The 48,763-nt window shown below is 61.5% G+C and carries 42 protein-coding genes and 2 pseudogenes; 21 read left to right on the top strand and 23 right to left on the bottom strand.

Annotated features, from left to right (window positions below; all coding sequences use genetic code 11):
* Positions 1–101, top strand: a pseudogene (locus BBF94_RS27725) (CAP domain-containing protein); the annotation flags it as partial.
* Positions 102–213: 112 nt separating this feature from the next.
* On the opposite strand, the gene BBF94_RS27305 reads toward BBF94_RS27725, so the two are convergent.
* From BBF94_RS27305 to BBF94_RS19515, 4 genes are all read right to left on the bottom strand, one after another.
* Positions 214–366, bottom strand: a complete 153-nt coding sequence (locus BBF94_RS27305) for a DUF2474 domain-containing protein (RefSeq protein ID WP_082302443.1) — start codon at positions 364–366, stop codon at positions 214–216.
* Positions 353–1,369 (bottom strand): cytochrome d ubiquinol oxidase subunit II, encoded by a 1,017-nt coding sequence (cydB, locus tag BBF94_RS19525; RefSeq protein ID WP_065260611.1) that lies wholly within the window; start codon positions 1,367–1,369, stop codon positions 353–355. Before cydB ends, BBF94_RS27305 begins: the two co-directional genes overlap by 14 nt.
* Positions 1,370–1,386: 17 nt before the next feature.
* A complete protein-coding gene (locus BBF94_RS19520; RefSeq protein WP_065260614.1) occupies positions 1,387–2,802 on the bottom strand; it encodes a cytochrome ubiquinol oxidase subunit I in 1,416 nt (471 codons plus the stop codon).
* A gap of 109 nt (positions 2,803–2,911) precedes the next feature.
* Positions 2,912–5,236, bottom strand: a complete 2,325-nt coding sequence (locus BBF94_RS19515) for an FdhF/YdeP family oxidoreductase (RefSeq protein WP_065260610.1) — start codon at positions 5,234–5,236, stop codon at positions 2,912–2,914.
* A 357-nt stretch (positions 5,237–5,593) separates the two neighbouring features.
* Between BBF94_RS19515 and moaA the strand changes: the two genes are divergently transcribed.
* Complete coding sequence (gene moaA, locus BBF94_RS19510) at positions 5,594–6,592, top strand: GTP 3',8-cyclase MoaA (protein ID WP_065260609.1); 999 nt, start codon at positions 5,594–5,596, stop codon at positions 6,590–6,592.
* A gap of 28 nt (positions 6,593–6,620) precedes the next feature.
* Positions 6,621–7,520, top strand: a complete 900-nt coding sequence (locus BBF94_RS19505; protein WP_065260608.1) for a bestrophin family protein — start codon at positions 6,621–6,623, stop codon at positions 7,518–7,520.
* A gap of 148 nt (positions 7,521–7,668) precedes the next feature.
* Here the strand turns inward: BBF94_RS19505 and BBF94_RS19500 are convergent, their stop codons facing one another.
* The 3 genes from BBF94_RS19500 to miaE form a co-directional block, all read right to left on the bottom strand.
* On the bottom strand, positions 7,669–8,955 hold the full coding sequence (locus BBF94_RS19500; RefSeq protein WP_065260607.1) for an ATP-binding protein: 1,287 nt from the start codon (positions 8,953–8,955) through the stop codon (positions 7,669–7,671).
* Complete coding sequence (locus BBF94_RS19495; protein WP_065260606.1) at positions 8,956–9,663, bottom strand: response regulator; 708 nt, start codon at positions 9,661–9,663, stop codon at positions 8,956–8,958.
* 139 nt (positions 9,664–9,802) lie between these two features.
* Positions 9,803–10,411, bottom strand: coding sequence for a tRNA-(ms[2]io[6]A)-hydroxylase (gene miaE, locus BBF94_RS19490; RefSeq protein ID WP_065260605.1), 609 nt, complete (start codon positions 10,409–10,411; stop codon positions 9,803–9,805).
* A 158-nt stretch (positions 10,412–10,569) separates the two neighbouring features.
* Between miaE and BBF94_RS19485 the strand changes: the two genes are divergently transcribed.
* Positions 10,570–11,433 (top strand): universal stress protein, encoded by an 864-nt coding sequence (locus BBF94_RS19485; protein ID WP_065260604.1) that lies wholly within the window; start codon positions 10,570–10,572, stop codon positions 11,431–11,433.
* A gap of 126 nt (positions 11,434–11,559) precedes the next feature.
* On the opposite strand, the gene BBF94_RS19480 is transcribed toward BBF94_RS19485, so the two are convergent.
* On the bottom strand, positions 11,560–12,030 hold the full coding sequence (locus tag BBF94_RS19480; protein WP_065260613.1) for a DUF1289 domain-containing protein: 471 nt from the start codon (positions 12,028–12,030) through the stop codon (positions 11,560–11,562).
* A gap of 468 nt (positions 12,031–12,498) precedes the next feature.
* Here BBF94_RS19480 and acnB point away from each other — a divergent pair, with 468 nt between their 5' ends.
* Positions 12,499–15,108: a bifunctional aconitate hydratase 2/2-methylisocitrate dehydratase gene (gene acnB / locus BBF94_RS19475; RefSeq protein WP_065260603.1), complete on the top strand. Its 2,610-nt coding sequence runs from the start codon at positions 12,499–12,501 to the stop codon at positions 15,106–15,108.
* Between the two features lie 68 nt (positions 15,109–15,176).
* Here the strand turns inward: acnB and BBF94_RS19470 are convergent, their stop codons facing one another.
* From BBF94_RS19470 to BBF94_RS19455, 5 genes are all read right to left on the bottom strand, one after another.
* Entirely contained in the window at positions 15,177–16,835 is a 1,659-nt protein-coding gene (locus BBF94_RS19470; protein WP_065260602.1) for a SulP family inorganic anion transporter, read from the bottom strand.
* Complete coding sequence (locus BBF94_RS19465) at positions 16,825–17,442, bottom strand: ParB-like protein (RefSeq protein WP_065260601.1); 618 nt, start codon at positions 17,440–17,442, stop codon at positions 16,825–16,827. The genes BBF94_RS19470 and BBF94_RS19465 overlap by 11 nt, the downstream gene beginning before the upstream one ends.
* Before the next feature lie 137 nt (positions 17,443–17,579).
* Positions 17,580–18,860, bottom strand: a complete 1,281-nt coding sequence (locus BBF94_RS19460; RefSeq protein WP_065260600.1) for an HAAAP family serine/threonine permease — start codon at positions 18,858–18,860, stop codon at positions 17,580–17,582.
* A 254-nt stretch (positions 18,861–19,114) separates the two neighbouring features.
* The gene (locus tag BBF94_RS28030; protein WP_176704477.1) at positions 19,115–19,285 is read right to left on the bottom strand and encodes a hypothetical protein; all 171 of its coding nucleotides are present in this window, start codon (positions 19,283–19,285) and stop codon (positions 19,115–19,117) included.
* A gap of 51 nt (positions 19,286–19,336) precedes the next feature.
* Entirely contained in the window at positions 19,337–19,576 is a 240-nt protein-coding gene (locus BBF94_RS19455; RefSeq protein WP_404820961.1) for a hypothetical protein, read from the bottom strand.
* Between the two features lie 226 nt (positions 19,577–19,802).
* On the opposite strand from BBF94_RS19455, the gene BBF94_RS19450 reads away from it, so the two are divergent.
* Together BBF94_RS19450 and BBF94_RS19445 are read left to right on the top strand one after the other, a co-directional pair.
* On the top strand, positions 19,803–20,186 hold the full coding sequence (locus tag BBF94_RS19450) for a tautomerase family protein (RefSeq protein WP_065260599.1): 384 nt from the start codon (positions 19,803–19,805) through the stop codon (positions 20,184–20,186).
* Positions 20,187–20,360: 174 nt separating this feature from the next.
* Positions 20,361–21,329: a 2-hydroxyacid dehydrogenase gene (locus tag BBF94_RS19445; RefSeq protein WP_065260598.1), complete on the top strand. Its 969-nt coding sequence runs from the start codon at positions 20,361–20,363 to the stop codon at positions 21,327–21,329.
* Here BBF94_RS19445 and BBF94_RS27720 read toward each other — a convergent pair.
* A pseudogene (locus tag BBF94_RS27720) lies at positions 21,326–21,445 on the bottom strand (type VI secretion system protein TssA); the annotation flags it as partial. The gene BBF94_RS19445 and the pseudogene BBF94_RS27720 overlap by 4 nt on opposite strands.
* 247 nt (positions 21,446–21,692) lie before the next feature.
* On the opposite strand from BBF94_RS27720, the gene BBF94_RS19440 reads away from it, so the two are divergent.
* Both BBF94_RS19440 and BBF94_RS19435 read left to right on the top strand, forming a co-directional pair.
* Positions 21,693–22,760, top strand: a complete 1,068-nt coding sequence (locus BBF94_RS19440; RefSeq protein WP_065260597.1) for a phosphotransferase family protein — start codon at positions 21,693–21,695, stop codon at positions 22,758–22,760.
* Between the two features lie 22 nt (positions 22,761–22,782).
* Positions 22,783–23,550, top strand: coding sequence for an SDR family oxidoreductase (locus tag BBF94_RS19435; RefSeq protein ID WP_064380507.1), 768 nt, complete (start codon positions 22,783–22,785; stop codon positions 23,548–23,550).
* Positions 23,551–23,663: 113 nt separating this feature from the next.
* Here BBF94_RS19435 and BBF94_RS19430 read toward each other — a convergent pair whose 3' ends face one another.
* The 7 genes from BBF94_RS19430 to BBF94_RS19405 form a co-directional block, all read right to left on the bottom strand.
* Positions 23,664–24,317: a trimeric intracellular cation channel family protein gene (locus BBF94_RS19430; RefSeq protein WP_225875075.1), complete on the bottom strand. Its 654-nt coding sequence runs from the start codon at positions 24,315–24,317 to the stop codon at positions 23,664–23,666.
* Complete coding sequence (locus BBF94_RS27715; protein WP_141676605.1) at positions 24,302–24,523, bottom strand: hypothetical protein; 222 nt, start codon at positions 24,521–24,523, stop codon at positions 24,302–24,304. The genes BBF94_RS19430 and BBF94_RS27715 overlap by 16 nt, the downstream gene beginning before the upstream one ends.
* A 692-nt stretch (positions 24,524–25,215) precedes the next feature.
* Positions 25,216–25,458: a DUF1652 domain-containing protein gene (locus BBF94_RS19425; protein WP_065260595.1), complete on the bottom strand. Its 243-nt coding sequence runs from the start codon at positions 25,456–25,458 to the stop codon at positions 25,216–25,218.
* Positions 25,459–25,645: 187 nt separating this feature from the next.
* A complete protein-coding gene (locus BBF94_RS19420) occupies positions 25,646–27,136 on the bottom strand; it encodes a helix-turn-helix transcriptional regulator (RefSeq protein ID WP_065260594.1) in 1,491 nt (496 codons plus the stop codon).
* A 77-nt stretch (positions 27,137–27,213) separates the two neighbouring features.
* Positions 27,214–28,104, bottom strand: coding sequence for a LysR family transcriptional regulator (locus tag BBF94_RS19415; protein ID WP_065260593.1), 891 nt, complete (start codon positions 28,102–28,104; stop codon positions 27,214–27,216).
* A gap of 6 nt (positions 28,105–28,110) precedes the next feature.
* Entirely contained in the window at positions 28,111–30,318 is a 2,208-nt protein-coding gene (locus tag BBF94_RS19410) for a xanthine dehydrogenase family protein molybdopterin-binding subunit (protein WP_065260592.1), read from the bottom strand.
* The gene (locus tag BBF94_RS19405) at positions 30,318–30,782 is read right to left on the bottom strand and encodes a (2Fe-2S)-binding protein (protein ID WP_065260591.1); all 465 of its coding nucleotides are present in this window, start codon (positions 30,780–30,782) and stop codon (positions 30,318–30,320) included. Before BBF94_RS19405 ends, BBF94_RS19410 begins: the two co-directional genes overlap by 1 nt.
* A 118-nt stretch (positions 30,783–30,900) precedes the next feature.
* On the opposite strand from BBF94_RS19405, the gene BBF94_RS19400 reads away from it, so the two are divergent.
* The 9 genes from BBF94_RS19400 to BBF94_RS19360 all read left to right on the top strand — a co-directional run bounded on the left by BBF94_RS19400 (position 30,901) and on the right by BBF94_RS19360 (position 40,766).
* A complete protein-coding gene (locus BBF94_RS19400; RefSeq protein ID WP_065260590.1) occupies positions 30,901–31,791 on the top strand; it encodes a LysR substrate-binding domain-containing protein in 891 nt (296 codons plus the stop codon).
* A gap of 330 nt (positions 31,792–32,121) precedes the next feature.
* Positions 32,122–33,051, top strand: a complete 930-nt coding sequence (locus BBF94_RS19395; RefSeq protein WP_065260589.1) for an amidohydrolase family protein — start codon at positions 32,122–32,124, stop codon at positions 33,049–33,051.
* 4 nt (positions 33,052–33,055) lie between these two features.
* Complete coding sequence (locus tag BBF94_RS19390; protein ID WP_065260588.1) at positions 33,056–33,961, top strand: amidohydrolase family protein; 906 nt, start codon at positions 33,056–33,058, stop codon at positions 33,959–33,961.
* A 247-nt stretch (positions 33,962–34,208) separates the two neighbouring features.
* Complete coding sequence (locus BBF94_RS19385) at positions 34,209–35,594, top strand: UbiD family decarboxylase (protein WP_065260587.1); 1,386 nt, start codon at positions 34,209–34,211, stop codon at positions 35,592–35,594.
* A gap of 11 nt (positions 35,595–35,605) precedes the next feature.
* The gene (locus BBF94_RS19380; RefSeq protein WP_176704478.1) at positions 35,606–36,220 is read left to right on the top strand and encodes a UbiX family flavin prenyltransferase; all 615 of its coding nucleotides are present in this window, start codon (positions 35,606–35,608) and stop codon (positions 36,218–36,220) included.
* 87 nt (positions 36,221–36,307) lie between these two features.
* Positions 36,308–37,339 carry a CobW family GTP-binding protein gene (locus BBF94_RS19375; protein ID WP_065260585.1) on the top strand — a complete coding sequence of 344 codons (1,032 nt, stop codon included), beginning with the start codon at positions 36,308–36,310 and terminating at the stop codon, positions 37,337–37,339.
* A gap of 245 nt (positions 37,340–37,584) precedes the next feature.
* Positions 37,585–38,940: a nucleobase:cation symporter-2 family protein gene (locus tag BBF94_RS19370; protein ID WP_065260584.1), complete on the top strand. Its 1,356-nt coding sequence runs from the start codon at positions 37,585–37,587 to the stop codon at positions 38,938–38,940.
* 12 nt (positions 38,941–38,952) lie between these two features.
* Positions 38,953–40,341, top strand: a complete 1,389-nt coding sequence (locus BBF94_RS19365; RefSeq protein WP_065260583.1) for an amidohydrolase family protein — start codon at positions 38,953–38,955, stop codon at positions 40,339–40,341.
* 215 nt (positions 40,342–40,556) lie between these two features.
* Entirely contained in the window at positions 40,557–40,766 is a 210-nt protein-coding gene (locus BBF94_RS19360; RefSeq protein WP_065260582.1) for a hypothetical protein, read from the top strand.
* Positions 40,767–40,948: 182 nt separating this feature from the next.
* On the opposite strand, the gene BBF94_RS19355 is transcribed toward BBF94_RS19360, so the two are convergent.
* Both BBF94_RS19355 and BBF94_RS19350 read right to left on the bottom strand, forming a co-directional pair.
* Positions 40,949–42,232, bottom strand: coding sequence for a Zn-dependent hydrolase (locus BBF94_RS19355; RefSeq protein WP_065260581.1), 1,284 nt, complete (start codon positions 42,230–42,232; stop codon positions 40,949–40,951).
* 158 nt (positions 42,233–42,390) lie between these two features.
* A complete protein-coding gene (locus tag BBF94_RS19350) occupies positions 42,391–43,875 on the bottom strand; it encodes an NCS1 family nucleobase:cation symporter-1 (protein ID WP_065260580.1) in 1,485 nt (494 codons plus the stop codon).
* A 622-nt stretch (positions 43,876–44,497) separates the two neighbouring features.
* Here BBF94_RS19350 and hydA point away from each other — a divergent pair.
* The 3 genes from hydA to preA all read left to right on the top strand — a co-directional run bounded on the left by hydA (position 44,498) and on the right by preA (position 48,738).
* On the top strand, positions 44,498–45,937 hold the full coding sequence (gene hydA / locus BBF94_RS19345) for a dihydropyrimidinase (RefSeq protein ID WP_065260579.1): 1,440 nt from the start codon (positions 44,498–44,500) through the stop codon (positions 45,935–45,937).
* A 158-nt stretch (positions 45,938–46,095) separates the two neighbouring features.
* Complete coding sequence (locus BBF94_RS19340; RefSeq protein ID WP_065260578.1) at positions 46,096–47,463, top strand: NAD(P)-dependent oxidoreductase; 1,368 nt, start codon at positions 46,096–46,098, stop codon at positions 47,461–47,463.
* The gene (preA, locus tag BBF94_RS19335; protein ID WP_065260577.1) at positions 47,464–48,738 is read left to right on the top strand and encodes an NAD-dependent dihydropyrimidine dehydrogenase subunit PreA; all 1,275 of its coding nucleotides are present in this window, start codon (positions 47,464–47,466) and stop codon (positions 48,736–48,738) included. It begins immediately after the preceding gene.
* Positions 48,739–48,763 lie beyond the last annotated feature (25 nt).

Here is a 48,763-nt window from a genome sequence, read left to right as displayed (position 1 = left end):
ACCTGATGAACCCGCAGTACCGCGAACTGGGTGCAGCCTACGCAGTCGATCCGAAGAGCAGCGCCGGTATCTACTGGACGGCGATGTTTGGTGGCGAGTAAGTATTAAAACCACCACTGAGTCCTGTGGGAGCGAGCAAGCTCGCTCCCACAGACTCAGTGGTGGACTCAGATTTGGGCAATAAAAAACCGGAGCCAGGCTCCGGTTTTTTATTCAGTGGGTTCTCATCCCCGCCGCATGCATCGCCAGTTTCAGCAGGCTTGCCACCACCGCCAGCGAGACCACGCTGCCGGACCAGATCAGCAGCAGCCAGCCCAGACGTTTGTACCAGCGGCTCTTCACTTCACGCATTTCAATGGTAGCCATCGCCGATCCTCACTTTGCCGCGGAACACGTAGTAGTTCCAGAAGGTGTACATCAGGATCACCGGCAGGATGAACAGCGCACCGATCAGGGCGAACAACTGACTGGTGGCCGGTGATGCCGCGGCCCACAGGCTGACCGACGGCGGAATGATGTTCGGCCAGATGCTCAGTGCCAGGCCAATGTAACCGAGGAACATCAGACCCAGAGTGAATACGAACGGCCAATGGGTGTGTCGCTGACGCAACGAACGCAGCAGACCGGACAGCGCCAGCGCCGCCAACACCATCAGCCCGGCGAACACAGTCAGGTGCGCATGGTTGAACCAGCGAGTGGCCAGTTCCGGATGCAGCTGCAGCGTCCACGCGCCGATCACCAGCACCATCGCCAGCAGCAGCCACGCCAGCGGACGGCTGTAGTGACGCATCCGCGACTCGAGCATGCCTTCGGTCTTGACCAGCAACCAGGTACTGCCGAGCAAGGCATAAGCGACTACCAGACCGACGCCGCAGACCAGCGGGAACGGTGCCAGCCAGTCAAGTCCGCCGCCGGCGAACTGCCGGTCCACCACGGGAATACCGGCCACATACGCGCCGATCACCACCCCTTGTGAGAACGTCGCCAGCAGCGAACCGCCGATGAACGCCCAGTCCCACAGATGACGTTTTTCAGCCGGCGCCTTGAAGCGAAACTCGAACGCCACACCACGGAAGATCAGCCCCGCGAGCATGAAGATCAGCGGCAGGTACAGCGCTTCCAGAATCACCCCGTAAGCCAACGGAAACGCGCCGTACAACGCTGCGCCACCCAGCACCAGCCAGGTTTCGTTACCGTCCCACACCGGTGCGACGGTGTTCATCATCACGTCGCGTTCTTGCGCGTCGCTGATCATCGGGAACAGGATCCCGAGGCCCAGATCGAAGCCGTCCATGATCACGTACATCATCACCCCGAAGGCAATGATCACGCCCCAGATCAACGAGAGATCGATACCTTGAATACCCATGACTCAATGCTCCTTTATCAGTGGACCCGTGTCGCGGATTCGAGGTTGTCGGTGACGGCCGAGAGTGGTCGGCGCGGGGTCTGCACTTGAGTGCCTGCGGGCGGATGTTCGTGGTGCGGCTGCGGGCCTTTGCTCACCAGTTTCATCATGTAGCCGATGCCGACGGTGAACACCGAGCAGTAGATCACCACGAACAGCGCCAGCGACGTGCTCATCTGCGCCACCGAATGTTGCGACGCGGCGTCATGGGTGCGCATCAGGCCGTACACCACCCACGGCTGACGTCCGACTTCAGTGGTGATCCAGCCTGCCAGCAACGCGATCAGGCCGCTCGGCCCCATCAGCAGCACCAGCCGCTGGAAGCCGCGATGCCGGTAGACCTTGCCGTTGCGCCGCAGGGCCAGGCCCAGCACACCGACCAGAATCATCAACATGCCCAGTCCGGCCATGACGCGGAAGCTCCAGAAAATCACGGTGGAGTTCGGCCGGTCTTCTTTCGGGAAGCTCTTGAGCGCCGGGATCTGCTTGTCGAGGCTGTGAGTGAGAATCAGGCTGCCGAGGTACGGAATCTCGATGGCGTATTGGGTCTTCTCCGCCTGCATGTCCGGAAGGCCGAACAGCACCAGCGGGGTTGGCTCGTTGTCGGCGTTCTCCCAGTGCCCTTCGATGGCGGCGATTTTGGCCGGTTGGTGTTCCAGGGTGTTCAAGCCATGGGCGTCACCGACCACCGCTTGAATCGGTGCCACGATCAAAGCCATCCACAGCGCCATGGAAAACATCTTGCGCACCGGTCGGGTGTCGTTGCCGCGCAGCAAATGCCAGGCCGCCGAAGCGCCGACGAAGAACGCCGTGGCCACGAATGCGGCAATCGCCATGTGCGCCAGACGGAACGGGAACGACGGGTTGAATACGATGGCCAGCCAGTCCAGCGGCATCACCCGACCATCAACGATGTCGAAACCCTGCGGGGTCTGCATCCAGCTGTTGGAAGCGAGAATCCAGAAGGTCGAGATCAGCGTACCGATGGCGACCATCACCGTGGCGAAGAAGTGCAAGCCACGACCCACGCGATTCCAGCCGAACAGCATCACCCCGAGAAACCCGGCCTCCAGGAAGAACGCCGTCAGCACTTCATAGGTCAGCAACGGCCCGGTGATGCTGCCGGCAAAGTCGGAGAACCCGCTCCAGTTGGTGCCGAACTGGTACGCCATGACCAGACCGGACACCACGCCCATGCCGAAGTTGACGGCGAAGATCTTCGACCAGAAATGGTAGAGATCGCGGTAAGTGTCGTTATGGGTTTTCAGCCACAGCCCTTCGAGTACCGCCAGGAAACTCGCAAGACCAATGGTGATCGCCGGGAAAATGATGTGGAACGAAACCGTGAACGCGAATTGAATTCGCGCCAGGTCCAGTGCCTCCAGGTTGAACATGATGATGTCCTCATCAAGGCTGAAAAGCGGCAGCACACGGTCGGGCCACCGCCAGGCGCGAACGCCTGCAGCCAGTCGGATTGCAAAAGGGTTGGATCGCGTGGGTCGGTCAGGCCACCGACGACGGGATCAGGTTGCTCGCCTCGGCCGCTTCGAGACGGATCGCCACGAACTTGGAAGTCGGCGTGTAGGTGCGGTCACCGTAGCTTTCCAGCGGCACCAGCGGATTGGTTTCCGGATAGTACGCGGCGGCCTGCCCGGCCGGGATGTCGTAGGCGATCAGGGTGAAACCGCTGACCCGACGTTCACGCTCGTCGTCCCACAGCGCCACCAGATCGACCTTCTGCCCCGGTTCGAAACCGAGCCGGCGAATGTCCTGTTCGTTGGCGAACACCACGTCGCGCATGCCGTAGACCCCGCGATAACGGTCGTCGAGGCCATACAGCGTGGTGTTGTACTGATCGTGGGAACGCATGGTTTGCAGGATCAGATGCGGCTTGACCGGCAAGTTGCGCACGCCTTCGCTGACCAGATGCTCGGGCAGTACACACGGCGTGAACTGAGCCTTGCCGGACTCGGTTTTCCAGACACGGTCCGAGGCGTCGTTGCCGAGGTGGAAACCACCGGGAATCAACAGTTTTTCGTTGAAATTTTCGAAACCCGGAATCACGTCGGCGATCAGGTTGCGAATGCGCCCGTAATCGCCCACCGCCCATTCCCAGTCGATCGGGTGCTTGCCCAGCGTGGCGGCGGCGATTCCGGCGATGATGGCCGGTTCGGACTTCAGGTGCGCCGACTTCGGCTTCAATTGACCGAACGACAAATGCACCATGCTGAAGGTGTCCTCCACGGTCACACCTTGCGGGCCTTCGGCCTGAACGTCGATGTCGGTGCGGCCCAGACACGGCAAGATCAATGCGTCACGTCCGGTCACCAGGTGGCTGCGGTTGAGTTTGGTCGAGATGTGCACGCTCAGGTCAAGTTTGCGCATCGCCGCGTGGGTGCGCGGGGTGTCCGGCGTGGCTTGAGCAAAGTTGCCGCCCAGGCCGATGAACACCTTGGCTTCACCACGTTCCATGGCACCGATCGCCATCACCGTGTTGTGGCCGTGCATGCGCGGCACCTTGAAGTTGAAGCGTTTTTCCAGAGCGTCCATCAGCTCGGTCGGCGCCAGTTCGTTGATGCCCATGGTGCGGTCGCCCTGCACGTTACTGTGACCGCGCACCGGCGACAGCCCCGCACCCGGACGGCCGACGTTGCCGCGCAGCAATTGCAGGTTGATGACTTCCTGCAGGGTCGGCACCGAATGCACGTGCTGGGTCAGGCCCATGGCCCAGCACATGATCACGCTCCTGGCGCGGGCATACATGCGCGCGGCCAGTTCGATGTCGGCGAGGGTCACGCCAGACTGCTCGACGATGTGCTCCCAACTCGTGGCGTCGACTTCGGCCAGATAGCTGTCCAGCCCCGACGTGTGCTCGGCAATGAATGCGCGATCGAACACCGGCTCGCCGCCCGTGGCTTGGGCTTCACGTTCCCATTGCAGGAGGAACTTGGCCATGCCGCGAATCATTGCCATGTCGCCACCCAGTGCCGGGCGGAAGTACGCAGTGTTGGTGGCTTCCCAGCCGTTGCTGAGCATCTCGATCGGGTTCTGCGGGTTCTGGAAACGCTCCAGCCCACGCTCCTTGAGCGGGTTGATGCACACCACTTGAGCGCCGCGCTTCACTGCTTCACGCAGCGGTTCGAGCATGCGCGGGTGGTTGGTGCCGGGGTTCTGGCCGATGACGAAGATCGCGTCCGCGTGGTGCAGGTCTTCATAGACCACCGTGCCTTTGCCGACACCGAGGCTCTCGCCCATGCTCACCGCACTGGCTTCGTGGCACATGTTCGAGCAGTCCGGGAAGTTGTTGGTGCCGTAGGCGCGAACGAACAACTGATAGAGAAACGCCGCTTCATTACTGGCGCGGCCCGAGGTATAGAACTCGGCTTCGTGGGGCGATTTCAGGCCCTTGAGGTGTCGGGCGATCAGGGCGAAGGCTTCGTCCCAGGTGGTTTCGACATAGCGGTCGATCCGCGCGTCGTAGCGCATCGGATGGGTGATCCGGCCCTGATATTCAAGCCAGTAATCGCTTTGCTCGGCCAGGGTCGACACCGTGTACTTGTTGAAGAACGCCGGATCGACCAGGCGCCCGGTGGCTTCCCAGTTCACCGCTTTGGCGCCGTTCTCGCAGAACTTCAGCATGCCCGCACCGGGTGCTTCACCCCAGGCGCAACCGGGGCAGTCGAAACCGCCGTTCTGGTTGGTCTTGAGCATGGCGCGGATGTTTTTCAGGGCGTTTTCACTGCCCAGCCAGTTTTTGGTGAGGCTGATGACAGCGCCCCAACCCGCAGCGGCGCCCTTGTAGGGTTTGTAACGGTCGACTTGTGACATGGGACTTCTCCATGACGATGCACACAGGCAAAAACCTGATCGGGTTTGAACAGCGACGACTGACTTTCAAGTTCAAAAGCGGTCGTTTCGTTTGACGGAAACAAGGATATGAACCGCTGCAAAAACTTGTCTAATCGCTATTAATGACTGTGTTATCGAAAGCATCTATCACGGAATAAAACCCTTTAAATACGGCAAGTTGCAAAACTAACGCGAGCAATGAGTCGTGAAAGAACATTCATCATCGAGCCCATCAATCGGCCATTCATAAATAGTGATTGGACGCCTTTGAAAGTTGTCCATAACCTGCGCCAACTCCCACCGTTAACAACGGTTTTTCATACCTGCGAGGCTGTCATGTCAGAGCGCGTCCTGATCGATGGATACAACCGCCGCGTCGACTACCTGCGCATGTCGGTCACCGACCGCTGCGACTTTCGCTGCGTTTATTGCATGGCCGAAGACATGCAGTTCCTGCCGCGCCAACAGGTGCTGACACTGGAGGAGATCTTTCTACTGGCGCAGAGCTTCGTGGCGCTGGGCACTCGCAAGATCCGCCTGACCGGTGGCGAGCCGCTGATTCGTCCCGGCGTCGTCGGCTTGTGCCAGCAGATCGCCGCCCTGCCCGGCCTGCGCGAACTGTGCCTGACCACCAACGGCTCGCAGCTCGGCAAACTGGCCGGCCCGTTGTTCGACGCCGGGGTCAGGCGCCTCAACGTCAGCCTCGACAGCCTCGATGCCGAGCGTTTCAGACAAATGACCCGCACGGGTGACCTGGCACAAGTGATCAACGGCATCGACGCCGCACGCGAGGCCGGTTTTACCCGCACTAAACTCAACTGCGTGGTGATGCAGGGCCGCAACGATCACGAGATCAACGATCTGGTGCAGTTCGCCATCGAGCGGGATCTGGACATCTCCTTCATCGAGGAAATGCCACTCGGGATCATCAGCGAACACAGTCGCGCCGAGTCGTTCTTCTCCAGCACTCAGGTGCGCGAGCGGATCGCCGAGCGCTACACCCTGATCGACTCCGCCGAGTCGACCCAGGGACCGTCGCGCTACTGGCGCCTGGCCGAAGCGCCGCACATCCGGCTGGGATTCATCTCGCCCCACAGCCACAACTTCTGCGGTACCTGTAACCGGGTGCGGCTGACCGTCGAGGGACGTTTGCTACTGTGTCTGGGGAACGAGCATTCGGTGGATCTGAAAGCCGTGCTGCGCGCCCATCCGGGTCAACCGCAGCGGCTCGAGAAAGCGATCATCGACGCCATGAAGCTCAAGCCTTACCGGCACAACTTCGAAGTGAACGACGACGTGCAAGTGGTGCGTTTCATGAACATGACCGGCGGCTGAACCGCCACGTTTTCAAGGCAAAAACAGCATGATCATCCGACCCAAGGTCAACCAGTTCGCCATTCTGTTCACCCTCAAGGGCTCGATCGCCAAGCGCATCGCGCTGCGCACCTTGATGGTCACGCTGCTGGCCTCGGCCATCGTGCTGGTGGAAATCCTCCACCCGAGCAACTTCACCAAGGTCAACGCCACACCCTTCACGCTGCTCGGCCTGTCGCTGTCGATCTTCATGAATTTTCGCAACAACGCCTGCTACGACCGCTGGTACGAAGCACGCAAGGCCTGGGGCGAAGTGATCGTGCATGTGCGTTCCTTTATTCGCGAAACCCATGTCATCCGCGAATCGGCGCAGCGCCGCCTGCTGTTGCTCAACCTCTGCGGTTTCGCCCATGCCTTGAATGCGCGTCTGCGCCGGGAAAACGAAGCCGCCGCCAGCGCCGAATGGATCACCCCGCAGCATGACGCCCAGGTGCCGGACTACAGCGGACGGATCCTGCAAACGATCGGCCAGCACTGTTCCGATCTGCATGAAGCGGGCGACCTCAGCGAATGGCGCTACATGTTGCTGGCCAACCACCTGACCAGCCTGACCCAGGCGCAAGCGGTGTGCGAGCGGATCAAGAACACGCCGCTGCCCTTCCCCTACACCCTGCTGCTGCACCGCACGATCTATCTGTTCTGCATCCTGCTGCCGTTCGCCATGGCCGAACCGCTGGGCTGGCTCACGCCGCTGTTCACGGCGATTGTCAGCTATACCTTTTTCGGTCTGGATGCGATTGCCGATGAGCTTGAGGATCCGTTCGGGCGCGATGAAAACGATTTGCCGACCGATGCGCTCGTGCGGGGCATCGAGCGGGATGTTCTGGCAGAGCTGGGCGTTGAGCCTTTGCCGCCAGCGCTAAAGCCCGTCGACTATGTACTCAGCTGACGGAACTCCGATCCTGTGGGAGCGACGGTGCGACGATTCGACTTGCTCGCGAATGCGCCCGTTTAGCCGACATCAATGCTGAGTCTATCGGCCTCTTCGCGAGCAAGCTCGCTCCCACAGGGATTGAGGGTGTTCAAAGGGCCTTTCGTTAATCCAGATGCGCCCAGGTCATACGAAACGACGCCCCGCCCCAAGGTGATTCGCCGACCTCGACTTGCCCGCCATGGGATTGCGATACCCGGCGCACCAACGCCAGCCCGAGACCGAAGCCGCCGGTGCGGCGATCACGGCTGGCATCCAGGCGCGAGAACGGTTCGAAAATCTTCTCCCGGCCTTCCAGCGGCACGCCCGGACCGTCGTCGTTGACCTTCACCTCGTATTGATCACCGATACGTACCAGCGAGACCTCGACCCGCTGCTCGGCATAACGAATGGCATTGCGCAGCAGATTGATCACCGCCCGTGCCATGAAGCGCGGCTCGATCCGCACCTCTTCGACCCGGCACTCGCCAATCAGCAGTTGCACACCCGCCGCCTCGGCCTCCAGCGCCACACTCCCGACCACACTGTCGAGCCAGTTGGCAGCCTGAATGTTTTCCCGGGTGATCACCGTCGCGCCGCGTTCGAGGCTGGCGTAGGTCAGCAGTTCGGAGACCATTTCTTCCAGTTCGCCAAGGTCGGCGTACATATCGGCAATCAGCTCGCGGTTCTGGCTGGCGTCGGGCTGTTGCTTGAGCTGATCGAGTTCGAACGACAACCGCGCAATCGGCGTGCGCAGTTCGTGGGACACAGCGTTGGTCAGTTCACGCTGATTGGCGATCAGGCCTTCGATGCGCGCTGCCATCAGGTTGAAGTGTTCGGCCAGATCGCGGATGTTCGAACGCCTGGACAGCTGGATCCGCACCGACAGGTCGTTGTCGCCGAATCGCTCGGCGGCCAGTCGCAGTTTTTCCAGATCACGCCAGTGCGGGCGCACCCAGAAGTACAGGACGATGCCAAGCAGCACGGCCAGCATCATGTAAGCCGCCGAAATGTAGAACGGCATCAGGCTCGGCTCGGGCGGCAGCTTGATACTGAGCAGTTGCGAGCCGCCGTCGATGTTGCTGATGAATTGCGTGTAGTCGTGGCGGATCACCAGCAGACCCTGGGCCAGTTCGGCTTTTTCCGCATCGCTGAGGTTCAGTTGATCCGCCTGGACCAGACTCAGTGTCAGCCCGTAGTGCGGACGCAGCGCGTCCAGTTGCGCCTCGCGCGCTGCGCCTTGCTGGTCGCGCATGTGCTCGATCAGCGACCAGGCCTGGCCGCGCACCGCCTCGCGGTTGTAGGCCTGCATCTGGTTGTCGAGCAGCGCGTTGAAGGTGTGTTCGACGGTTTGCAGCGCCGCCACCAGCCCGACGGTCATCACCAGAAACAGCCCGAGAAATAACCGCAGCATCTACAACTCCCACGCAAACGGATTGAACAGATAGCCCTTGCCCCACACGGTCTTGATGCACACCGGTTCGCGAGGATTGTCCTTGAGTTTGTTGCGCAGCTTGCTGATGTACACGTCAACGCTGCGGTTGAGGCCATCGAAGGCGATGCCGCGCATGCGGTTGAGGATGTCATCGCGCGACAGAATGCTGCCGGCGGCACTGGCCAGCAGCCACAGCAGTTCGAATTCCATGGTGGTCAGCTCGATCACTTCACCGGCCAGACGCACCTCCCGGCAACTGCGATCAATGTGCAACTGGCCGAACTCCAGGGAGCTGATCACGCCGCTGTCCGGCACCTGACGGCGCTGGAGTGCCCGCAGACGGGCCAACAGCACGGGGGGTTTGATCGGTTTGATCACGTAATCGTCGGCCCCGGACTCCAGACCCAGAATGTGGTCGAGGTCATCTTCCTTGGCGGTCAGAATGACAATCGGCGTGTCCGAGACGCTGCGGATCTCCCGGCACACGTGCAGGCCGCTCTGACCCGGCAACATCAGGTCGAGCACCACCACTTTGGGCTTGAATTCAAGAAACGCGGCCACGGCCAGGTCGCCGCGATGCACCGTGCGCACCTCGTAGCCGTGTTGTTCAAGAAAGTGGGCGATCAACGCAGCCAGGCGTTCATCGTCTTCCACCAGCAGGACTCTGCCAAAACCCAGGTTATCCATAACGACCGCCGCCAACCCTCAGAAAAGTGGGCGACATTATGGCGGCATTCGCAGGCAAGACGTTTATCGCGGGCAGCAAAAACCGGCCTCAGGGGCCGGTTTTCGTTGAAGTTTCATGCTCTTAAGAGTTTTTAACAATTCATGCCGCGACGGGCACGCCACTGTGGAAACGGAATTCCTCGTCCGGAGACTCGATCAGGTCCCGCTCGGCGGCGCGGACTTTCTCGATCACTTGAGCGATGTCCCTGGCGTCGCCGTACTGGTAGGCCAGTTTCAGGTAACCCTGGAAATGCCGGGCCTCGCTTTTCAGCAGACCGAAGTAGAACTTGCCGAGTTCTTCGTCCAGGTGCGGCACCAGCGCTTCGAAGCGCTCGCAACTGCGGGCTTCGATGAAGGCGCCGACCACCAGGGTGTCCACCAGTTTCACCGGTTCGTGGCTGCGTACCACTTTGCGCAGGCTCGAGGCATACCGGCCGGCGTGGAGCTGGCGCAGTTCGATCTTGCGTCGTTTCATGATGCGCATGACCTGCTCGTGGTGCACCAGTTCTTCCCGGGCCAGACGCGACATCATGTTGATCAGATCGACATGGGAGTGGTACTTGGCGATCAGGCTCAACGCGGTGCTGGCAGCCTTGAACTCGCAGTTCTTGTGGTCGATCAGCAGGGTTTCCTGATCGGCCAGCGCGGCCTGGACCCAGGCGTCTGGCGTGCGGCAGCCAAGGAATTCGTGGATTTCGGGAAGGATCATGGGGCTCACGGTCAAAGGTGTTCGAGCGAAGGGCGCCGATTATACCGGCCTGCCCGCAGACCACCAGCCGCCGGCGTTGATATGCATCAAGTCGCAGACGGATGAGCAACAACTATAGTTGTGCAACGCCGTGCCTTTTCATTGCTGGAGACTCACTCATGCAAGCCATTCGCAGCATTCTGGTGGTCATCGAACCCGAACACGCGGAAAGTCTGGCGCTCAAGCGCGCCAAGCTGATCGCCGGGGTGACTCAGGCCCATCTGCACCTGCTGGTCTGCGACAAGAAGCACGATCACGCGGGCATGCTCAGCGTGCTCAAGGCCGCGCTGCTGGCGGACGGCTACAGCGTCACCACCGAACAGGCGTGGAACGAGAGCCTGCACGAAACCATCATCGACGTGCAGCAGGCCGAAGGTTGCGGGCTGGTGATCAAACAGCACTTCCCCGACAGTTCGCTGAAAAAGGCCCTGCTGACCCCGGCGGACTGGAAACTGCTGCGCCATTGCCCGACCCCGGTGCTGCTGGTGAAAACCGCCGGTTCCTGGAAGGACAAGGTGATTCTGGCGGCAGTCGATGTAGGCAACGCCGACGGCGAACATCGTCACCTGCACACCACCATCATCGATCACGGTTATGACATCGCCAGCCTGGCCAAGGGGCATCTGCACGTGATTACCGCCCATCCATCACCGATGCTGTCGGCGGCGGACCCGACCTTCCAGCTCAAGGAAACCATCGAGGCGCGTTATCGCGAGCAGTGCCGGGCGTTCCAGGCCGAGTTCGATGTGGATGACGAACATCTGCATGTCGAGGAAGGTCCGGCGGATGTGCTGATTCCGTTCATGGCGCACAAGCTGCAGGCAGCAGTGACCGTGATCGGCACCGTGGCGCGCACCGGGTTGTCAGGGGCGTTGATCGGCAATACCGCCGAAGTGGTGCTGGATGCGCTGGAAAGCGATGTGCTGGTGCTCAAGCCGCAGGAGGTTGAAGACCATTTGGTGGAGTTGGCGGTGAAGCATTAAGGCCTTCGGTGCCTGAACCGGCCCCTTCGCGAGCAAGCTCGCTCCCACAGTGGTTTTGTGAACGACATTAATCCAATGTGGGAGCGACGGTGCGACGATTCGACTTGCTCGCGAAGCTTTTGATCTTCAGTCGCCGAGGGCGTCTTTGAGGAAACCCGGTGCGATGTAGCGCTGATAGTGGGCTTCCGACAGCAGGAAAAATTCCCGATCAATGGCGTCGCGCAACTCCGGCAGGTTCCAGTCGCGAAACTCCGGCAGCAGTACCATCCCGTAGGCTTCCAGATTAATGATCACCCGCGCGCCCCGGGCGATCAGCTGATAGGCCCAGCAATATTCCGACTGGTGCGGCACGAAGCGAATCTTTCTCTGCTCAAGCTGCTGGCGCAGCCGCGCCGGATCGAAGACTTCGACCTTGCTGGCCATCACTTGTGACAGCAATTGTTCGAGACGCAGCCACACCGCACGCTTTTCCTCCTCGTTGTAACCATTCCAATGGATCACTTCGTGGTGGAAACGCTTGCAGCCACGGCACACCAGATCACCGTAAACAGTGGAGCAGAGGCCGACGCAGGGGGTCTTGATGGTCTGATTGGGCATATAGGAGCAGAGCACTTGAAACGCGGAACAGGTCGGCATGTTAGCCCTTTGTCCGGCATTCATCACCCCTCAAACCTCAGGGGCAAGCGCTGGATCGGGGTTTGGCCCGCCAGCGCACAACGCCACCAAAGTCCAATAGAGCCCGACTTACCTTTAAATTTTTTTTGCCGTAGAATCAGCCAGCCTTTTTAGGCGCCAATGTCCGTTAGAAGCTGTTTTCAAAGCGTCACGAGCACAGTCGTTCCTTCAGAGCGGTGTTGGCGGAGGTTTTTTCCAGCGGGGAAAACCCCTTCGCCAACCCTCATCAGCTCCCCGTTCTGCAGGCGTAAAACTTTGAAAGCAGCTTCTGTAAGGAATTGCCGGTAATTCTGGCCGAACGACCCACAACGTCGTGAGGAGCATGAGTACGGCAATTTCGGGATGAGCGTCCCGGACACCCATTTGGGACCACTGATGAGGGTAATAACTGTGCTTGAAGCCTACCGCAAACATATCGAAGAGCGCGCAGCACTGGGTATCGTTCCCCAGCCGCTTAACGCCGAACAAACTGCAGGCCTGGTCGAGCTGCTGAAGAATCCTCCGGCTGGCGAAGAAGCTTTCCTCGTTGACCTGATCACCAATCGCGTACCGCCGGGAGTGGACGAAGCCGCTTACGTCAAGGCCGGTTTCCTGTCCGCCATCGCCAAGGGCGAAGCCACCTCCCCGCTGATCGACAAGAAGCGCGCCGTCGAACTGCTCGGCACCATGCAGGGCGGCTACAACATCGCCACCCTGGTTGAACTGCTGGACAACGCCGAACTGGCCGCCGTCGCAGCCGAACAGCTCAAGCACACCCTGCTGATGTTCGATGCCTTCCACGACGTGGCCGAAAAAGCCAAGGCGGGCAATGTCCACGCCAAGGCCGTGCTGGAGTCCTGGGCCGCCGGCGAGTGGTTCACCAACAAGCCTGCCATCGCCGACAAGTACAGCCTGACCGTTTTCAAGGTGCCTGGCGAAACCAACACCGACGACCTGTCCCCTGCCCCGGACGCCTGGTCGCGTCCTGACATCCCGCTGCACGCCCTGGCCATGCTGAAAATGGCCCGTGACGGCATCGTGCCTGAGCAACAAGGCGCCATCGGCCCGCTCAAGCAGATCGAAGAAGTCAAGGCCAAGGGCTTCCCGGTCGCCTATGTGGGCGACGTGGTCGGCACCGGTTCTTCGCGTAAATCCGCCACCAACTCGGTGCTGTGGTTCTTCGGCGACGACATTCCTTACGTTCCGAACAAGCGCGCCGGCGGTTTCTGCTTCGGCTCGAAAATCGCCCCGATCTTCTACAACACCATGGAAGACGCCGGCGCACTGCCGATCGAGTTCGACGTCTCGAACCTGAACATGGGCGACGTCATCGACGTTTACCCGCACGCCGGCAAAGTCTGCAAGCACGGCACCGACGACGTTATCACCACCTTCGAACTGAAGACTCCGGTGCTGCTGGACGAAGTCCGCGCCGGTGGCCGTATCCCGCTGATCGTCGGCCGCGGCCTGACCGAGAAGGCGCGTGCCGAGCTGGGCCTGGGCCCGACCGATCTGTTCAAGCTGCCTGAAGCGCCTGTCGACACCGGCAAGGGCTACACCCTGGCACAGAAGATGGTCGGCAAGGCCTGCGGCCTGCCAAAAGGCAAAGGCGTGCGTCCTGGCACCTACTGCGAACCGAAGATGACCACCGTCGGCTCTCAGGACACCACCGGTCCGATGACCCGTGACGAACTGAAAGACCTGGCGTGCCTGGGCTTCTCCGCCGATCTGGTGATGCAGTCCTTCTGCCACACCGCGGCTTATCCGAAGCCGATCGACGTGACCACCCACCACACCCTGCCTGACTTCATCATGACCCGGGGCGGCGTTTCCCTGCGTCCGGGCGACGGCATCATCCACTCGTGGCTGAACCGCATGCTGCTGCCGGACACCGTGGGTACCGGTGGCGACTCGCACACCCGTTTCCCGATGGGCATCTCGTTCCCGGCCGGTTCCGGTCTGGTCGCGTTTGCCGCCGCCACCGGCGTCATGCCGCTGGACATGCCGGAATCGATCCTGGTCCGCTTCAAGGGCAAACTGCAACCTGGCATCACCCTGCGTGACCTGGTTCATGCCATCCCTTACTACGCGATCCAGAAAGGTCTGCTGACCGTCGAGAAGAAAGGCAAGAAGAACACCTTCTCCGGCCGCATCCTGGAAATCGAAGGTCTGGACGAGCTGACCGTCGAGCAGGCATTCGAACTGTCCGACGCCTCCGCCGAACGTTCCGCCGCCGGTTGCACCATCAAGCTGCCGGAAAAGGCCATCGCCGAATACCTGCAGTCGAACATCACCCTGCTGCGCTGGATGATCGGCGAAGGCTACGGCGATGCCCGCACCATGGAACGTCGTGCCCAGGCGATGGAAGCCTGGCTGGCCAACCCTGAGCTGATGGAAGCCGACAAGGACGCCGAATACGCCGAAGTGATCGAGATCGATCTGGCCGACATCAAAGAGCCTGTGCTCTGCGCGCCGAACGATCCGGATGACGCCCGTCTGCTCTCCAGCGTGGCTGGCGAGAAGATCAACGAAGTGTTCATCGGTTCGTGCATGACCAACATCGGTCACTTCCGCGCTGCCGGCAAACTGCTGGATCAGGTCAAGGGTCAGCTGCCAACCCGTCTGTGGCTGTCGCCGCCGACCAAGATGGACGCTCACCAGCTGACCGAAGAAGGCTACTACGGCATCTACGGCAAGGCCGGCGCCCGCATGGAAATGCCAGGCTGCTCGCTGTGCATGGGTAACCAGGCACGCGTCGAGCCGAACAGCACCGTGGTGTCGACGTCGACCCGTAACTTCCCGAACCGTCTGGGTGACGGCGCGAACGTCTACCTGGCTTCGGCCGAGCTGGCGTCCGTGGCTTCGATCCTGGGTCGCCTGCCGACCGTCGAGGAGTACATGGAATACGCTGGCAAGATCGACAGCATGGCGGCCGATGTTTACCGCTACCTGTCCTTCGACCAGATTGCCGAGTTCCGTGAAGCGGCCGCGAACGCCAAGATCCCTGTCGTTCAAGCCTGACGCTGCAACGCAATGAAAAAACGCCGCCCATCGTGAGATGAGCGGCGTTTTTTTTTGCCTGCGCAAACTCATGCATTCAGTTTGAGTGCCTGCCGAACCGCCCCGTCCACACTCAAATCACTCAGCACTACCTGCTCACGCTCCTGCTCGGGCAATTGCATCAGCACTGTCTGCGCCTGATGCTTGAGACGCGCCAGAATCAACAGCTTGTCTTCGGCCCGCACCTGCAGGAAAAACGCTTCCAGCGCCTCGATGCTGGTGCCGTCCAGATCCGGCGATTCTTCCAGACTCAGGATGATCGTGTGCACCGCCGCCGGCGCATGGCGAGCCAGCCGCAGCGCACCGCCGAGAATCCGCTCCACATTGGCAAAGAACAGCGCCTCGCTTGGTCGCACGATCAACACGCCGGGGATTTCCTGTGCCTCCGGATGGCGCTGCACGTCGACATAGTCGTGACCGCCGCCCATCTGACCCAGCACCTGGATATCCGCCGAGGACATCTGCTTGAGCATCAGCACCACACTTATTGCCACTGCCAGCAGCAAACCGTCGAGTACGCCCAGCACCAGAACCGCCGCCACCGCGCAGATCACCAATAAACGGTCGCGTCGCCAGATGAAGTAGCGCCCCAGCGGTTGCAGGCTCAACGCCCGACCCAGAGCGTGAATCACGATGGCGGCCAGCACCGGTTCCGGTGTCAGAGCAATATAAGGCAGTACCGTCACCACGATCAGTAGCACCACCAGCGCCGCGACAATTCCCGCCAGACGTGAGGTGGCGCCCGCCGCTTCATTGGCGGAGGTTGCCGAGTACCCCGCTCCGGCCGGCATGCCATGAAACAGCCCCGACAACAGATTGGACGCACCCAGAGCAAGCAGATCACGGTTCGATGAAACCCGGTCGCCATGTTTCAGGGCAAACGAGCTGATTGACCCGTACGACTCGGCATACAGAATCATCACCATGGCGAACGCCAGTTCCCCGAGGCGCAGCCAGTCGGCAAACGGCATGTCCGGCAGGCTGGGCGTTTCCAGCGCCAGATCGATCATCCCGATCAACTTCACCCCGTGGGCCGGCAGATCCATCCATTGGCTGGCGGCAATCCCCAAGGCGACAACAATCAATCCACCTGGTACGCGGCGAAAGCGGGCACAGACCATCAGTATCAGCAACGCCGTCACCGCCACTGCGGCACCCGCCAGGTTCCAGTGCGACCATTGCCCGAACAACTGCGGCAGGAAACGGACCAGGTTGCTGTCCGTGAGGTGAACATCGACGACGCTTGCCACCTGCTTGAGGATGATCGTCACTGCCAGCCCCAAGGCGAAGCCGCGCAATACCGGTTTGGCAATAAATGAAGTGACGCTACCGAGCTTGAACAGCCCTGCCAGCAGAAACAGCACCCCGGTCATCATTACCAGACCGACCGCCAGGCTCAGGCGCAATGCCGGATCGCCGCCGGCCAGCGAAGCCGTCGCCGCCGCCAGCACCGCTGCCGATGAAGACGTGGCCGAGACCACGGCAAAGCGGCTGGTGCCGATCAATGCGTAACACAGCAGCCCGGCGAACAACGCAATCACGCCGGCCTGCGGTGGCAGCGCGGCAATGCTCGAATACGCCACGGCTTCGGGCAACAACAGACCGGCAATCGACAACCCGGCCAGCAGGTCCTGGCTGTGTCTTTGCACTTCGGGTCGGGAGGCGGCACTCAGAGGTTCAGTTGACAATCGGACCCACCCACCCTGGCAGATACCGAGCCTCCTGACTGCGAGCCAGATTCATGGCTTTAGTCTGCAATTTGGGACTGAGGTCGTTGATCTGATCACTGGCGATGCGACTGCGAAAGAAATCCGCCCAGAGAAACTCGCTGTAGGGCGTGGCGTCCTTGGCATAACCACCGGCCCGGCGCAGGCGTCCGGCGAGGCTGCGATAAGGATCGTCCTGCAGATCGGCGATGGACCTGGGAATGGCTTCAAAGGTGCGCCGGACACCGCGCCCGTCGTAAGGATGCGCCCACTGATTGAAGTTCATCACGCTCCAGAACGTCACCGGGTCGACAAAGGACAAATCCTTGAGCACCAGCAAGGACGCCTTCTTCACCTCTTCCTCGATCAGCGCAAGACCGAAGTGGTGGTGATCGACGATGTAGTAGACCCCTTCAGGCCCGAGCACACTGGGAAACCAGTGATTGTCCAGCGCCGCCGCCCGCTCCTTGCGTTTGAGCTTTTTCCATTCCTGACGCTTGTCGGCGACTTCGGCAAGGCCGACCGTCAGCTGGGTGGGATGGAGTTTTTCCAGTTTGGCGCTGATCAGTTGGGGTCGGGCACGGGGCATGAGGCATCTCCGGGGAAAAGTGCCTTTCAAGCGTAGCCGTTTAAATCTGCGGATGCGTGCCCTGGATCAGGCACTGAGAGGGTCCTGCAAAAACGGGGGCGAATTGCTCGCCCCCGTCTGCTGCTGCCGGTCTGGAATCAGGCGGCCAGCGAGTAGATCAACGCCGAAATGGCCACCAGGCCTACGGCAACGACAAACACGTTCGACGCCTGACCGCGATAACGGGCCATGGCCGGCACCTTGCGGATCGCATACATCGGCATCAGGAACAGAATCGCCGCGATGACCGGGCCACCGATGGTTTCGATCATGCCCAGAATGCTCGGGTTCAGGGTCGCCACGATCCAGCAGACCACCAGCATGAACGCCGCGACAATGCGATCCAGGGCCTTGGCGCCCGGGCGCTTGCCACTCTTCACGATCAAGCCTTTGAGGCCTTCGCTGGCACCGATGTAGTGGCCCAGGAACGACTTGGAAATCGCCACGAACGCAATCAGCGGTGCCGCGAACGCGATGGTCGGGTTGCTGAAGTGATTGGCCAGGTATGACAGGATCGACAGATTCTGCGCCTTGGCTTCCGCCAGTTGTTCCGGCGACAGGGTCAGCACGCAACTGAAGACGAAGAACAGCACCATCACCACCATCAGCAGGTGGGCGCGGGACAGGATCTGCGAGCTGCGCTCATCGGCATGAACACCGTAACGGCGCTTCTGGTCTACCGCGAATGCCGAGATGATCGGCGAGTGGTTGAACGAGAACACCATCACCGGGATTGCCAGCCACAGCGTGTGCAACAGCGCCGACGGCGCCGGCACCTGGGAAGCGGTACTGAGGATGCCGCCGTTCCAGTGCGGAATCAGGTACACCGCGAGGAACAGCAGCGCGACGATGAACGGATACACCATCAGACTCATGGCCTTGACAATCACTTGCTCGCCGCAGCGCACCACGGCCAGCAGGCCGAGAATCAGCGCGAACGACAGCAACGCGCGCGGTGGCGGCGTGATGTGCAATTGATGTTCGAGGAAACTGGCGACGGTGTTGGTCAGGCCGACGCTGTAGATCAGCAGGATCGGGAAGATCGCGAAGAAATAAAGCAGAGTGATCAGCGCGCCGGCCTTGATGCCGAAATGCTGTTCCACCACGTCAGTGATGTCGGCGCCTTCGCGACCGGAAAGCACGAAGCGGGTCAGGCCGCGATGTGCAAAGAAAGTCATCGGGAATGCCAGCAGCGCGAGGATCACCAGCGGCCAGAAGCCACCCAGACCTGCGTTGATCGGCAAAAACAGGGTGCCGGCGCCGATCGCCGTCCCGAACAGTCCCAACATCCAGGTAGTGTCATGGCGGTTCCAGCTCGACAATTGGGCTGGTGCTGCCGTTTCAAAGCGTTGTTCGACGCTATTGGCCTGATCATTCATCCGGTCGGATCTCCGCATTCCGGTCACTTGCCACTCGGTCAGGACGCGTCGGAAAAAACCGACAGACATGCTCCGCCGAAACAGGGGCGCGATTCTCCGCGATAAATGAGCAGAAGCAAAGACTTAGCTGAGGAATGGTTGTGCGGAGCAGATGGATGTGATGTCGCTTTTGGCGAAATCACTGTCGGAATTGAATATGTGAAATGTCGTTATCCGGTACGTCACATGCAGCGAGTGCGCGAAGGCAGCTTCAATCAGAACGAACGCCCCAGAATCACACCAAGTGAAATGCAGTACAGACCAAAACCCAGCAACAACCACATTTCATACATCTCGTCCTTGTCTTCGGCCCGCGTCGCTTCGGCATACTTGTTGAGCTCTCGCTCGATCTGTTCCATTCGGGCCTTGCGGTCAAAAGTGCTCATATCGATTTTCCTTGTTGGTTCAGGGGCCCGACTGTCGTGAGAGACGATCCTCTAAAACTTGAAAAACAACCCCGCTACAGCGGTGATTGCGGTTAACACGCCTCCCATTACCGCAACTGGATAGAGTTTGGTCTCCCTCTTCAATTTCTTTTCTTCCGCCATAAGTTTTTTACATTCGGCCACGAGCTTGCGTGACTCATGTTCCAACCTGTCGAGTTCCAGGCTTTCACGATCGTTATGAAACATCGGCCTTCCCTGGCTAATGGCAATCCCATTCAGGTTGCTGCCCATCCTGAAGAGCACATCCCGTCTTGCCTGCATGATTTCGCATTTTTCATTCCGCCGGATAGCGGATGAGTCCAACAGTATTTGTAGGCAGCATCCGTAACATTCGCAGGACGACACCTACATCACCGAACAACTTTAAACAGCCTCACCCAATGGCATTTTTCGGCTATACCCAATGGCGAACCGACTGACAGCCCTTTCCAGTCCCCCTGCCCCACGGAGCCCGCTCATGCCCCTCGTTCGCATCGAACTCAAGAAACGCCCCGATCCGACCTTCGCCAGGCGCGTCGGCGAGCAGATCTACGCCGCCATGCGCAACACGATCAATGTGCCGGAACACGACAATTTCCAGATTCTGGCCGAGCACGATGGCGAGCATTTGGTCTTCGATACGCAGTACTTGGGAATCCAGCGCAGCGACCAATTGGTGATCATCCAGATCACCCTCAATGAAGGCCGGACGCTGGAGCAGAAAAAGGCGCTGTATCAGACCATCGCCCAGAACCTGAACACACAGCTGTCGATCCGGCTGGAGGATGTGTTCATCAATCTGGTCGAGGTGAAGAAAGAAAACTGGTCGTTCGGCAACGGCATCGCCCAGTACGCCAGTTGATGCATCTGTACTCGGCATCGGGACTGCGTTCTGACGAAGCGCCCGCACACGCCCCGTATCAGCTCCTACACTGGCTGGTGCGGGGCAATGTCGGCCATTGCCAAACCGCTCTGGAATCAGCACTCTGACACGACTTTCGCGCCCGACACGCCGACCGATCACAGGAGCCGAGCAATGCCCGCCACCGTTCTGGTACTGGTTGAAACCATCAATGACTACCTGCCCATACTCGAACGACAGGGCTTTCACCTGATCCTCGCGCCGACTCCCGCTGAACGTGCCCAGGCCATAGCCACCCACGGTACCCGCATCGACGCGGTACTGACCCGTGGCCCGCTGGGTCTGTACGCTGAAGAAATCGCCGCGCTACCTGTGCTGAAAATCATCTGTGTGATCGGTGCCGGTTACGAGCAGGTGGACCTGCAAGCCGCCAGCAACCGGGGTATCACCGTGACCAACGGCGCCGGGGTCAACGCGTCGTCGGTGGCCGACCATGCCATGGCGCTGCTGCTGGCACTGGTGCGCGACATTCCACGCTGCGATGCGGCGGTGCGCCGTGGAGAATGGCCGAAGATCATGCGCCCGTCCCTGGCGGGCAAACGCATGGGCATTCTCGGCCTCGGCGCAGTGGGCATGGCCATCGCCAAAAGGGCGAACCTGGGTTTCGACATGGAAATCCACTATCACAACCGCCAGGTCCGCAACGACGTACCCTACGCATTCTGCTCGACCCCGACCGAGCTGGCGCGAGCGTCGGATTTTCTGGTGGTCGCGACGCCCGGCGGCATCGGCAGCCAGCATCTGGTGACCCGTGCGGTACTCGATGCCCTGGGGCCCAAGGGATTTATCGTCAACATTGCCCGTGCCAGTGTGATCAACACCGCGGATCTGATCACCGCCCTCGAACAACGGCGGATCGCCGGCGCCGCACTGGATGTATTCGATCATGAACCCCAAGTGCCCGATGCACTGAAAACCCTGAGCAATGTGATTCTCACCCCGCACGTTGCCGGGCTGTCACCGGAAGCCACCCAGGGCACCGTAGAGCTGGTGGGGAAAAACCTGGTGGCCTTCTTTGCCGGGGAGCCGGTACTCACACCGCTGACGTTACCGCCCAGACAGAACAACCAGCGCGTGCACTAAAGCACCCCGAGCAACGTCCACAGCCGCCGCGACTCGGCGTCGGCGCAAATCAGCTCGCCGAGCAGTTTGCTCAACCGCTTGTTACCCCACTCTACCCTGTGCCGGATCAGGTACGGGGCTGAGTTCAAGGCCAGGCTGTCGCTGGCACTGGCACAGACCTGCCGGCAGCCCATTCCGACGCTCCTTTCTGAACAAGGCATACGTGCTGAACCTTGGTCGCCTGTGGCCCGCCGTGCACATTCCCAAAGGTGATTATCGTCCAACACGCTAACCTATAAGACCGAACCGCGCTTGTGACGACCCGAGCGCGCCATTAGATTAGCCAATGATGTCTGGCCTCCAAAATAAGCAGAAGGGATAAGCATGGCGCTTACTGACCAGTCCACCCGTATCCGCTCTGGCGAAGAACTCGATGCCAGCCTGATCGATCCGTATCTCAAGGCCCACATTCCGGGTCTGAGCGGTACGCCGCAGATCAGCCAGTTCCCTGGCGGCGCGTCGAACCTGACCTACCTGCTGGAATACCCGGACCAGGAATTCGTCCTGCGCCGTCCGCCGTTCGGCCACAAGGCCAAGTCCGCCCACGACATGGGCCGCGAATTCCGTATCCTCAACCAGTTGCGCGACGGCTTCCCGTACTGCCCGAAAGCCTATGTGCACTGCACTGACGAATCAGTGATCGGCGCCGAGTTCTACGTAATGGAACGGGTCAAGGGCATCATCCTGCGCTCGGACCTGCCGCCGGAACTGGGCCTGGATCCGGCAAAAACCGAAGCCTTGTGCAAGAGTTTCATCGACCGTTTCGTCGAGCTGCACCGGGTCGATTACAACGCCTGCGGCCTCGGCGATCTGGGCAAGCCGGAAGGTTATGTCGCCCGGCAGATCAAGGGCTGGAGCGAACGCTACGAAAAAGCCCTGACCCCGGACGCACCGCACTGGGAGAAGGTCAAGGCCTGGCTCAACGACAAGATGCCGGCCGACCATCCGACCTCCAGCATCGTGCACAACGATTACCGCTTCGATAACGTCATCCTCGACCCGGAAAACCCGATGCAGATCATCGGCGTGCTCGACTGGGAACTGACCACCCTCGGCGATCCATTGATGGACCTGGGCAACACCCTCGCCTACTGGATCCAGGCCGACGACCCGGCACCGGTGCAACTGATGCGCCGCCAGCCGAGCCATGCGCCGGGCATGCTGACCCGCCGCGAATTCGTCGACTACTACGCCGAGCGCTCGGGCATCCGGATCGACAATTTCGACTTCTACTACACCTACGGCCTGTTCCGCCTGGCCGGCATCGTGCAGCAGATCTACTACCGCTTCTTCCATGGCCAGACTCAGGACAAACGCTTCGCGCAGTTCATTCACATGAACAAACTGCTGGAGCAGATGAGTCTGCAGGTCATCGCGAAATCGAGCCTCTGACGGCCCACACCAAGGAACCCTTATGTCCAAGACTCAGTTGTTCGACCTCGACGGCAAGATCGCTTTCGTCTCCGGTGCCAGCCGCGGCATCGGTGAAGCCATCGCCAAACTGCTGGCCCAGCAAGGTGCCCATGTGATCGTGTCGAGCCGCAAGCTCGAAGGCTGCCAGCACGTGGCCGACGCGATCATCGCCGCCGGCGGCAAGGCCACCGCCATCGCCTGCCACATCGGTGAAATGGAACAGATCAGCCAGGTCTTCGCCGGGATCAAGGAACAGTTCGGACGCCTGGACATCCTGGTCAACAACGCCGCGACCAACCCGCAGTTCTGCAACGTGCTGGACACCGACCTCGGCGCCTTCCAGAAAACCGTCGACGTGAACATCCGCGGCTACTTCTTCATGTCGGTGGAAGCCGGCAAGCTGATGCGCGAAAACGGTGGCGGCAGCATCATCAACGTGGCCTCGATCAACGGCATTTCGCCGGGGATCTTCCAGGGCATCTACTCGGTGACCAAGGCTGCGGTGATCAACATGACCAAGGTCTTCGCCAAGGAATGCGCGCAGTTCGGCATCCGCTGCAACGCCCTGCTGCCGGGCCTGACCGACACCAAATTCGCCTCGGCGCTGGTGAAGAACGACGCGATCCTGAAACAGGCGCTGACCCAGATCCCGCTCAAGCGCGTGGCCGACCCGAGCGAAATGGCCGGCGCCGTGCTGTACCTGGCCAGCGATGCGTCGAGCTACACCACCGGCGTGTCGTTGAATGTGGACGGTGGTTTCCTGTCCTGATTCAAACCTGTAGGAGCGAGCCTGCTCGCGATTGCGTCAGTACAGTCAACATCTGCATGGGCTGAACCACCGCTATCGCGAGCAAGCTCGCTCCCACAGGGTCAGTGTTTCAATCAGGCATCGAGGACTTTCGGCAACTGCCAGCCGAAATGCACCGACAACAACCGCAGCAACAAACACGACGCCCCGGCCAGCAACGCAGCCGCCACCGGAGAAACGCCCAGCCTGCGCCCGACGATCAACACCGCCGCGCCGACAAATGCCGAACTGGCATACAAATCCGCCTGTAACACCAGCGGCACCCGTGCCAGCACGATGTCACGCAGCACCCCGCCACCGACACCGGTAATCGTGCCCATCAACATGGCCACAAACGGCGAAATCCCGAAATTCAACGCCTTCTGTGCCCCGGCCACGGCAAACAGCGCCAACCCCGCCGCATCCAGCACGATCAAGGTCGAACCGGACCAGCCCAGCACCCGCTCATGAAAAACAAACGCCACCCCGCCCATGGCGAACGCCAGCGCGGGATAACGCCAGTCGGCCACAGCCTTGGGCGGCGTAGCGCCGATCAACAGATCACGGGTCACCCCGCCGCCCAGTGCAACGATGAACGCAATCACCATCACCCCGAGCAGATCGAGTCGAGCGTGCATCGCTGCAATGGCACCTTCAACGGCAAACACGGCGGTGCCGACCAGATCGGCCACCAGCACAATCCGCTCGACCCGCGCCTTCGATGGCGCCAGGGCTATTGAGTGACGCAACGGGTCTTGGTGATGTGTCGGGTCACTTGCCCGTCGCCATACATGTCACCGGCAACCTCGGTGTTTTCCATCACCTGACAGGTGCGCTCCGGTGGCGGAGGCGGCGCTGCCGGCGGAGGGGGTGGAGGACTGGCACAGCCGCTCAGCAACACCAGACCGAAAGCCGACAACAATGAAAAACACACGCGTTTCCCAGGATTGTTCATAGGATGACCCGCGATGAATGGAAGACAAACTCCCGTCGCCGAGCGTGAAAATGCCCGGTTATGGAAACCGAACCACTCATTCCTTATAGACCAGTGGGGGGTGAGTGCCAGTGGAATGGTGGGATTGGGGGGAAATGGCTGTCGATTTTGGGGTGTGGTGAACAAACGGACCGTGTGTTCCGACAGATTCTTGAACAACCTCAAGAAACAGCCCTCACCCCAGCCCTCTCCCGGAGGGAGAGGGAGCTGATCGTAGTGACTATTTGAATTACATCGACCTGAAACACCGAGTTGAACTCAGGTTTTGAAGAGCACACAAGTCGGCTTCACGCTCTTCACCACTCAACACGATGAGCGTTAGCTCGAGTACCGCTTTTGACGTGCCGGCCCCGTCGGAAGGCTGAGTGGAGGGATTTATCCGGGGGTGGGCGCGTAGCGCCGTTTGGCGAAGCCAAACACATCGAGAGGAGGTGCAGCGAAGCAAACCGGAGGCGATGCCCCCGGATGAATCCCGGAACGAAGGAACACCGAGCCACAGCGAGGTGCCGAACGCCGGGGCCCAGACCTTTGGTTACTTTGGGGCGTTTGCCAAAGTGACTCGCCGTCAGGGCGAAACCGCCAGCGGCAGCACCCGAAGCAACGGATATTCACCCAAACCCAAAACAGCATGGTCGGCCCAGAGGCCGCCAGGTTCACCCGGGCGAGCGCAAGGAATTACTCTCAAGCTCATACCGCAATTCATCAATCAAGGCCTCCACCGCTTCCGGCGTACGCAAGGCATCGAGGTTCAACCCGCTGATGACCAGATCAACCTCTCCGGAAACCCGGTGATACAACTTCACCGTCAGTGAATGATCCCCATCCACTACGCACTCACAGGCCAACGGCGAAAAACTGCGCTCAAGCTGCGCCCGCAACTGCGCCAGATACATCACCGTGCACGCTCCGAAAGGCAACGCGACAAGCAGGGTTCAATGGCAAGCAATACATTCATGGGGCTGATCCATTAGCAACGACGAAGGGACACGATTACGAAATAACGCATCGCATGTCCCCAGCCTAAGAACAGCCTGCCTCGCCAGACACCCTAATTTGCACCCCATGAACTAGTGCATTTGCACCTTACCGTTGCCCTTTGCCACCGCCCGAGAACAGTCCGCGCTCACGGGCCCAGACGATCGCCTCACTGCGACTGTGCACGTCGAGTTTGGAATACACCGTCGCCACATGATTGCGTACGGTGTTCGGCGCCAGTTTCAACCGAGCCGCAATCTCCTTGTCCGCCAGCCCCTCACAGATCAGTCCCAGCACATCGCGCTCACGAGCCGTCAGATCGGTAAACGACACACTTGGCAGTTGCGGCGAATTGACCTTCTTCACATTGGCCAGTTTTTCGATCAGCGTCCGGCTGAACCACGACGCATCCTTCATCACCTCTTCAATCGCCGCCACCAGTTCGAGCTCGGTGCGCTTGCGCTCGGTAATGTCCATCAGCACCAGCAGGTAGCACACCGTGTCCTGGATGTTGACGGTGTCGGCGGATACCGCGCACTCCAGCAGCTCGGCGTCTTTCTTGCGGATCCGTATATCGACGCGATCGACCCGGCCGGTCTTCTCCAGCGCCGCCAGCAACCGGGCGCGTTCCGCCGGTTCATCGATGAAGTCCAGTTGTGCGACGGTCTTGCCGAGCACGTCGTCGCTCTCGTAAGCCAGAGTATCGAGAAAGGCCTGATTGACGTCGATCAGCCGCTGCTCGTCGGCGCTACAGATCAGGATCGGCACCGGCGTCAGGCGAAAGGCCTTGGCAAATCGTTCCTCACTCTGGCGCAGCGCAACTTCGGCCTTGTGCCGCAACTCCATGTCGACGAACGAAAACAGCATGCAGTCTTCGTCGTTGAGCACCAACGGCTGGCCGGCGACGATCACCTGCTTGCTGCCGCCGTCCGGCAGACGCAACTCAGCCTGCATTTGCGGAATGGTCGCGACATCGCGCAGGCGCTGAATGGCCAGTTCCTTGCGCTCGGCCTGTTCGAGAACGTCCAGCTCATAGGTCGAGGCGCCGATCACCTGATCGCGGGTGTAGCCGGTCATCTCCAGGAACCCCGGGTTGACCTTGATGTAACGCAGGTCACTGAGGCGGCAGATCACCGCCGGCGCCGGATTGGCATTGAAGGTCTTTTCAAAACGCTGCTCGGCGTTGGCCCAGTCGGTGACGTCGCTCATGATCAGCACCAGCGATTCGGTCTCGCCGTCACGATCGGTCAGCACCATGCTGCGCACGCTGTGCACCCAGGTGCGTTCTTCGTCGCTGCGCGAAGTGACTTCCACCAGCACGTCGCTGAAGGCTTCTCCCGCTGCCACCCGGCTGATCGGGTACTGCTCCGGCGTCAGTGTGTGGTTATTGCGATAACGCAGGTTGAAACGCTCGGCATACTCCGCGGCATTGTTGCCCAACTCGCCGATGCGGCTGACGCCATGCATCGCCAGCGCGGCTTCGTTGGCCCAAAGAATGGTCTGATCGAGTTCCAGCAGAATCACCCCGTCGGACAGACCGGCAATGATCTGCTGCAACTGACGGCGATTGGTTTCGGTGGTCAGGACGTCCCGGCTCATTGGCTCTCCACAAGTGAACGCATGTGAAGATTACGACCGCTGGCGATTGTGATCGTGCCGGACCATTTCACCCGCGCCTATCGCGCTGTGTTATCGACCAGCTCGCGCAGCGTATCGAGAAACAGCTTGAGCACCGGCGAGGTATCGTCGGCCCGATACGTTGCGTACAACGGCACTTGCGGCAGCGCCGGGGTCAGGCGCCGGAACACCAGCCCGGCCGGGGCCAGTTGTTCGATGGAGGCCGGCAGCAAGGCCACGCCGAACCCGGCGCGCACCAGACTGAGCAACGTCTGCACCTCGATCACCTGCTGGCGGATCTGCGGCGTGAACCCGGCCTGAATGCAGCACTGATAGAGAAAATTGGCGAAGCGCGACTGCTTCAGTTCCAGCGCAACGAACGGTTCCTGCGCCAGATCTGCCGGCGCCAGCACTTCGCGCCGGGCCAGCGGATGGTCCGCTGGCATCACCGCATGGATCGGCTCGTGGAGCAGCAGCTCATTGCGCAACTGCGGATCGTCATAGCCGACCCGAAACACACAGGCGTCGATGCGTTTCTCTTTCAGCGCCTTGACCTGGGCTGCCGGGGTCATCTCATGCAAACGCCAGGTCACTTGCGGGTAGCGCTCGCGAAACAGGTGCAGCGCCGTGGGCAGCACGCCGACCATCACCGAACTGATCATGCCGATTTCCAGCTCGCCCAGTTGCCCGCGCCCGGTCTGGCGGGTCAGGTCCAGCGTCCGTTCGAGTTGCTCGAACACCAGCGGCGCCTGTTCCTTGAGCATCTGCCCCGCCGCAGTCAGCTCGACCCGATGGTGGCTGCGCTCGAACAGCGGCGTGCCGAGTTCCTCCTCCAGCAGGCGGATCTGCTGGCTCAGCGGCGGCTGGCAAATATGCAGGCGTTCGGCGGCGCGACCGAAATGCAGTTCATCGGCCAGGGCCATGAAATACCGCAGCAAACGCAGATCCATGGCGGCTTACCCCAGGCTCAATGGCGTGGAGCGCTGACGCACCCCGGTCAGGCTGAACAGCGCATTGGCAATCGCCGGAACCACCGACGGGCTGCCCAGCTCTCCGACGCCACCCGGTTTGTCCGGTTGGCCATCGAGCACGAGGATGTCCACCGGCGGCATGTCGGACATGCGTGTGACGCGATAGTCGTGGAAGTTGCTCTGCACCACCCTGCCCTGCTGGATGTCGAGACGGTCGAACAGCGCATGACCGAGGCCCCACATCAGTCCGCCGTAAATCTGCTCCTCGACCCCGCCGGGCGAAACTGCCAGGCCGCAGTCGACCACACAGGTCAGCTTCTCGACCCGCGCCTTGCCGTCGACTTTCGCAACCCGCGCCACCACGGCAATGAAACTGGTGTAGCCCTGATTGGTGGCGATCCCCAGCGCCGTGTCCGGTGGCAGTTTCTGCCCCCAACCGGCGCGTTCGGCTGCCTGTTTCAGCACCGCGACATGCCGTGGTCGCTCCTGCATGTTGGCCAGCCGGAACGCCAGCGGATCTTCACCGGCGGCATGGGCCAGTTCATCCATGAAGCTTTCCACGGCGAACACGTTGGGAATGAAGCTCACCGAGCGATACCAGCCGCCGGGCACGTGGCTTTCGTGCTTGACCCAGTTCAGCTCCAGGTGCGGTGGACGGTAGGCGAAGTCCCACGCGGTGATGGCTTCGGTGGTGCTGTAATCCATATGATCCGGGCGCTCGAAATAGCCCGGCTCCCACTGTTCCGGCGAGGCCGGCGATACCGCATGCAATTGCAGCGCGGTGAGTTTGCCCTGGGCATCCAGTGCGCCTTTTACCCGGTGCAAGGTCGCCGGGTGATTGAACAGCGCGTGCATTTCATCTTCGCGGCTGTTGAGCAGTTTCACCGGTACACCGGTCTGTTGCGCCAGATACGCCACTTCGAACAGCCAATATTTGGCTTCCCGCGCACCGAAACTGCCGCCGGACACCAGCTCATGGATCGTGACCTTGTCCTTGCCGATGCCGCACACGGTCTGCGCCGCTTCCAGCGCCGACGATGGTACTTGCACACCGCCCCAATAGGTGATCGCCTTGTCTTTGACCTGCGCGGTGATGCAGATCGGTTCCAGCGGGTTTTGCACCTTATAAGGCATGGTGTAGTCGGCTTCGAGCAGCTTTGCCGCACCCGGCCATTGCCCGACGACATCGCCCTGGGCCATGGCTTTGACGGTTTGGGTTGCCGGATCACTGATCGCGGCAATCTGTGCCTTGGGCAACTCGGCGCTGTCGAAACCGGCCAGCGGGGAGTCGCTCCATCTGATCTCCAGAAGCTTGCGCCCCTGTTGCGCGGCCCAGAAGGTTTCGGCCAGTACCGCGACGCCTTCGAGGTTGCCGCCGAGCACGTCGGGGCGCCCTGGAATCGCAATCACCTTGCGTACACCCGGCACCTGCAACGCGGCTGCCGAATCCACCGCGACAACCTTGGCGCCCACTACCGGCGCACGTTGAATCACCGCCACCAGCATCCCCGGTAACTGCACGTCGATGCTGTATTTGAAGCGCCCGCAGACCTTGGCCGCCGCATCGCGTTTGTGACGCAATTTGCCGATGTATTTGAACTGCGCCGGGTCTTTCAGCGTGACATTGGCAGGTACCGGCAGTTGCGCCGCCGCGCCGGCCAGTTCGCCGTAGCCGAGGCTGCGTTGGCTCGAGGCATGCACGACCCGGCCTGCTTCGGTGGAGCAACTGTCGGGGCTGACTTTCCACTGCTGCGCCGCCGCACTGATCAGCAGCGCCCGCGCCGTGGCACCGGCCATGCGCAAGCGATCGTATTCCAGCGACACACTGGTGCTGCCACCCGTGGAAAACACTTTCCAGACCGGATGAATATAGGTTTCGAAGAAGGGATCTTCCGGGGTGATGACCTGCACCGTCATCGGGTTCACATCCAGCTCTTCGGCCACACAGGCGGCCAGCGCAGTCTGGGTGCCGGTGCCGGAGTCGTGCTTGTGCACCACCAGTTTCACCGTGCCGTCGGGCAGCACGCGCACCCAGGCGTTGGGTTCGAATTCACCGCCAGTGGTTTTCGATCCGGTCGCCGCCACACCGGCAGGCAGATATAAGGCAATCGCCAGTCCGGACGCCACCGCCACCGTCTGCTTTAGAAATACCCGACGCGACAGTTCGAAACCGGCATTTTCGACGAGGCTCATCACGCCTCCTTCGGCGCATTCGCCGCACGTTTGATCGCCTTGTTGATCCGCCCGTAAGTGCCGCAGCGGCAGATATTCCCGGACATGGCGTTGCGGATCGAGTCGTCGTTGACCGGCGCGCCGGTGTTGAGCAGCGCGGCGGCGGACATGATCTGCCCGGATTGACAGTAGCCGCATTGCGGCACATCTTCGGCGACCCAGGCCAGTTGCAACGGGTGGCTTTCATCAGGGGACAAGCCCTCGATGGTGGTGATGCTGTGGCCCGCGACGGCGGCCAGCGGCAACTGGCAGGAACGCACCGCCACGCCGTTCAGGTGCACGGTGCAGGCACCGCACAGGCCCATGCCGCAGCCGAATTTGGTGCCGGTGAGTTTCAACTGGTCACGCAACACCCATAACAAGGGCATGGAGGGGGACGCCTCATCCAGCTCGCGTCGTTCGCCGTTAACCGTGAATGCAATCATTGTCAGGCTCCAAAAGAGCGGCCCGTCTTTGTGCGGGCCTGGTGACCGATTATTGGAACCCCCGGCAAAGCGCGGCCAGCGACGATTTCTGCCAACCGGTGTAAGCAGGACTAACAACATGTACAAGCGATACCCGTCGGTGCAGTCCATGAGCGCATTCATCCACGCGGCGCGCAGTGGCAGTTTTTCCAGCGCTGCGCGCAAGCTCGACCTGACCCACAGCGCGATCAGCCAGCAGATCCGTGCCCTGGAAGAATTCATCGGCCAGCCGCTGTTCGTGCGCGAAGGCGGCGGCAGCAACCTGACCGATGCCGGGCAGTTGTTTGCCAGCGTACTGTCGGATGGTCTGGCGCAGATTGACCGGGCGTTGTCCTCGGTGAAGAACCGCAGCGTGGCCCAGCGTCTGACCCTCGACGTCGACAGCGAACTGGCGCAGAGCTGGCTCAATCCGCGCCTGCCGCAGCTGCTCGACGGCCTGCCGGATTTCGAAGTGACGATCCTGTCGATGCCGCGCAGTGATCGCAGCACGTTCGAACGGGTGGACCTGTCGCTGCGCTATGGCTATGGCGATTGGGATGATTGCGAGATGACGCAGATCTGCGGCGACCGGGTGCTGGCGGTGGCGTCCCCGGCACTGCTGGAACGGCATGGTTTGCAGGTGCCGTTGAGCCCGGCGCAGATTCTTCAATTGCCGCTGCTGGGGTACACGCGCAGGTCGTGGATTCCGTGGCTGGAGGCGGCCGGAATGACACCGACCGAACCGCCGGCGCGGGTGGTTTTTGATAATGCGGCGAATCTGATTGCGGCGGCCGAGGCGGGCGTCGGCGCGGGTCTGGTACGGGGACTGTTGGCTGCCGATGCCTTGCGCAGCGGACGGCTGAGGGCGTTGAACGAGGCGCAGATTGCGGCGCATTACAACCTGTATGCGGTTTGGCCCCATGGGCAGGCTGAGCGGGTGGCGCCGGTGGTTGATGCGATCAAACAGCTGGCTTTGCATACACAATTCTGACGCCTTCGCGAGCAAGCTCGCTCCCACGGGTGGCGGCATTCCAACGGGTAAATGCAGTCAAATTGTGGGAGCGAGCTTGCTCGCGATGAGGCCATCACTATCACCACAAAAACCAAAACCATATCGAACAAGTATCACCACCCCACCCAATTAATATTGTACGAACCCTCCCCCGCCTTCCAATACTCGCCTCCAGCAACCACCCACCCGGGCCGGATGCGAACAGGCGAGGGAATGCGCGATTGCCGCGCATAGAAACGGCCGATCACCCGGGACGTGGATGCTGTGAGCCGCAAGGCTCCCTTCCCCGCTATCAGGAGATCGACTTCAATGATCATCGATATCAGCTGCTATCCCACCGATCTGGTGGACCTCGCCTGGAGGCATGACGGTGACCCGTTCACCGGCGAGCGTCTGCTGGAGATGATGGATGGCCCGTACATGGTCAACGGCAAGCCTCGCCGCATCGATAAAGCCTTCATCCAGCCCCCCCAGGGCAACACCATTTACACCTGGACCGACGGCGAACTGTCGGGTCGCGAATCCATCGACGCCTACATGGCCTACACCCTGAAAATGGTCCAGACCTACCCGGACCGTTTCATCGGTTGCTTCGTCTACAACCCGCGCTGCGGCGTGCAGAACGGTGTCGAAGCGATCGAGCGTTATGTGAAGGAACACGGTTTCAAGATGGTGCAGATGCAGGCCAACATGCACGCCTACCGGCCTGACCGGGCGCTGGACTGGGTGCGCCCGGCCTTCGAGAAATGCGCCGAGCTGGGCATCCCGGTCAAGCTGCACACCGGCGACGGGCCTTACAGCATCCCGTCGGAATGGGTGCCGATGATCAAGGAATTCCCCAACGTCGATTTCATCATGGCCCACTTCGGCGTGCAGACCGGCGGCGTCTACGTGTTCGAACCGATGCAGTGGGCGATGGAGCTGCCCAACGTCTACTGCGAGTCCGGCTGGTGCCTGCAATCGCGGATCGTCGAGTTCGCCAAGGTCCTGCCGACCCACAAGATCCTGTTCGGCACCGACACCCCGCCGAACGAACCGGGCATGTGGCTGCGCCTGCTCGAAGTGCTCTGCCACGAGCCACCGCAGGGCCTGAACCTCGACGAGGACACCCTCGAAGACTACCTGGGCAACAACACCGCACGGATGATCGGCCTCGAGCCGTCCCCGCCGCCGCGTTCCGTTTCCGAAGCAGAGGCGCAGCTCAAGCGCCCCGTCACCACTCAACTGGCCAGGAGCTGAACCGATGATCATCGACACCCATCTGCACCCCACCAACCTGGTCGACGAGGCCTGGCGCCACACCGGCGAACCGTTCACCGGCGAGCGCATGCTCAAACTGATGGACGGCCCGTACATGATCAACGGCAAGCCACGCCGGATCGACATGGGTTTCATCCAGCCGCCACCGGGCAACACCGGTTATCGCGACGGCAACCGCCGTGGCCGCGAGGGCGTGCGTGACTACATGTCCTACGTCGCCGAACTGTGCGTGAAGTACCCGGACCGCTTCATCGGCAACTTCAACTTCAACCCGCGCTGGGGACCGGAAAACGGTGCGGCAGAGCTGGAATTCCACATCAAGGAATACGGCTTCAAGATGCTCAAGCTGCACGCCAACATGCACGGTTATCGCCCGGACCGCGCACTGGACTGGCTGCGTCCGGCGATGAAAGTCTGCGCCAAGTACAACATCGTGGTGCTGATCCACACCGGCGACGGACCGTACACCATTCCGACGATGTTCTACCCGATCATCCGCGAGTTCCCGATGGTTAATTTCATCATCGGTCACTTCGGTATCCAGACCGGCGGCAACTATTCGTTCGAGGCGTTCTGGATGGCGATGGACACGCCGAACGTGTACTGCGAATCCGGCTGGTGCTTCCAGTCGCGGATCGTCGAGTTCGCCAAGGAGCTGCCGCGCAACAAGATAGTGTTCGGCACCGACTCGCCGCCGAACGAGCCGGGCATGTGGCTGCGCGAGCTGGAAGTATTGTGCTCGCCGGCACCTCAGGGCCTGGGCATCGACGAGGATCACCTTGAGGATTACCTGGGCAACAACATCGCCCGGCTGTGCGGGATCGAACCGACCCCGCCGCCCAGGGATCTGGCCGAGGCGGACATTCGTCTGACCACGACCTACCTCTAGGCAAACACGGACCCGAAATGTGGGAGCGAGCCTGCTCGCGAAAGCGGTGAATCAGTCACCATCAACGTTGAATGAAAAACCGCATTCGCGAGCAGGCTCGCTCCCACAGGGGATCCGGGTTCAACCAGCAACACAGCGACTTTACAGGTGCGAAGATGACCCGGCGTTCGCTCGACCGGCAGGCCAACGGCTTGTCGGGCGAACGCCAGCCTCACCCCTGCGCGCCTGCTTTTTACGAGGTGAAACCATGACCCGTTCGACGCTCGGCGACTCGCAGGATTTCCACGTATTCATCGATGCCTATCGCCGCCAGTACCCGGACGATGTGCTGACCATCACCCAGCCTCTTTCTGCCGATCAGGACGTCACCGCCCTGGTCGATACCCTCGCCGCCCAGGGCCGCGATCCGCTGTTGATCTGCGAAAACGTCGGCAACCTCGATGTGCCGGTGGCGACCAATCTGTTTGCCTCCCGCCGGCGTATCGCCCGGCTGTTCGGCGTCAGTGCCGCGCAATTGCACGAAACCTTCCAGACCCGCGCCAACCAGCCGATCCCGCCGCGCTACGTCGAAACCGGCCCGGTGCTCGACGAGGTGTTCGAAGGTCAAGCGCTGGATCTGGCGCTGCTGCCGATGCTCAAGCATTTCGACAGTGATCGCGGCCCCTACATCACCAACGCGATCATCATCGCCGAAGACCCGCTCACCGGCATCGCCAACATGAGCTACCACCGCTCGATGCGCCATGCGCGTCAGGCCTTGGCCACCAGCCTGCATTCACGAGGGCACCTGTGGCGGATGCTGCAGACCGCCCGCGAACGCGGCGAAGAATTGCGCGTGGCCATGGTGGTCGGCGCACACCCGCTGTTCATGCTCGCTGCCGCCGCACGACTGCCCTACGGCAGCGATGAGCGCGCGGTGGCGGGCGGGTTGTTCGGGGCGCCGCTGGAGCTGGTCAAGACCCCGCGCCATGGCATCGGCGTTCCGGCGTACGCGGAGTTTGTACTCGAAGGCGCCATCGACCCGACGGCCTATGCCGAAGAAGGTCCGTTCGGCGAATTCAGCGGTTATTCCTCGGATCGCTCGACCAACAACGTGCTGCGCGTCGACACCCTGTTACGGCGCAAGGACGCGTGGCTGGTGGACGTGATGGGCGGCCGCTACGCCGAACACCTGACCCTCGCACGGCTGCCCCGGGAAGCGGAAATGAGCGAGAAGCTCAAGGCACGCTTCCCCGCCGTCACCGCCGTGCATTACCCCAATTCCGGCACGCATTTTCATTGCTACGTGGCGCTGGACCAGAGCCGCGACGGCGAGGCCCGGCAGATCATGCTGGCGCTGCTCGGCTGGGATCCGTACCTGAAAACCGTGATCGCGGTGGACAGCGACATTGACCTCACCGACGACAGCCAGGTGCTGTGGGCACTGGCCACGCATTTCCAGCCGCACCTCGACATCTTCACCATCGACGGTTTGCCCGGCAGCCCGTTGGACCCGTCATCCTCGGTCAATGGCACCACCTCGCGCATGGGCCTGGATGCCACACGCGGTTCGGGGTTTGACGGGATCAAGGCGCAGCTCGATCAGGACGTGCTCGAGCGCGCGCGGCAACTGCTCGACGGTCTGCCATCGTGAACCGTCGGCGGATGGTGGTCGGCATCAGCGGCGCGTCCGGGTTCATCTACGGCGTGCGCCTGCTGGAGCTGCTGGCCGAACTGGACATCGAAAGCCACCTGATCATCAGCCGTGCCGCGCTGCTGACCATGACTCACGAAACCGACTACAAGCTGGCGGACGTCACCACCCTCGCCAGCCACTACCACCGCGCCGATGACGTGGCTGCCGGAATTGCCAGCGGTTCGTTCCGTTGCCTGGGCATGGTGGTCGCACCGTGTTCGATGCGCACCCTGGCGGAAATCGCCACCGGCACCTCATCGGGGCTGATCGGTCGCGCCGCCGACGTCACCCTCAAGGAGCGCCGCACTCTGGTGCTGATGGCCCGCGAGACGCCACTGACCCTCGCCCACCTGCGCAACATGACCGCCGTCACCGAGATGGGCGGGATCATCGCCCCGCCGGTGCCGGCCTTTTACGCCCGCCCCGACAGCCTGGGGCAAATGATCGACCACAGCCTCGGTCGCGTCCTCGACCTGTTCGGCCTCGATGCCGGCACCGCCCGACGATGGCGTGAACACACAGAACCCTGTGGGAGCGAGCTTGCTCGCGATGGCGGTCGATCAGTCGCCATCACCGCTAAATGACACACCGCTATCGCTAGCAAGCTAGCTCCCACAGTAAAGCGTCATCACTCAATTCATCGTGCACCGGTAAACACCAAGGAGCCTCAAATGAACACCCCCTTCAACGCCCCGACCCCGAACACCAAAATCCCGGTCACCATCCTCACCGGGTTCCTCGGTGCCGGCAAAACCACCCTGCTCAACTACATCCTCAAGGAGAATCATGGCCGCAAGATCGCGGTGATCGAAAACGAGTTCGGCGAGGTCGGCATCGACGGCGATCTGGTGCTCAGCTCCGAAACCGAAGAGATCTACGAAATGGTCAACGGCTGTGTCTGCTGCACCGCCGAAGTCCGCGAGGACCTGGTGCGGATTGTCCGCGAACTGGTGGCGCGCCCGGTGCGACTGGACCACATCCTGATCGAGACCAGCGGTCTGGCCGACCCGTACCCTGTGGCCCAGAGCTTTTTCATCAACGACCCGATTGCCGAGGACGTCGAACTCGACGCCATCGTGACCATGGTCGATGCCAGGCACATCGCCCAGCACCTGGAAGATCTGCAACTGGACGGCGTCGACAATCAGGCGGTGGATCAGATCGTCTGCGCGGACCGCATTGTCATCAACAAGGTCGATCTGGTCAGTGCTGAAGAGGTAGAAACCCTGCGCGGCAAGATCCGTGGTTTGAACGCCACGGCGGATCTGGTGACCTCCACCCACGCACAGATCGATCTGTCGAAAATCCTCGGCATCGGCGCCTTCGAATGCACGCAGAAGCTGATGGAAATCGGCGCCGAACCTGCCCCTCACGACCACCATGACGAACCCGATCATGAGCACGACCCGAGCGTGTCCTCGGTGGGCATCGCCGTGGACGGCGCCGTCGACCTGATGGCGTTCCACCGCTGGATCAGCGAATTGCGCAGCGCCCAGGCCGACAACCTGTACCGTATGAAAGGCGTGCTGGCGGTGGCCAACGAAGACCAGCGTTACGTGCTGCAAGGCGTGCACAGCCTGGTGGAGTTCCGTGCCTCGACCCTGTGGGGCAGCGAGCCGCGCTCGAGCAAGATCGTGTTCATCGGCCGCGACCTGGATCGGGCGGCGCTGAACCAGGGCTTCGCCGCCTGCCTGGCCGGCTGAAACCCGGCATCGGAGCCGGTGGATGGCGGCTTCGCAGCACGAATGACTGAAACGGCCGGTCGGCAACACACCTGTGGCGAGGGAGCTTGCTCCCGCTGGTCTGCGCAGCAGACCCGAAATGCCAAGCAAGGGCCGCTACGCGCCCCGGCGGGAGCAAGCTCCCTCGCCACGGGTTGGTCACCGACCGAGCAACATCAGACGAATACCCCTCTGTACCGAATAACAACAGCTAGAGGTGATTCCCCATGTCGTCAGCCAGTTCCTCCTCCACCGTCCACCCCGTCGACCGCGTCCTGCCGGTGCGACAGATGCTCACCCTCGGCCTGCAGCACATGGCCGTCTCGTACATCGGCGCCATCGCCGTGCCGTTGATTGTCGCCAGTGCCCTGAAAATGTCCCATGCCGACACGGTGGTGCTGATCAGCACCACACTGTTCTGTTCCGGCATCGCCACCCTGTTGCAGACCGTCGGTTTCTGGAAGTTTGGCGTGCGCCTGCCGATTCTGCAGGGCGTGGCGTTCAGCAGCGTCGGGCCGGTGATCGCCATCGGCAGCAACCCGGAGGTGGGCTTCGCCGGGGTCTGCGGGGCCGTGATCGGCGCGGGGATATTCACGCTGCTGATGGCGCCGTTCGTGGGTCGCTTGCGACGCTTCTTTCCACCGGTGGTGACCGGTTGCATCGTCACGGTGATCGGTTTGCAACTGTTCCCGATTGCCTATGAATGGGTTGGCGGCGGGCGCAACGCGAACAATTTCGGCGCCCCGGCCTTTCTTGCCGTAGCGGTGCTGGTGTTGTTGACCATCCTGCTGGTCAACCGCTACGGCAGCCCGTTGCTGCGCAACATGGCGGTGCTGGTGGGGATGCTGGTGGGCGCCGGTCTGGCTTACGGTCTGGGCATGGGCAATTTTCACAGTGTGCAGGATGCGCCATGGCTGACCGTGCCTTACCCGTTCTACTTCGGCCTGCCGACCTTCAGCCTGATTCCCATCGCCACCATGGTGGTGGTGATGATCGTGCAGATGGTCGAGTCCATGGGACTGTTTGTGGCCATTGGAGACATTGTCGACAAACCGGTGGACGACAGGCAGGTGATCAACGGCCTGCGCGCCAATGGCCTGGCCAGCACCATCGCCGGGATGTTCGCCGCGTTTCCGTTCATTGCCTTCATGGAAAACGTCGGGCTGGTGATCCTGACCGGCGTGCGCAGCCGTTGGGTGGTGGCGATCAGCGGCCTGCTGATGTGCTCGATTGCACTGGTGCCCAAGGCCGGGGCAATCATTGCTTCGATGCCGACCGCTGCGCTGGGCGGTGCCGGCATTGCGATGTTCGGCGTGGTCGCGGCGGCGGGCATCCAGACCCTGGCCAAAGTCGATTACGAGCGCAACCGCTACAACGTGCTGATCGTCGGCTTCACCATCGCCGCCGCCCTGGTGCCGGTGCTCGCCCCGACCCTGTTCAAACAACTGCCCGAGTGGTCACAGCCGTTCCTGCACAGCAGCGTGGTCATCGCCTGCCTGGTGTCGGTGCTGCTCAACGCGGCGCTCAACGGCGTCAGCGTGCCAGAAACCACCTCCGGCAAATCCGCCTCGCACATCCTCTGACTGGAGCTGCCCATGACTCGACTTCAAACCATCCTGATCAAAAATCCCGTGGCGGTGATGACCGGCCTGCGCGGCCCCCGGGCCCGGGCCGGCGCCGTGGACATCCGCGTGGTCAACGGTCGCATCGCGCAAATGGCCGCGAACCTTGAGCCACAACCCGGTGAGCGGGTGATCGACGCGCGCAACTCAGTGGTTTATCCGGGCTGGATCAATACCCACCATCACCTGTTCCAGAACCTGCTCAAAGCCGTGCCCGAAGGCTTGAATCAGGACCTGCAAGGCTGGCTGGCGAGCGTGCCCTATCCACGCCTGAACCGCTTCACCCCGCAACTGGCGCGGATCGCCGCACGGCTGGGGATGGTCGAGCTGCTGCTGTCCGGCGTCACCACCTGCGCCGATCACCACTACCTCTACCACGCCCACGGCAGCACCGAGACCGGCGACTTGCTGTTCGATCTTGCCGAGGAGTTCGGCCTGCGTTTCGTGCTCTGCCGAGGCGGTGCGCTGGAGTCGGCGAGCGCGCATCCGGGCTTCTCGAAAACTGCGCTGCAACCGGAATCCCTGGAGCAAATGGTCGGTGACATCGAACGGCTGAAAACACGCTACCACCAGGACACACCGGATGCCCTGCGCCGGGTGGTCGTGGCGCCAACCACGCCGACCTTCTCGCTGCCGCCGACGCTGCTGCGCGAACTGGCGCACACCGCCCGAGGCATGGGACTGCGCCTGCACACGCATTTGTCTGAAACCCAGAACTACGTGAATTTCTGCCGCGACAAGTACAACTGCCTGCCGGTGGAGTTCGTCGCCGAACACGAATGGCTCGGCCCGGACGTCTGGTTCGCCCATGCCGTGCACCTGCAACCGGGGGAAATCCGAATGCTCGCCCAGACCGGCACCGGCGTTTCCCACTGCCCGGTGAGCAATGCCCGGCTGGGCAGCGGTGTTGCGCCAATCCCGCAAATGTACGAGGCCGGCGTGCCGATCTCCCTCGGTGTCGACGGCGTGGCCTCCAACGAATCCGGGAGCATGGTCGGCGAAGCCAACACCGCATGGCTGATCCACCGCGCCGGACAAGGCGCTTCGGCCACCACCGCCGAAGACGTGATTCACTGGGGCACGGCGGGCGGCGCGCAAGTACTCGGCCTCGGCGCGGTCGGCACACTGGAAGTCGGCCAGGCGGCTGATCTGGTGATCTACAGCCTCGACCATCCACGTTTCTACGGCTTCCACGACAGCGCCGTCGCACCGGTCGTCGCGGGTGAGCCGATTGCCGTGAAATACAGCCTGGTGGGCGGGCGGATCGTCGTCGATGACGGAGTGATTCCGGGGCTGGATATCGAGCGGATGCGGGCCGAGGCGTGGGAGGGAGTGCAGGCGATGATGAAGGTCGACGATTGACTCGCTGGCGAGGAAAAAATTTGTGGGAGCGAGCCTGATCGCGAAAACGGAGTATCAGACACAGATTTGTTGACTGTTCCACTTCGTTCGCGAGCAGGCTCGCTCCCACGGGAATCGCGGTGCATTGGCGAACTCGGAAGCTGTCGACTAACGTCAGTACCTCATCGGATTGAGCCCCTGCCGGCCCCACCGGGCTCTTGATCAAGGAGAGACTGATGACATCCCGCAGCACTATCGAACAGACCTATCGCACTTGGTCCACCCCCATTCTGCTGGAGCTGAAAAAGCGCGAGCACCAGATGGCGCCGGTCGAGCGTCAGGCGCTTGAAAAGGTAATGGTGGAAAGACGGTTGCTGGACGTTGGCAACCCGAATGGCGTTGAGCGGCGTAAAGGCGCGGCGAGTAAAACCGACAATGCCGTGTAATCGGTTCACCCGCCCGCGTTCATGCTCAGCCCCGGTTTCAATAGCGCTTTGCACAGGATCGAAGGCTTGATAACGGCCAGTCCGGCCCACCATTCAATCGGTAGCAAATGACTCAATCCTTGCTGGCTGACCCTGGGGTCGGCCAGCAAGCAACTTGTGTGCTGGCTGATGACCGTCTGAAGTCAGGCCGCCTGCTGTCCTCCCGCCACCGCTGCGGAAGCTGCCAGCATCGCCCGCAGCAACACCGCACAACCGGCCGCCAGATCGTCCGGCGCGGCGTTTTCGATTTCGTTGTGGCTGATGCCGCCCTCGCACGGCACGAAGATCATCCCGGCCGGGCCGAGTTCGGCGAGGAAGATCGCGTCGTGGCCGGCGCCGCTGACGATGTCCATGTGTGACAGGCCCAGACCTTTGGCAGCGCCGCGCACGGCTTCGACGCAGCCTTTTTCGAAGTACAGCGGCGGGAAGTCGGCGGTCGGGGTCAGTTCATAGGTCAGGCCGTGTTCTTCGCAGGTGGTTTCGATGACTTGCTTGACCTCGGCGATCATCGAGTCGAGGCGTGCCGGCTCCAGATGCCGGAAATCGAGGGTCATGCGCACTTCGCCAGGGATGACGTTGCGCGAGCCCGGATAGGCCTGCAGGCAACCGACCGTGCCGCAGGCGTGGGGTTGGTGGCCGAGGGCGGCGCGATTGACCGCACCGACGATCACCGAAGCACCGACCAGAGCATCCTTGCGCAGATGCATCGGGGTCGGACCGGCGTGGGCTTCGACGCCACGCAACTTCAGGTCGAACCACTTCTGTCCCAGCGCGCCGAGTACTACGCCGATGGTTTTCTGCTCGTCCTCCAGAATCGGGCCTTGCTCGATATGCGCCTCGAAATAGGCGCCGACCTTGTGGCCGCTGACCTTGCGTGGCCCGGCGTAACCGATGGCGTTCAGCGCTTCGCCAACGGTCACGCCGTCGGCATCGACCTTGGCCAGGGTTTCTTCGAGGGTGAATTTTTCCGCGAACACACCGGAGCCCATCATGCACGGGGCGAAGCGCGAGCCTTCTTCATTGGTCCAGACCACCACTTCCAGCGGTGCCTCGGTTTCCACGCCGAGATCATTTAGGGTGCGCAACACTTCGACCCCGGCCAGCACGCCGAAGCAGCCGTCGAACTTGCCGCCGGTGGGCTGGGTATCGATATGGCTGCCGGTCATCACCGGCGGCAGGTTCGGATTGCGACCGGGCCGACGGGCGAAGATGTTGCCGACTTCATCGACCGAGACGCTGCAACCGGCGTCCTTGCACCACTGCACGAACAGGTCGCGGGCCTGGCGGTCGAGGTCGGTCAGGGCCAGGCGACAGACCCCGCCCTTGACCGTGGCGCCGAGCCTGGCCAGTTCCATGAGCGACGCCCACAGGCGGTCGCGGTTGATGTGCTGATGGGTCGATTGCAGAACGTCAACGGCTGCGTTCATGGGGATCTCCTCAGGCAGTTTTCTTATGGATATCGCTGCGGTGACTGTCTGGCCGCCATCGCTGGCAAGCCAGCTCCCACAGGGAATGCAGTCGTACACAAATGCTGTGTCCACCGGAAAACCTGTGGGAGCGAGCTTGCTCGCGATGAGGCCCTCCTCTACACCGGTGATTTCACGACAGAAGGCTGTGCCCGCATCGCGCACAACCCGTAATAGATCAATCCGCCCAGCGCCGAGCCGGTGAACCAGCCGTAGCTGTAGAACCAGTTGAACGCGCTGCTGCCCAGCGACATCAGGGTCAGCACCACCGGCACGCCGAAGGCGATGAATCCGGCCCGGTTCCATGCCGGATACACGTCGTCGCGGTACAGGCCGGCCAGGTCCAGTTGCTGTTTCTTGATCAGGAAATAGTCCACCACCATGATCCCGGCAATCGGCCCGAGCAGGCTGGAATAACCCAGCAGCCAGTTCGAATACACGGTTTCCAGACTCAGGTCCGAGACGATCCAGCCGAGCTTCTTCAGCAGCTCATGGCCCATCAGCGCCAGACCGACGAGACCGGTGAGGATCACCGCACTGGTGCGGTTGATGACCTTGGGCGCGATGTTCTGAAAGTCGTTGGTCGGCGAAACGATGTTGGCGGCGGTGTTGGTCGACAGCGTGGCGATGATGATCAGCGCCATGGCCACCGCGACCCACACCGGGCTCTGGATATGACCGATCAGCGTCACCGGATCGGAAACGCTGACGCCCACCAGTTTCACCGACGCCGCGGTCATCACCACGCCAAGCGCAGCGAACAGGAACATGGTCAGCGGCAGGCCGAAAATCTGTCCGAGGATCTGATCCTTCTGGCTGCGGGCATAACGGCTGAAGTCGGGAATGTTCAGCGACAGGGTGGCCCAGAAGCCCACCATCGCTGTCAGCCCGGCAGCAAAATAACTGACCAAGCTTGCGCCCTCGGGACGTTTTGGCGGAATCGCCAGCAGTTCGGTCATCGACACATTCGGCATGGCCCACACCAGCAGCCCGATGCCGACTGCCACCAGCAGGGGCGCCGACAGGGTTTCCAGCCATTTGATCGACTCGGCGCCACGGATCACCACCCACAGGTTAAGCGTCCAGAAGATCATGAAACCGATCACTTCCCCCGTGCCACCGAGGGATTTCCAGCCCTCGAAGATCGAACCAAGAAACAGGTGAATCGCCAGCCCGCCGAACATGGTCTGGATGCCGAACCAGCCGCACGCCACCAAGGCCCGGATCAGGCAGGGCACGTTGGAGCCGAGAATCCCGAACGACGAACGCAGCAGCACCGGAAACGGAATGCCGTATTTGGTGCCGGGGAAAGCATTCAGCGTCAGCGGAATGAGCACGATGATGTTGGCGAACAGAATCGCCAGCAGCGCCTCGCCGACGGTCAGACCGAAATACGCGGTGAGCACGCCACCCAGGGTGTAGGTCGGCACGCAGATCGACATGCCGACCCACAGGGCGGTGATGTGCCATTTGTTCCAGGTTCGTTCGCGCACCCTGGTCGGTGCCATGTCGTGGTTGTAACGGGGACTGTCGAGGACGTCGCTGCCGGCGTCGAGTTCGAACAAGCCGTCGCGCTCGGTCACTTGCGATCTGTTCTGTTGCATGGCCGCTCCACTGTTTCTTCTGATTATTTTTTGCTCATCAGGCGGCTGCACGCGCAGGTGCGAGCCGGACGATGGCCGGAGGAACTGACAACCTTCATGCACCGGCCATGGTGTCAGCGGCGGCATCAATAAACGTGCCGGGTGCCCCGCTTTCGCATCGGGCCGTGCTTTTCATTTCTTGTAACCAACTGATGTTTATCAGTTTTAATTATTCACCGGGTGAGGCCGCGAACACTTGACTGAACACTCAGGCCAAATGCCAGGCAAGTTGTCCGAACTGTCAGGACTCAATCTGGTGCACTGCACTTTTTTTCATCGTGGGCGCTCAGCCGCAGCTCAACTTCAAGCGGCTGATTTCACATAGGAAATCTTGCTCATATTTCCAACCTGTCAAGTGCGTCAAATTGGTGAAGTGCCTCACCATTTTGGTGATTCATGATTTTTATCGTTATTTATCAGTTAGTTAAAACAATCATAAGCTTATAAAAAATAATCTTGATCAATTGCGGAACTGCGACTAGCGTCTATTCCTGACAGCGCTGACAAGATTACGCATATGGCGCTGCAAACAATAAAAGCACCAGAACCGGCACAAGTCGGTCATGCCTGCGAGGAACTCGGAATGTCTCTGTTGATCCGTGGCGCCACCATTGTTACCCATGATGAAAGTTATCGCGCCGATGTCTATTGCGCTGACGGCGTGATCAAAGCCATTGGTGAAAACCTGGAGGTTCCCGCCGGCGCCGAAGTGCTCGACGGCAGCGGCCAATACCTGATGCCCGGCGGCATCGATCCGCACACCCACATGCAACTGCCGTTCATGGGCACCGTGGCCAGCGAAGACTTCTACAGCGGCACCGCCGCAGGCCTGGCCGGCGGCACCACGTCGATCATCGATTTCGTGATTCCCAATCCGCAGCAGTCGCTGCTCGAAGCCTTTCATCAGTGGCGTGGCTGGGCGCAGAAGTCGGCGTCGGACTATGGCTTTCACGTCGCGATCACCTGGTGGAGCGAGCAGGTGCGTGAGGAAATGGCCGAACTGGTCAGCCACCACGGGATCAACAGCTTCAAGCATTTCATGGCCTACAAGAACGCGATCATGGCCGCCGACGACACGCTGGTGGCGAGCTTCGAGCGTTGCCTGGAACTCGGCGCGGTGCCGACCGTGCACGCGGAAAACGGTGAGCTGGTCTATCACCTGCAACGCAAGTTGATGGCCCAGGGCATCACCGGGCCGGAAGCGCATCCGCTGTCGCGGCCCTCGCAGGTCGAAGGCGAAGCCGCGAGCCGGGCGATCCGTATCGCGGAGACCATCGGCACGCCGTTGTACCTTGTGCATGTCTCGACCAAGGAAGCCCTCGACGAAATCACCTACGCCCGCAGCAAGGGTCAACCGGTCTACGGTGAAGTGCTGGCCGGGCATCTGCTGCTGGACGACAGCGTCTACCAGCACCCGGACTGGCAGACCGCCGCCGGTTACGTGATGAGCCCGCCGTTCCGTCCGCGCGGGCATCAGGAAGCCCTGTGGCATGGGCTGCAGAGCGGCAATCTGCACACCACCGCCACCGACCATTGCTGCTTCTGTGCCGAGCAGAAAGCCGCCGGGCGCGACGACTTCAGCAAGATCCCCAACGGCACCGCCGGGATCGAAGACCGCATGGCGGTGTTGTGGGATGAAGGGGTGAACAGCGGGCGCTTGTCGATGCAGGAATTCGTTGCCCTCACCTCCACCCACACCGCCAAGATCTTCAACCTCTACCCGCGCAAGGGTGCGATCCGCGTCGGCGCCGATGCCGACCTGGTGCTGTGGGACCCGCAAGGCACCCGCACCATCTCCGCCAAGACCCACCATCAACAGGTGGACTTCAACATTTTCGAAGGCAAGACCGTGCGCGGGGTGCCGAGTCATACCGTCAGCCAGGGGAAAGTGGTCTGGGCCGACGGCGACCTGCGCGCCGAGCGCGGGGCGGGCCGGTATATCGAACGGCCGGCGTATCCGGCGGTGTTCGATTTGCTGAGCAAGCGGGCTGAGATGCACAGGCCGGTTGCGGTTAAACGCTGAAATCCAAGCCTTCGGCCTTCGCTAGCAAGCTAGCTCCCACAGGGAAGTGCATTCCAAATGTGGGAGCGAGCTTGCTCGCGAAGGCGGTCGCATACACAACACAAAAACCACTGCCCGACAGAGGCAGAAAACCTCAAATAACCGTGAGGCAAAAAACCGTGATCGAGTCCCTGAACCACCTCCCGCATCCGCACGAAAGTGCAGACGCCCTCGCCGGCCATTTCACCGATCTGGCGCCACCGCTCAACGCACGTCAGGCGCATCTGGAAGCCTCGCGCTGCCTGTATTGCTACGACGCACCGTGCGTGAATGCGTGCCCGAGCGAGATCGATATCCCGTCGTTCATCCGCAATATCCATCAGGACAACGTGCCGGGTGCGGCACAGAAAATCCTCTCGGCGAACATTCTCGGCGGCAGTTGTGCGCGGGTCTGTCCGACCGAGATTCTTTGCCAGCAAGCCTGCGTGCGCAATAACGCCCAGGAATGCGCGCCGGTGCTGATCGGTCTGCTGCAACGCTACGCCGTGGACAACGCGCACTTCAGCGAGCACCCGTTCCAGCGCGCCGCCGCCACAGGCAAGCGCATTGCCGTGGTCGGAGCCGGCCCGGCGGGATTGTCCTGCGCCCATCGCAGTGCGATGCACGGCCATGACGTGGTGATTTTCGAGGCCCGGAAAAAGGCTGGCGGGCTCAACGAGTATGGGATCGCCAAATACAAGCTGGTGGACGACTACGCGCAGAAGGAGCTGGATTTCCTCCTGCAAATCGGCGGCATCGAAATCCGCCACGGGCAGAAGCTCGGCGAAAACCTGACCCTGAGTGAACTGCATCAACAATTCGACGCGGTGTTCCTCGGCCTTGGCCTCAATGCCAGCAAGCAACTCGGCCTGGCCCACGAAGATGCCCCCGGCCTGCTCGCTGCCACCGACTACATCCGTGAACTGCGACAGGCCGATGACCTGTCGCAACTGCCGCTGGCCGAGCGCTGCATCGTCCTCGGCGCCGGCAACACCGCCATCGACATGGCCGTGCAAATGGCTCGCCTCGGTGCCCGCGACGTCAACCTGGTCTATCGCCGCGGCGCAGCGGACATGGGCGCCACCGGCCACGAACAGGACATCGCCAAGGCCAATCAGGTGCGGCTGCTGACCTGGGCACAACCTGACGAGGTGCTGCTCGACGAACAGGGCAAGGTGCGCGGCATGCGCTTCGCCCGCACACATCTGGTGGAAGGTCGGCTGCAAACCACGGGCGAGACGTTCGAGCTGGTCGCCGATGCGATCTTCAAAGCCATTGGCCAGGCCTTCGACGGCAGCGCCCTCACCGATCCGCTGGCCCGTGAACTCAAGCGTCAGGGCGAACGGATTCAGGTCGATGAACACCTGCGCACCAGCATCCCCGGCGTGTATGCCGGCGGCGACTGCACCAGCCTCGATCAGGACCTCACCGTGCAAGCGGTGCAACACGGCAAGCGCGCCGCCGAGGCGATCAACGCTCAACTGATGCTCAACGTGGAGGCTGCGTAAATGGCCGATCTTTCGATTGTCTTCGCCGGCATCAAAGCCCCCAACCCGTTCTGGCTGGCCTCCGCGCCGCCGACCGACAAGGCCTACAACGTAGTGCGTGCCTTCGAGGCGGGCTGGGGCGGCGTGGTCTGGAAAACCCTGGGTGAAGACCCGGCGGCGGTCAACGTGTCCTCGCGCTACTCGGCGCACTACGGCGCCAACCGCGAAGTGCTGGGCATCAACAACATCGAACTGATCACCGACCGCTCGCTGGAAATCAACCTGCGGGAAATCACCCAGGTGAAGAAGGACTGGCCGGATCGCGCGCTGATCGTATCGCTGATGGTGCCGTGCGTCGAAGAGTCGTGGAAACACATCCTGCCGCTGGTTGAAGCCACCGGCGCCGACGGCATCGAGCTGAATTTCGGCTGCCCCCACGGCATGCCCGAACGCGGCATGGGCGCGGCGGTCGGCCAGGTGCCGGAGTACGTCGAGCAGGTCACGCGCTGGTGCAAGACCTATTGCTCGCTGCCGGTGATCGTCAAACTCACACCGAACATCACCGACATCCGCGTCGCCGCCCGCGCCGCACATCGTGGCGGCGCCGATGCGGTGTCGCTGATCAACACCATCAACTCGATCACCAGCGTGGATCTGGAACACATGGTCGCCCTGCCCACCGTCGGCAGTAAAAGCACCCATGGTGGTTATTGCGGCTCGGCGGTCAAACCGATCGCTTTGAACATGGTCGCGGAGATCGCCCGCGATCCGCAGACCCAAGGCCTGCCGATCTGCGGCATTGGCGGCATCGGCAGTTGGCGCGATGCGGCGGAGTTCATCGCTCTGGGCAGCGGTGCGGTACAGGTGTGCACGGCGGCGATGCTCCACGGCTTCCGGATTGTCGAAGAGATGAAGGACGGCTTGTCGCGCTGGATGGACAGTCAGGGCTACACCAGCATCGCCGAATTTTCCGGGCGCGCGGTGGGTAACACCACCGACTGGAAGTACCTGGATATCAATTATCAGGTGATTGCGAAGATCGACCAGGAGGCATGCATCGGCTGCGGACGTTGCCACATCGCCTGCGAAGACACGTCACATCAGGCGATCGCCAGCCTGAAGCAGGCCGATGGCACGCACAAATATGAAGTGATCGACGATGAGTGCGTGGGCTGCAATCTGTGCCAGATCACCTGCCCGGTGGCGGACTGCATCGAGATGGTGCCGATGGAAACGGGCAAGCCGTTTCTGGACTGGAATCATGATCCGAGGAATCCGTATCACGTCAGCCCTTGAGGTCGACGGTTTCGCGAGCAGGCTC

This window comes from Pseudomonas bananamidigenes (genome assembly GCF_001679645.1).
GTDB classification, from domain to species: Bacteria; Pseudomonadota; Gammaproteobacteria; order Pseudomonadales; family Pseudomonadaceae; genus Aquipseudomonas; species Aquipseudomonas bananamidigenes.
This window is presented reverse-complemented; position numbering and strand designations above follow the sequence as displayed.

Coding starts and splice junctions, on each gene's coding strand:
- BBF94_RS19375 (WP_065260585.1), top strand. CDS start 36,308: ATGAACACCCCCTTCAACGCCCCGACCCCGAACACCAAAATCCCGGTC.
- BBF94_RS19455 (WP_404820961.1), bottom strand. CDS start 19,576: ATGGGCAGCAACCTGAATGGGATTGCCATTAGCCAGGGAAGGCCGATG.
- BBF94_RS19520 (WP_065260614.1), bottom strand. CDS start 2,802: ATGTTCAACCTGGAGGCACTGGACCTGGCGCGAATTCAATTCGCGTTC.
- BBF94_RS19385 (WP_065260587.1), top strand. CDS start 34,209: ATGACCCGTTCGACGCTCGGCGACTCGCAGGATTTCCACGTATTCATC.
- BBF94_RS19445 (WP_065260598.1), top strand. CDS start 20,361: ATGCCCGCCACCGTTCTGGTACTGGTTGAAACCATCAATGACTACCTG.
- BBF94_RS19480 (WP_065260613.1), bottom strand. CDS start 12,030: ATGCCCAATCAGACCATCAAGACCCCCTGCGTCGGCCTCTGCTCCACT.
- BBF94_RS19405 (WP_065260591.1), bottom strand. CDS start 30,782: ATGATTGCATTCACGGTTAACGGCGAACGACGCGAGCTGGATGAGGCG.
- BBF94_RS19435 (WP_064380507.1), top strand. CDS start 22,783: ATGTCCAAGACTCAGTTGTTCGACCTCGACGGCAAGATCGCTTTCGTC.
- BBF94_RS19440 (WP_065260597.1), top strand. CDS start 21,693: ATGGCGCTTACTGACCAGTCCACCCGTATCCGCTCTGGCGAAGAACTC.
- hydA (WP_065260579.1), top strand. CDS start 44,498: ATGTCTCTGTTGATCCGTGGCGCCACCATTGTTACCCATGATGAAAGT.
- BBF94_RS27715 (WP_141676605.1), bottom strand. CDS start 24,523: ATGAACAATCCTGGGAAACGCGTGTGTTTTTCATTGTTGTCGGCTTTC.
- BBF94_RS27305 (WP_082302443.1), bottom strand. CDS start 366: ATGGCTACCATTGAAATGCGTGAAGTGAAGAGCCGCTGGTACAAACGT.
- BBF94_RS19400 (WP_065260590.1), top strand. CDS start 30,901: ATGTACAAGCGATACCCGTCGGTGCAGTCCATGAGCGCATTCATCCAC.
- cydB (WP_065260611.1), bottom strand. CDS start 1,369: ATGGGTATTCAAGGTATCGATCTCTCGTTGATCTGGGGCGTGATCATT.
- BBF94_RS19460 (WP_065260600.1), bottom strand. CDS start 18,860: ATGAATGATCAGGCCAATAGCGTCGAACAACGCTTTGAAACGGCAGCA.
- BBF94_RS19355 (WP_065260581.1), bottom strand. CDS start 42,232: ATGAACGCAGCCGTTGACGTTCTGCAATCGACCCATCAGCACATCAAC.
- moaA (WP_065260609.1), top strand. CDS start 5,594: ATGTCAGAGCGCGTCCTGATCGATGGATACAACCGCCGCGTCGACTAC.
- BBF94_RS19420 (WP_065260594.1), bottom strand. CDS start 27,136: ATGAGCCGGGACGTCCTGACCACCGAAACCAATCGCCGTCAGTTGCAG.
- BBF94_RS19380 (WP_176704478.1), top strand. CDS start 35,606: ATGGTGGTCGGCATCAGCGGCGCGTCCGGGTTCATCTACGGCGTGCGC.
- BBF94_RS19350 (WP_065260580.1), bottom strand. CDS start 43,875: ATGCAACAGAACAGATCGCAAGTGACCGAGCGCGACGGCTTGTTCGAA.
- BBF94_RS19370 (WP_065260584.1), top strand. CDS start 37,585: ATGTCGTCAGCCAGTTCCTCCTCCACCGTCCACCCCGTCGACCGCGTC.
- BBF94_RS19415 (WP_065260593.1), bottom strand. CDS start 28,104: ATGGATCTGCGTTTGCTGCGGTATTTCATGGCCCTGGCCGATGAACTG.
- miaE (WP_065260605.1), bottom strand. CDS start 10,411: ATGATCCTTCCCGAAATCCACGAATTCCTTGGCTGCCGCACGCCAGAC.
- BBF94_RS19390 (WP_065260588.1), top strand. CDS start 33,056: ATGATCATCGACACCCATCTGCACCCCACCAACCTGGTCGACGAGGCC.
- BBF94_RS19495 (WP_065260606.1), bottom strand. CDS start 9,663: ATGGATAACCTGGGTTTTGGCAGAGTCCTGCTGGTGGAAGACGATGAA.
- preA (WP_065260577.1), top strand. CDS start 47,464: ATGGCCGATCTTTCGATTGTCTTCGCCGGCATCAAAGCCCCCAACCCG.
- BBF94_RS19395 (WP_065260589.1), top strand. CDS start 32,122: ATGATCATCGATATCAGCTGCTATCCCACCGATCTGGTGGACCTCGCC.
- BBF94_RS19465 (WP_065260601.1), bottom strand. CDS start 17,442: ATGCCCCGTGCCCGACCCCAACTGATCAGCGCCAAACTGGAAAAACTC.
- BBF94_RS19410 (WP_065260592.1), bottom strand. CDS start 30,318: ATGAGCCTCGTCGAAAATGCCGGTTTCGAACTGTCGCGTCGGGTATTT.
- BBF94_RS19500 (WP_065260607.1), bottom strand. CDS start 8,955: ATGCTGCGGTTATTTCTCGGGCTGTTTCTGGTGATGACCGTCGGGCTG.
- BBF94_RS19515 (WP_065260610.1), bottom strand. CDS start 5,236: ATGTCACAAGTCGACCGTTACAAACCCTACAAGGGCGCCGCTGCGGGT.
- BBF94_RS19450 (WP_065260599.1), top strand. CDS start 19,803: ATGCCCCTCGTTCGCATCGAACTCAAGAAACGCCCCGATCCGACCTTC.
- BBF94_RS19360 (WP_065260582.1), top strand. CDS start 40,557: ATGACATCCCGCAGCACTATCGAACAGACCTATCGCACTTGGTCCACC.
- BBF94_RS28030 (WP_176704477.1), bottom strand. CDS start 19,285: ATGAGCACTTTTGACCGCAAGGCCCGAATGGAACAGATCGAGCGAGAG.
- BBF94_RS19485 (WP_065260604.1), top strand. CDS start 10,570: ATGCAAGCCATTCGCAGCATTCTGGTGGTCATCGAACCCGAACACGCG.
- BBF94_RS19505 (WP_065260608.1), top strand. CDS start 6,621: ATGATCATCCGACCCAAGGTCAACCAGTTCGCCATTCTGTTCACCCTC.
- BBF94_RS19365 (WP_065260583.1), top strand. CDS start 38,953: ATGACTCGACTTCAAACCATCCTGATCAAAAATCCCGTGGCGGTGATG.